The following is a 57671-nucleotide window of genomic DNA, read 5'->3' on the forward strand; positions in this document are numbered from 1 at the left end:
TCCTCGCCCTGACGCGACCGCGCGGACGGCTGCTGGGCCGACGGGGACGACTGGGCCGACTGGGCCGACTGGGACGACTGGGGCGACTGGGGCTGCGCGGGCTGCTGTGGCTGCGCCTGCGCGGGCTGGGCGGGGGCCTGGTGGGACTGCTGGCCGCCGCGCGTGGGGCGTTCCCAGTGGAGGCGGGCCAGTACGGAGTCGGGGGTGGCCGAGGTGCCCTCGGGGAGCCCGGCGAGCAGGGCGAGGACCCGATGGCGCACCTCGGGCGCGGCCGACCGGTCCAGCCCCGGGCCCAGCGCCGACAACGTACGGTCCTTGGCGTCCCGTTCCCCGATCACGCCCGGCGTACGGGTCGCCGTCAGCCAGGCCGTGGCGAGCCGCGCCCAGCGCTCGGCGGCGGGCAGCTCCAGCCACTCGTCGTAGGCGGGTGTGGCGGCGTACCGTTCGTCGGCCTCGCCGTCGGAGGCCAACAGCCCTGCGGAGTAGGCGAGTTCGACCCAGAAGGCGGCCACCGGCTCGGGCAGGTCGAGGGCCACGGCGGTCCGTTTCAGGTCCCGCACGCTCAACCCGCCCGCGCGCAGGACGCCGGGGCCGCCCTCGTCCCAGTCCTTCAGCAACTCCTCCACGGTCGCCAGCGCGGTGTACGCCTGCCCGGCCGCCGTCGCGTCCACAACCTGTGGACGGTGCGCGCCCGATGCCTCGACGGGCGGCGGCACGGGCTGCACCTCCCGGTGCGCGCGACCCCCGCGCAGGTGGAGGGCGACCTCGCGGGGCAGGACGACCGTGCCGGGGGCCGTGGGCAGCAGCAGCCCCCGGTCCAGCAGCCAGCGCAGATGGGCCGCCGGGTGGGCGGTGACCTGGCCGTACGGCGGCCCCCACACCAGCCGGGTCAGGACGTCGAGGGACTCCGGGGGCGCGGCGGCGAGGAGCGCGGCCATGCGGCGGCGGTCGGTGAAGAGCTTGGCGAGGGCCGTGACCGCCGAGACCGAGTCGTGGGTGCTCGGCAGGCCGGCCGCCGCGACGATCTCCTGGACCCGCCCCGGCGACATGCCCGCCGTGGCCTCCGCGACGGTCGGGCCGAGGCCGGTGGGGGAGGGGTGCTGCGGCGAGGGGGCGAGCAGCTCACGGGCCGTGCGGACGAGGCGGAGCCGGTCGTCGGGGCCCCATACGAGGGCCTGGTCGCGCAGGGTGGCGAGGGCGTGGGGCAGCGCGGCGGTGACGGCGGGGTCCGCGTCGTCACCGGCCAGCAGGGCGGCGAGTTCGGCGTACGGCGCCGGGTCCGCCGCCACGGCCAGGGCCTGGGCGGTCTGCAGGGCGAACCGGTCCAGGCGCTCCAGGGCCCGGACCACCGAGGCGCGGGTGCCGGCGCGGGTGGCCAGCTGGGTCAGGTCCGTGGGCACGGGCGTGATGAGGTCCGGCCGCGCCCGGAGCAGCACGGCGAGCGAACGGTCGTCGCGTCCGCGCAGCGCCTCCGCCAGCGAACGGGGGGCTCCGCCGGTGGGGGCCGCCTCCGTGGGGGTGTGCTCCTCGGTGCTCATCCGGCCAACGGTAGCGGCTGCGCCGGGCTGGGGCGTCTGGTGGCTCGGGGGTGGGTTCGTGGGGGGCCGGTGGGGTGGGGGTGCGTTCGGGTGGGGTGTCTGGTGGGTCGGGGTGCGTGTGGGGGTGCCTGGTGGGTTGGGGGTGCGTGTGGGGGTGCCTGGTGGGTTGGGGGTGCGCGTTTCGTCGGCGGGTGCGGGTGGGTGGGGGCTGGTCGCGCAGTTCCCCGCGCCCCTGAGAAGCCGGGGCTGCGCCCCTTGCTTCTCGGGCCATGGCTCCCGCTCAAGGGGATTGGTCATGGCTCTCGTCCACCGGGATCGGCCATGACTTCATGCCTCCCGGATCGGGGCATGACTCCCGTCCAGCCGGAAGCGATACGGTCGGAGGAGTATGCGCGGCCGACCCCGGAGGGGCTTCGTGGGGATTGAGAGCGACCAGGTCGTCTACGAGTACCTGAGCCGGGTCGGTGACCTGGCCCAGCAGCGGCAGTTGCCGTCCTCGACGCGGATGCGTCTCGTGTCGGGACTGCGGGACGAGATCGACCGGCGGCGGGCGAAGGCGCCGGTGGACAGTCCCGCCGCCGTACGCCGCATCATCGCCCGCCTGGGGACGCCGGACGAGGTCGTCGAGGCCGCGGGCGGGCCCGGTGACGTACCGGAGCCCCCGGCGGCCGCCGTACCCGTGCAGCGGGTGACCGGTGGGGACGTGACCGCCGAGGACACCGGGGAGCGGGCCAAGGGGCTGCGGCGGGTCGTGCCGCGCCCCCGTTCCGCCGACGCCGTGCCGCCGCCGGTGGCGGGTGGTGCCGCTCCGCCCCATCTCGCCCCGCTGCACGAGCTGGGGGAGGGCGACGCGCAGCCCGACTGGTGGCGGGTCGGCGGGGGCGGCGGGCCCGGCGGCGACATCGGGTTCGGGATCGGGGACTCCGTGCCGGGGTTCGTCGGGGGTGTGGAGATTCCCGAGTTGCTGAAGCCGCCGCCTCCGGCGAAGGCGGACGGGGACGGAAAGCGGGACGCAAACGCCGAGGGGGAGCCCGGGCCCGGGGCTGTCGTCGAGAAGGGGGCGGCGGCTTCGGCGGGGGGCGTGGAGGAAGGGGCTCCTCGGCGGCGGCGGTTGCCGTTGCCCCGGTTGCGGCCCGTGGGTGGGGGGTGGAGCAATCCGCTGCTGTTGCTGGCGGCCGTGCTGTTGGTCGCGGGAGCGGTCATGGGGAGCCTGGTGCCGTTGGGGCTGGGGTGGTTGATCGCCTATCTCTCGCGGAGGTTGACGCCCGCGGAGTCGAAGTGGGCGGTGATGGGGGTACCCGGGGTGGTGGCGGCCGGGGGTGTGGTGTGGCTGTGGGGGCGTGGTGACGGGCGGTGGGGGGATCCCATCGCTCAGGGGCAGATGAGTGATGCGCTGGCGGAGACCTGGCCGTGGGTGCTGCGGGTCGCGGCCGTGTCGTCCGCGCTCTATCTGTTGTGGCGGTCGCAGCGGGCGCGTTGAGCGGTTTTTGTTTCGCCCCCGCCGCCCCTACCCGTCCCTCCCCCACTCTCGGCTTCGCTCGAGCGGGAGGTGCCCCCACCAAGGGGCTGCGCCCCTTCGACCCCCAGACGTCCGTTCGGTGGGGCTTCTCGCGCAGTTCCCCGCGCCCCTGAAGGGCCTGCGCCCCTGAAGGGCCTGCGGCCCTTTCGGGGCGAAAAGCACGGGCGCAGCCCCTGCTTTTCAGGGGCGCGGGGAACTGCGCGACCAGCCCCCACCGAACCCGCAGCCGACGACGCATCCCAGCCACCCCACAATGGACGCCATGAGCTCTCCCATGCTGACCGTCGGGTTCGATCTCGATATGACGTTGATCGATTCTCGGCCGGGGATCCACGCCTGCTACGAGGCGTTGGCGGCGCGCACGGGGGTGTACATAGACGCCGACCTGGCGATCACCCGGCTGGGTCCGCCCCTGGCGGACGAGCTCGCGCACTGGTTCCCGGCGGCCGAGATCCCGGCCATGGCCGACCTCTACCGGGAGATGTACCCGGCGATCGCGATCGCCGCGACCCCCGCGATGCCGGGCGCGCCGGAGGCGATCGCCGCGGTCCGGGCGGTCGGCGGCCGGGCCATCGTGGTCACCGCCAAGTACGAGCCGAACGCCAAGCTGCACCTGGAGCACCTCGGCATCGAGCCCGACGTGGTCGTGGGCGACCTGTGGGCGGAGGCGAAGGCGGACGCCCTGCGCGAGCACGGCGCGAGCGTGTACGTCGGCGACCACACCGGCGACGTACGGGGCGCGCGCACGGCAGGGGCGTACTCGGTCGCCGTCGCCACCGGTCCCTGCGACGAGCGGGAGCTGCGCGAGGCGGGCGCCGACGTCGTCCTCGCGGACCTGACGGACTTCCCACAGTGGCTCACCGGATACACCGAATAGGCCGGTAGGCCGGTCGCCGGCGGACGCGCTCCCGCTGACGCCCTAGAAGCGCGCTTCGCGGGCCCTTCTGCGGCCCGCCGCGACCGACTGGAGGACTCCGGCGCCGGCGATGAGGAATCCGACGCCCATGAGCATGCTCAGCACGAACATGTAGACGGGGAACGGAGTCGTTCCGAGGAACAGCGGGGCCACGGTGACCAGTGTGGCCACGGCGCCGATGACGAAGACGATCCCGCCGACACGGATCAGTCGGTCACCGGGTTCGGCGGAATTCGGTTGGGTTTTGTCACGCACCCGACCAGGGTAGTTCCCAGCGCGAGGGAACAGTCGGCCGACGTCTTGTCACCCGCCCCCGGACCAATAGGCTGGGGACCGGCGGGTCCGGCGACCCGCTGTAGTGCTGTCCAGAGCAGTTTCCGCACACCGAGAACACGTTCAGAACACACTTAGAGCACCTTCGAACACCTTTCAGACGCAGTTTTCCGACGAGTACGAGGACGAGGACAGACGTGCCTACCGGCAAGGTCAAATGGTTCAACAGCGAGAAGGGCTTCGGCTTTCTCTCCCGCGACGACGGCGGTGACGTCTTCGTCCACTCCTCCGTACTGCCCGCCGGTGTCGACACCTTGAAGCCGGGCCAGAAGGTCGAGTTCGGAGTCGTCGCCGGTCAGCGCGGCGACCAGGCCCTTTCCGTGACGATCCTGGAGCCCGCACCCTCGGTCGCCGCGGCCCAGCGCAAGAAGCCCGACGAACTGGCCTCGATCGTGCAGGACCTGACGACACTGCTGGAGAACATCACGCCGATGCTGGAGCGGGGTCGCTATCCCGACCGTGCCGCCGGCAAGAAGATCGCGGGTCTGTTGCGCGCCGTGGCCGACCAGTTGGACGTGTAGACCCGCTGGATCTTGTCGGGTCCCGGCGGGTCCCACCGGGACCCGGCGGGACCCACCGACTCCCCTGGTTCTCAGGGGAATTCGAGCGCGTCCGGGCCGAGGGGCGGTACCAGTCCCTCGGCCGCCGCGCGGGTCAGCAGACCCCTGACCGCCGCGTAGCCGTCCTCGCCGAGATCGGCCGTGAACTCGTTGACGTACAGGCCGATGTGCTGGTCGGCGACGGCCGGGTCCATCTCCTGGGCGTGTTCCAGGACGTAGGGGCGGGAGGCCTCGGGGTCGTCCCAGGCCGCGTGGACGGAGGCGCGGATCGTCTCGGCGAGCGTGGTCAGGGTCGCCGCGCCCAGCGAGCGCTTCGCGATGATCGCGCCGAGCGGGATCGGCAGTCCCGTCGTCTCCTCCCAGTGCTCGCCCATGTCGGCGAGCTTGTGGAGGCCGTAGTTCCGGTAGGTGAAGCGGGCCTCGTGGATCACGAGTCCGGCGTCGACCTTCCCGTCCCGTACGGCCGGCATGATCTCGTGGAACGGCATCACGACGATCTCGCCGACCCCGCCGGGCAGCGTGTCCGCCGCCCAGAGACGGAAGAGCAGATACGCGGTCGAGCGCTCGCTCGGCACGGCCACCGTACGGCCGGTGAGGTCCGAGCCCGGCTCCCGCGTCAGCACCAGCGGACCGCAGCCCCGCCCCAGCGCACCGCCGCACGGCAGCAGCGCGTACTCGTCGAGGACGTACGGCAGGACGGCGTACGACACCTTCAGTACGTCGAGGTCGCCGCGTTCGGCCATGCCGTTGGTGATGTCGATGTCCGCGAACGTCACGTCGGGCGCGGGCGCGCCCGGGATCCGGCCGTGGGCCCAGGCGTCGAAGACGAAGGTGTCGTTCGGGCAGGAGGAGTACGCCATCCGCAGCGCGCCGGTCCCGGGAAGGCCGGCTTCGGCGGGGGCGGTCGCGAGGCTCGTGTCCGGGCTCGAATCCCGGCTTGTCTCGGGGCTTGTCTCGGGGCTCGTCTCAGGGCTCATGGGGGTTCCAACTCTCCAGTACGGGTGTCAGCTTCCCGAAGGCCGTGGTGAGTGCGGTCAGGGCGTCGCCGATCCGCCAGGCGGCCCGGTCGCGCGGGCCCACGGGGTTGGAGACGGCCCGCAGTTCGAGGACGGGTGTCGCGTGCGCGGCGGCGGCCTCGGCGACCCCGAAGCCCTCCATCGCCTCGGCCAGCGCGCGGGGGTGGCGGGCGCGCAGTTCGGCCGCGCGCCCGGCGCTGCCGGTGACCGTGGAGACGGTGAGCACGGTGCCGGTACGGGCGCCGGTGGCGGTCGCGGCGGCGCGTACGAGGTCCCGGGGCGGGTGGTGGGTGACGGTGCCGAAGCCCAGGTCGGTGACCGGGAGGAAGCCGTCCGGTGTCTCGGCGCCGAGATCGGCGGCCGTGATCTCCTCGGCGAGGACGAGCGAGCCGAGGGGTGCGTCGGGCGCGAACCCGCCCGCGATCCCGGCGGACACGACCAGCCCGTACGGCCTGCCCTCCAGGACCGCCGCCGTCAGCGCACCGGCGACGGACGCGGCGGCGAGCGCGGGGCCCACACCGGCGGCGAGGAGGTCGTACTCCGGGCCGGTGGGGAGTGGGGGCGGGGTGTCGCCGTGGCCAGGTGCGGTGGTCGTCGCCGAGTCGCGCGGCGTCGCGTCCGGTTCGTGGGCCGAGGCGCGGAACCGGTGGAGGGTGCCGGCCGGGAGGCGGGACTCGGTCGCCGGGCCCGGAAGCGCTCGTGCCACCGCGTCCCGTTCGGCCGGGACGGCGGTGGCTACGAGGATGCGCATGGGGGTCGGCCGTGGATCAGGCGTCGGGGTTCTTCAGCTCGAAGTTCCACACGCCCTCGATCTTCGAGCCCTCGGCGTTCTGCTCGACGACGCTGATGGTCAGCGACTTCTGGGCGGCCTGACCCGGCTGGGTGGCGAACAGGTCGGCGTTCTCGAAGGACCAGTACGTCTTGTCGAACGTGTTGTTGGTGGCCTGCTCCCCGTTGATCCACAGGGCCCAGCCCGTCTCCGACACCTCGGGGTCGACACCGATGCGCAGCGTCTCGCCCTGGGGCAGGTCGATCGACTTGGAGGGCTTCTTCTGCGCGCACTCCCTGGCCTCTTCGGCGGTGAGGGTGCGGTAGCAGGCGGCCTCGGAGCTGATCGAGTCGGTACCGATCGTGACGGTGGCCATCGGCGTGGGCTCATCGCAGGCCGACAGGACGAGGAGTCCGGCGGAAACGGCGCCGAGAGTGGCTGCGGCGCGACGGGAACGCGGGGAGGTCATGGGCGAAGGCTATCTGGCGTGTCCAGGGGTGCCCTTATGTGGGGTACGGCGTGCCGGGGTCGGCCGGGCGGCGAACCGGGGTCGGCCGGGCGGGGTGCCGGGGTCGGCCGGGTCGTGGTCAGGCCACCCGGGCCCGGGGCGCGCCCCCGTGCCGGGCGGAGGAGAGCAGGCCGCGGACCGTGGTGAGCCAGCCGGCGGCGACGATCCCGGCGGCCACGGCCATCCCCAGGGTGCCGTTGAGGGGCAGGGCGATCCCGAGGGCGCCGCCGACCACCCAGGACATCTGCAGCAGGGTCTCGGAGCGGGCGAACGCGGAGGTGCGCACGAGTTCGGGGACGTCACGCTGGATCAGGGCGTCCAGCGACAGCTTGGACAGCGCCTGCGAGAAACCGGCGACCGCGGCGAGAGCGGCGACGAAGAATGTGCTGAAGAACAGCGCCGCCAGGATCGCCACCACCAGCTCCACGGCGACCACGGTCACGATGATCAGCTCCGGCGAGCGCTGCTTCACCCACGCGCCGACGGCCGTGCCCAGCGCGTTCCCCGTACCGGCGGCCACGGCCACCATGCCCAGCGACAGGGCCGCGCTCTGCCCGTGCAGCGGGTGGATGCGCAGCAGGAACGCCAGATAGAAGATCAGGAAGCCGGAGAGGCCGCGCAGGGCGGCGTTCGCGCCGAGCGCGTGGGTGACCGCCGGGCCGACCGTCCGCAGCCCCGGCCGCTTGAGCGTGCTGCTGCGGTGCGGGCCGTGCAGGTGCTCGGCGTCGGCCGCGAGCAGCGCCCGGTCCTCGCCCTTCGCCGAGTCGACCTTCGCGGGCAGTGTGAAGGAGAGGAACGTGCCCGCGATGAAGATCAGGCAGGCGCCGTAGAGCGGCCAGCGGGGGCCGAGCGCCTGGAGTCCGGCGCCGATGGGGGCGGCGACGCCAGTGGCGAGCAGGCCGCAGAGGGTGACCCGGGAGTTGGCCTTCACCAGGGAGAACCCGGGCGGGAGGAGCCGGGGGACGACCGCGCTTCTGACGACGCCGTACGCCTTCGACGCGACCAGGACGCCGAGTGCGGCGGGGTAGAGCTCGATGCGGCCCGTCTCGACGGCGCCGACGAGGATCAGGGCGAGGAACGCCCTGGCCAGCATGGCTCCGGCCATCGCGGCGCGGCGGCCGTGCGGGAGACGGTCCAGGAGGGGGCCGACGACCGGGGCGAGCAGGGCGAAGGGGGCGAGGGTGATGGCGAGGTAGAGGGCGACGCGGCCGCGGGCCTCGTCGGTGGGGACGGAGAAGAAGACCGTGGAGGCGAGGGAGACGGTGATCATCACGTCGCCGGCGCCGTTCACTCCGTGCAGTTCGATCAGTTTGCCGAGGCCGGACTCGCCGGCGCCGTGGGCGTGGGTGGCCTTGCGGATGCCCCGGGCCGGGCCGGTGAACGGGAGGTGCAGGGCGCGGCCCACCGAGCGGACCGCGCCGGTCACCCGACCCGATCCGCGCGCTCCGCTCCGCTCGGCGCCGGTCACCTCGTCATAGTGCCCCGAGATGGCGGGGCGTAGTGCGGTTACCGCTCGTATGGCCGTGGGGTGGGGGCGTCGAGGGCCGGGCGCCTGATGGGGTGGGGGCGCGTGTTTCGGCGGCGGGTGCGGGCCCGGAGGGGCTTCTCGCGCGGTTCCCCGCGCCCCTCAAAAGCCAGGCCCCGCGGGCCTGAAAGCCGATGGCGCGGCAGGGGACGCCGCTCGGTGGCCGATGAAGAAGCCGGGGCGCAGCCCCGCTTTTTCAGGGGCGCGGGGAACTGCGCGAGAAGCTCCCTCCGGGCCCGCACACGCCCGACAACCCGGTCTCCCCCAACCCCCTCGCGTGGAGCGGGCCGCAGGCCACGGCGGTTTTTCGCCAACCGTCGGCCGCAGCCGAAGCCGCCCCCCGCCCCCCGTCGTAGGCCGAAGCCGAGCGCAGCGGAATCGCGGAACCCTTACGTCGGTGTGGGCGACGAGCCTCGGAGAAGGTAGCGTGCATAGCGCGCCTGCGGCGGTTGTTCTCGGCCGCGCGCCTCTCGTTCATCCCGCAGAATGGATGACATAGGTGCGCCCGAGTGCGATCGGGCGCGGACGTCGACGCGGCCCCCTGGTCCGCTCCGTCCGCACCCCCCGCCGAGGGAGGCGCACTCGTGAGACGGCGTAGGAGAGAAGCGATACCTGTGAGCGCAGCGACAACGCGAAGCCGCACCCCCGACCGTCTGTGCGCCGAGGCCGTCGACCTCGCCCGCTCCGCCGCCGAGGAGGCCGCCGCACCCGGCGTGGTGGGCGAACACGCGGGCCTCATCTCCGAGGGCGACCGCGTCGTGACGCACTTCTTCGAGTGCAAGGAGATGGGGTACCGCGGCTGGCGCTGGGCCGTCACCGTCGCCCGCGCCTCCCGCGCGAAGTTGGTGACCCTGGACGAGGTCGTGCTGCTGCCCGGCCCGGACGCGCTGCTCGCGCCGGAGTGGGTGCCGTGGAGCGAACGGCTCCGGCCCGGCGACATGGGCCCCGGCGATCTGCTGCCCACCGACGCCGAGGATCTGCGGCTGGAGCCCGGGTACTCCGGCGAGGACGAACCACTGCCCAACTCGCCCGTCTCGCACGACATGGCCGAGCTGGTGGAGGCGGAGGACGCCGAGGTCACCGGTGGGGTGCCGGCGAACCTGCCGCTCGTGCCGAGCCGCGGGTCGATCGCCGCGGTCGCCGAGGAGCTGGGGATGCGCCGGGCGCGCGTCCTGTCCCGGTACGGGCTGCACACGGCCGCCGACCGGTGGGAGGAGGGCTTCGGGGCCAAGACCGCGATGGCCCAGGCCGCGCCCGCCGCGTGTGTGAGCTGTGGGTTCCTCGTGCCGATCGGGGGGTCGCTCGGGCAGGCCTTCGGGGTGTGCGCGAACGAGTTCGCCCCGGCGGACGGGCGGATGGTGTCGCTGACGTACGGCTGCGGGGGGCACTCGGAGGCGGCGGTCATGCCGAAGCCGCCGCGGCCGGCTCCGCCGCGGCTCGACGAGACCCGCGTGGACCCCTTCCCGCTGCGGCCCGCCCCGGACTCCGGGTCGGTGCCGGTGGGGTCGGAGGAGACCGAGTCCGAGGCGGACCTGGGGCATTCGTAAGGGCGCCTGGTAGCTCGGGGGTGCGGGAGCGATGGCGGGTGCGCCCAGGCGGGGCTTCTCGCGCAGTTCCCCGCGCCCCTAAAAGACCAGGCCCCTGCGGGCCTGGAAGACGGCGCGGCTGCGGGCCCGAAAGGACGGCGGGGCTGCGGGCCTGAAGAGCACGGGCGCAGCCCCTGCTTTTCAGGGGCGCGGGGCTGTGTCCATATGCGGCTCCGCCGCGTGGGCGCGACCAGCCCCCACCCACCCGTACCCGCCGACGTACCAGCTACCGCCACCCCCTGGGCGCCCGGCCCAAGCCGGCGCAGCGACCCGGTACCTTCGTGGACACCAGGCGACAGGGAGAAGTGAACCGTGAGCAAGTTCGTGCGGCCGGCGGCCGAGGGTGCGGACCCGTTCGGGACGGCGCGACTGCGGCGGGGCGTGCTGGACGCCTGGGCGACCAGCCCCGCCCGGTTCCGCGAGGACGCCAACGCCGAGGAGGACCTCGTCCTCGGCGGCTACCGGGACCGCCTCGTCGTGGAGCTGGCGCAGAACGCCGCCGACGCGGCGGCCAGGGCGAAGGTCCCCGGGCGGCTGCGGCTGACCCTCCGGGACGGTGTCCTCGTCGCCGCCAACACCGGCGCCCCGCTGGACGCGGGCGGCGTCGAGTCGCTGTCCACGCTCCGCGCGTCCGCGAAGCGGGACAGTCCGGGCGGTGGCCACGAGGGCGCGGTGGGCCGGTTCGGCGTCGGCTTCGCCGCCGTGCTCGCCGTCACCGACGAGCCCGCCGTCGTCGGGCGGCACGGCGGTGTCCGCTGGTCGCTCGCCGAGGCCCGGCTGCTCGCCGCCGACACCGCCCGGCACAGCCCCGGCCTGGGCGACGAGATCCGCCGCCGGGACGGTCATGTGCCGCTGCTGCGGCTGCCGTTCGCGGCCGAGGGGTCCGCTCCGGAGTCGTACGACACCGTCGTGATCCTGCCGCTGCGCGACACCGCCGCCGCCGATCTCGCCGAGCGGCTGCTGCACGCCGTCGACGACGCGCTGCTGCTCGCCCTGCCCGGCCTCGACGAGGTCGTCATCGAGGTCGGCGCCGGTGAGGCGCGGACGCTGCGACGGCGCGTGGAGGGGGCGTACGTCGTCGTGGAGGACTCGCGGGACGGGGTGACGCGCTGGCGCACCGTGGCCGAGCACGGGGCGGTCGAGGCCGCGCTGCTCGCCGACCGGCCCGTCGAGGAGCGGCTGCGGCCGCACTGGTCCGTCACCTGGGCCGTGCCGACCGGGCCCGACGGCGCGCCGGTCCGGCCGCGCACCAGCGCCGTGGTGCACGCGCCGACGCCCAGCGACGAGGCCCTCGGGGTGCCCGCGCTGCTCATCGCCTCCTTCCCGCTGGACACGACCCGGCGGCACGCGGCGCCCGGGCCGCTCACCGACTTCCTCGTGCAGCGCGCGGCCGACGCGTACGCCACGCTCCTCGCCGCCTGGGAGCCGGTGGGCGAGGGCATCATCGACCTCGTGCCCGGCCCGCTGGGCAAGGGCGAGCTGGACGGGGCGCTGCGCCAGGCGATCCTGGAGCGGCTGCCCAGGACCGCGTTCCTGCCGCGTGCCGTGATGCCCGAACCGGACGACGAGCTGGAGGAGTTGTCCGCCGCGCTGCGGCCGCGTGACGCCGAGGTCGTCGAGGGGGCCGGCGCCGAGACCGTACGGGTGCTCGCGGACGTCCTGCCCAGCCTGCTGCCCGCCGGGCTCGAACGGCGCGCGGAGTTGCGGACGTTGGGCGTCGCGCGCCTGCCGCTGGGTGACGCGATCGACCGGCTCGCCGGGCTGGAGAAGGCCCCCGACTGGTGGCGGCGGCTGTACGACAGCCTCGCCGGCGTCGATCCGGATCGTCTGTCCGGGCTCCCGGTCCCGCTCGCCGACGGCCGGACCACCATCGGGCCCCGGCAGGTCCTGCTCCCGGCCCCCGACGGCCCGGGGACGGCGGCCCGCCCCGACACCCTCGCCCGCCTCGGGCTGAAGGTCGCCCACCCGGACGCCGCGCATCCCCTCCTGGAGAAGCTGGGCGCGCTGCCCGCGACCCCGCGTGCCGTGCTCACCACCCCGCAGGTACGGGCCGCCGTGGCCGCCTCCCTGGACGACGACGGCGGAGTGTGGGACGAGGAGGACGGACGGCCCGACGCCGACGAGCTGGCCGACCTCGTCCTCGCCCTGGTCCGCGACGCGGGCCTCGAACCCGGCGACGAGCCGTGGCTCGGCGCCCTCGCCCTCACCGACGAGGACGGTGAGCTGGCCCCCGCCGGTGAACTCGTCCTCCCCGGCAGCCCGTTCGCCCGGGTCATGCGTGAGGACGAACTCGCCTTCGTCGACGCCGAACTGGCCGACCGCTGGGGCGAACAGCCCCTGGCCGCCTGCGGAGTCCTCGCCACCTTCGCCCTCGTACGGGCCACCGACGTCGTCCTCGACCCCGACGAACTGGAGCCGCGCGACGGGGACTTCGCCGAGCCCGACGACGCCGGGCTGCTGGACGCGGTGGACGTGTGGGCCGAGGACATCCTCGACCGGTTCCCGGACAGCCCGGTGCCGCCGGTCGCGACGGAGATCGTGGCCGTGCGCGACCTGGACCTCGTCGACGAGGACCGCTGGCCGGAGGCGCTCGCGCTGCTGGCGAAGCCGCCGCTGCGCGACGCGCTGGTCCAGCCGGTGCGCATCCTGCTCGCGGACGGCACGCACGAGGTCGTCCGCCCCTACACGGCCTGGTGGCTGCGTGGTCACCCCGTCCTCGACGGCCGCCGCCCGGCGGGCCTGCTCGCGGCCGGCGGCGACCCGCTGCTGCGCGGCCTGTACGACGAGGCCGACGCCACCGGCTTCGACGACGAGCAGGTGCTGCGGGCGCTGGGCGTGCGGACCTCGGTGGCCGCGCTGCTGGACGAGCCGGGTGGTGCCGCCGAACTGCTGGACCGGCTGGCCGACCCCGACCTGCCGGTGGGGGCCGTGCAACTGCACGGTCTGTACGGCGCGTTGGCCGACTTGGACCCCGAACAGGTGACTCTCCCGGACGAGTTGCGCGCGGTGCTGGACGGTGAGGTGACCGTCGTGGACGCGGCCGACGCCGTGGTCGTCGACTCGCCCGACCTGCTGCCCTTCACCTCCGGTGTGCCCCTGCTGCCCGTACGGCCGTCGCGGGCCGCCGAGTTGGCCGAGCTGTTCCAGGTGCGGCGGCTCAGCGAGTCGGTGACGGGGGAGGTCGACTCCGAGGGCACGGAGCACGACGTGCCGGAGTCGGTGCGGGTCCTGCTGGGCCCGGCCACGCCCGCGTCGTACGTCGAGCACGAGGAACTGGTCGTCGACGGCGTGGAGTTGGACTGGCGCCGCACCCGCGACGGTGTGCTGCACGCGGCCACGCTGGAGGGTGTCGCGGCCGGACTGGCCTGGGCGGCCGGGCAGTGGCCGCGCCGCTTCGAGGTGGCCGCGCTGCTCGAAGACCCGTCCCGGACGGAGGAGTTGGCGCGGGACCGCTGGTTCGACTGAGCTAAACCTCCGCGATGTGATCTGCGCAACATTCGCAAAGGTTGTTCACAACTCGTACAACCATTCCCAGGAGTCCCGAGTCTGGTCTGGTGAGCCACCCGGCTCTCCAGACACTCGGGCCCCGCGTGCCGACACTTCGTGCGTCATCCGCGCCGCGGGTCCCCCATTACGTGGGGAATACATTGCACAAGCGTGCGACCTTGGGCCTCGTCGTCACCGGCGCTCTGGCCCTGACCGCTCTCGCCGCTCCGGCCGCGCAGGCCGACGACAAGTACGGCAACATCAAGATCAGCAACGTCTCCGTCAACGGGGGCAAGGCCGTCGTCGTCGGCGCGAAGGCCAAGAAGACCATCACGCTCAAGTTCACGGTCACGGACAACTCCGGCCACCGGATGGCCACGGCCTACCTGTACCGCGGTGCGAACATCGACACCGCCGACAGCGCCGCCTCGCCGAGCAAGGACCCGATCACCTGCAAGAAGGTGACGTCCACCAAGTCCAACTGCTCGGCGAGCTTCACCTTCACGCCGAACTACAACGCCATCAACTCCGTGGCCGGTACGTGGAAGACCTGGGCGATCGCCCAGGCCAAGGACTACGACTACGTCCAGAAGGACAACCTCAAGTCCTTCAAGGTCCTGCGCGCCGCCCAGCTCGCGGGCGCGAACGCCTCTCCGGAGCCGGTCGCGAAGGGTGAGACGATCACCGTCACCAGCAAGCTGACCCGCGCCAACTGGAACACCGGGGTGAACGGCGCGCTCGGCGGCCAGCCGGTGCAGCTGCAGTTCAAGAAGGCCGGCACGACCGCCTACAAGACGGTCAAGACCGTCAACTCCGCTTCCACGGGCGACGTGTCCACCACCGTCAAGGCGAGCGCCGACGGCACGTACCGCTACGTCTTCGCGGGCACGTCGACCACGGCGGGCGCGACCGCCACGGGCGACACCATCGACGTGAAGTAAGCAGCAGGAGTCAGGGGGACGCGCCGGACGTACCAGGGCGTCCCCCACCCGTAGAGCCAGCGGGTCAGCCGACTCGCGACCACCCGGGCCGATGCGACGACGACCGTCGGCCCCACGTCACCACCGGGGGAATACATGCGTACGCGTGCCACTGTGATCGCCGTCTCGGGCGCCCTCGCCCTGTCCGTCTTCGCCGCTCCGGCCGCGCAGGCCGACGACGCGCCCGGCGCCCTCGGGGCGTCGGTCACGCCGTTCGGGGCCCTGGCGGACGAGATCGTCGGCGACACCGTCATCAAGAAGGTCACCGTCAACGGTGGCAAGGACATCGTGGTCGGCACCTCCAAGAAGAAGAGCGTCACCCTCTCGGTCACCGCGACCGACCCGTCGGGCATCGAGGACGGCTACGCGTTCCTGTGGAAAGGGAACGACATCGACTCCGGCGATGTCGTGGGCGCGATGGTCCCGGACGCGGAGAACGGCACCTGCACCGCCGTCGACGCGACCACGTCCACCTGCAAGGTGACCGTCGTCGCCGACCCGAACGACAACATCTACAGCAACATCCTGGCCGGCAAGTGGCACGTCTTCGCCGGTGCCCTGGCCAAGGACGGCGACTACAACATCCAGGAGAAGCACTCCACGGCGAGCGTCAAGCGCGCGTCCGCGCTGACCACCAACGCCTCTCCCGAGCCGGTCAAGAAGGGCAAGACCATCACGGTCTCCGGCAAGCTGACCCGCGCCAACTGGGACACGCTCAAGTACGCGGGCTACACCGGCCAGTCGGTGAAGCTGCAGTTCAAGAAGAAGGGCACGTCCGCCTACAAGGACGTCAAGACCGTCAAGTCCGGCTCCGGCGGTGCGCTGAAGACCACCGTCAAGGCGAGCGCCGACGGTTCGTTCCGCTTCGTGTTCGCGGGCACCTCCACCACTCCGGCCGTGACCTCCGCGGCCGACGCCGTCGACGTGAAGTAGGCCGCGGGCGGCCGTTGAGCGCATGGGCGTCGGTTCCGGGGGTTCCCGGGGCCGGCGCCTTCTTCGCCCGCGCCGACTGCACGGCACCCCCCCGCGTCGGGCGGTCAGAGCTCGGGGAAGAGCAGGGCGAAGAACAGCCACAGCAGGACGGCCCAGAAGAGCGCGGCCGCCAGCGACACCAGCAGGGAACTGCGCCACTTCAGCACCAGGAACGGGAAGAGCACCAGAGCCGCCCAGTAACCGGCCACGTCGATGGAGAGCCGGGCCGCCTCGCCGAGGGTTCCCGCGCGGCCGGTGGCGATGTGGCGCAGCAGCCGCTGTGAGGCGAAGCCGTACAGGCCGAAGACGACGGGGAAGAACCACAGCGGAGTGATCGAGACCAGCTCGGTCTCCGAGAGCTCGTCGAACATGACCAGGTAGACGAGACCGGCGGCGACGAGACCACCGATCAGAGTGGTCACGTAGAGGGCGGTCAGCGCGGGCGGCTCGACGGCGCCGGCCGGGACGGGCACCGCCGAGGCGTACGGGACGTCCGGGGACGGGACCCGCACCACCCGGTGGCAGTGGGGGCAACGGACCTCCTGCCCCACGCGATCGGCCGGTGCCGAGATCAGATGCCCGCACGAGGCGTGGAACTCCACCGGCTGATCCGGGTTCATGTGGTGCCTCTTCCCTCCCTGTACCGCACACCCCGCCACGGGCCCGCTCCACCGGCCGGTCAGGGTGGGGGAGCGGTGGTCGCGACGAGGTCGGTCAGAGGCGAGGACGTCGGCCGCGTGGGTCCGGTTTCGCGCGCGGGCGTACGCCCCATGCGCGCGCCCCTCGCGCGCGCCGGCGCGGCGGCCATGCGGGAAAGCGACGGCTACGCGGAGGCACGCCGACTACGCGGGGAAGCGGCGGCTACGCGGGGAAGTGCCGACTACGCGGGGAAGCGGCGGTCCACCCACCTCCACAGGAACTCCAGGACCGCCGCGGCCGCGGCCGCGACGCCGACCGCGGTCCACGGCATCGTCGTGCCGACCAGGCGCAGCGCGAAGAAGTCCTGGAGCCAGGGCACGACGAGGACCAGCAGGAAGCCCGCCGCCATCGCGGCGACCAGACCGAGGCGCCACCAGGTGTACGGGCGGGCGATGATGGCCAGCACCCACATCGAGATCAGGAAGAGCGTGAGGGTGGCGGCGCTGGTCTCCGCCTCCAACGCGTCGGCCCCGGTGTAGTAGTGACGGGCGATCAGGTACGTGGCGAAGGTCGCCAGGGCCGCCAGGACGCCGCCGGGGATGGCGTAGCGCATGACCCTGCGGACGAAGTGGGGTTTCGCCCGCTCCTTGTTGGGGGCGAGGGCGAGGAAGAAGGCCGGGACGCCGATCGTCAGGGTGGAGAGCAGGGTCAGATGGCGGGGCAGGAAGGGGTACTCCACCTGCCAGCAGACGACCAGGATGGCGAGCAGCACCGAGTAGACCGTCTTGACCAGGAACAGCGTCGCCACGCGGGTGATGTTGCCGATCACCCGGCGGCCCTCGGCGACCACCGACGGCAGCGTCGCGAAGCTGTTGTTGAGGAGGACGATCTGGGCGACCGCCCGGGTCGCCTCCGACCCGGAGCCCATCGCCACACCGATGTCGGCGTCCTTGAGGGCCAGGACGTCGTTCACCCCGTCGCCGGTCATCGCGACCGTGTGGCCGTGGGACTGGAGCGCGCCGACCATGTCCCGCTTCTGCTGGGGGGTCACGCGGCCGAACACGGTGCCCGAGTCGAGGGCCGTCGCCATGTGGTCGCGCTCGGTGGGCAGCCGGCGGGCGTCGACCACCTCGCCGGCCAGGCCGAGCTTGCCGGCCACCGCGCCGACCGAGACCGCGTTGTCGCCGGAGATGACCTTCGCCCGGACGTTCTGCTCCTCGAAGTAGCGCAGGGTGTCGGCGGCGTCCGGGCGCAGCCGCTGTTCGAGGACGACGAGGGCGGTGGGACGCGCGTCCGTCGCCACTTCGGGATCGTCCAGCTCCCGGGTGACCTGGGCCAGCAGCAGCACCCGTAGCCCGTCCTCGTTGAGCCGTTCGGTCTCGGCGAGGGCCGGGTCGTCGTCGGGGAGCAGGACGTCGGGGGCTCCCAGCAGCCAGGTGCTGGACTCGCCGTCGCTCTCGCCGAAGGCCGCGCCGCTGTACTTGCGGGCCGAGGAGAAGGGCAGCGACCGGGTGCAGCGCCAGTCCTCGCCGTCCGGGTAGGCGTCGATGATCGCCTGGAGCGAGGCGTTGGGCCGGGGGTCCGACGCGCCGAGGGCGCCCAGCACCCGGCGTACGTACGACTCGTCCGTCCCGCCCAGGGGGCGCAGCTCGGTGACGTCCATGCCGCCCTCGGTGAGGGTGCCCGTCTTGTCGAGGCAGACGGTGTCGACGCGGGCCAGGCCCTCGATGGCCGGCAGCTCCTGCACCAGGCACTGCTTGCGGCCGAGACGGATCACGCCGATGGCGAAGGCGACGGAGGTGAGCAGGACCAGGCCCTCGGGGACCATCGGGACGATGCCGCCGACCGTGCGGGCGACGGAGTCCTTGAAGTCGTTCTCCTTCACGATCAGCTGGCTGATGATCAGACCGATCGCGGTCGGCACCATCATCCAGGTGACGTACTTGAGGATGGTGGAGATGCCGGAGCGCAGCTCGGAGTGGACGAGGGTGAAGCGGCTCGCCTCCTCGGCCAGCTGGGCCGCGTACGCCTCCCGGCCGACCTTGGTCGCGGTGAACGCGCCGCCGCCCGCGACCACGAAACTGCCGGACATCACCTGGTCGCCGGGTTGTTTGACGACCGGGTCCGCCTCACCGGTGAGCAGTGACTCGTCGATCTCCAGGCCGTCGGTCTCGACGCACTCCCCGTCGACGACGATCTTGTCGCCGGGCCCGATCTCGATCAGGTCCCCGAGGACGATCTCGGACGTGCCGACCGACGTGGCCACGCCGTCCCGCCGGACCGTCGGCCTCGCCTCGCCGATCACCGCGAGGGAGTCGAGGGTCTTCTTCGCCCGCCACTCCTGGACGATGCCGATGCCCGTGTTGGCCAGGATCACGAAGCCGAAGAGGCTGTCCTGGATCGGCGCGACGAACAGCATGATCACCCAGAGGACGCCGATGATCGCGTTGAACCGGGTGAAGACGTTGGCGCGGACGATGTCCACCGTGGAGCGGCTGCTCCGTACGGGTACGTCGTTCACCTCGCCACGGGCCACCCGCTCGGTCACTTCGGCGGCCGTCAGCCCACGCGCCCGCCTCGAGTCCCGGAGGGCCGAGGCGGTGGTGGGGTGCACAGGATCGAGGTCGGTGCCCGCGTCGATGTGCGTCATGCATCCGACGGTACGTGCGGATTTGGTGGTTCACCCATCGAGTGGGCGAAGATCCGACCAGGGGAGGAGGGTTCGGCTTCGGCGTGGTGCCGGAGTCGTACGTGCGGGGGTGTGCGGCAGTGTGCGGTGGGTGCCGCCGGTTGATGCGGGCTGTCGGGGGCCGCGCCCCCGGGCCCCCGCTTGTCGCCCTTCGGGCTCGTCCTCAATCGCCGGACGGGCTCAGTTGGTGGCGGGCCGCGCCTCCACGTCGCCGGCCTCCACGTCACCGGCCTCGGCTTGGCCGGCTCCGGCTGCGCCGGTCTCGGTTCCGCCCGCTCCCGCGTCGGCTTCGCCGACGTTGCCCGCTCCGGCTTCGCCCGCCTCGGCCGCCGCCTGCCGTGCCGCGTCTCGCTTGATCGCCGCGTCCCGTCTGCGGACGTAGTAGATGCCGATGAAGCCGAGTCCGCCGCCCGCCAGGCAGGTCCACACCCACCAGGCGTGCCCGTGGTCCTCGTACCAGCCGTAGAAGGGGAGCTGGACGACGAAGAGGACGAGCCACAGGATCGTGCCGCCGATGATGGTCGGCACGATGGGCCCTTCCAGGGGCTCCGGTGCCTCGTGCTTGGGGGTCCACTTCGCCATGGGGCACAGCTTACGAGGCGCGCGGGTCTACGCGCGGAGATGGCATTCGTCGCAATGTATGTTCATACTGAAACGGTTTCTGATTGGCCACTTCTGTTCGTAGAAAACTCCAACAATGCTCCGATGGCGCTCCCGTGGCGCTGAGGCCTGTTGGGGATGAGGTCTCATATGTCCCCGCAGGGCACCACCCTTGACCGCTACTTCAGGATCACGGAGCGCGGCAGCACGCTGTCGCGTGAGATCCGGGGCGGTTTCGCCACCTTCTTCGCGATGGCGTACATCATCGTGCTCAACCCGATCATCCTGAGCAGCGCGAAGGACATGTACGGGCATCAGCTGGACTACGGCCAGCTGGTCACCGCCACCGCGGTCACCGCCGCCTTCACCACCCTCCTCATGGGTGTCATCGGCAATGTGCCGATCGCGCTGGCGGCGGGGCTCGGTGTGAACACGGTCGTCGCTCTCCAGCTCGCGCCGCGCATGTCGTGGCCGGACGCGATGGGCATGGTCGTGCTGGCCGGTTTCGTCGTGATGCTGCTGGTGGCGACGGGGTTGCGGGAGCGCGTGATGAACGCTGTCCCGGTGGGCCTGCGCAAGGGCATCTCCATCGGTATCGGTCTGTTCATCATGCTGATCGGCCTGGTCGACGCCGGCTTCGTCACCCGGATCCCGGACGCCGCCAGGACGACCGTGCCGCTCCAGCTCGGTGCGGACGGTCATCTCAACGGCTGGCCCGTGCTGGTCTTCGTCCTCGGGGCGCTGCTGACGCTCGCGCTGATCGTGCGCAAGGTGCCGGGCGCGATCCTCATCTCGATCGTCGCGATGACGCTGCTCGCGGTGGTCGTCGAGGCCGTCGCCAAGCTTCCGGCCGGTTCGTGGGGTCTGACCACCCCGAAGTGGCCCGGCAACCCGGTCGCGACCCCCGACTTCGGGCTGCTCGGCGAGGTCAGTCTCTTCGGTGGCTTCGGCAAGGTCGGCCTGCTGACGGGCGTCCTGTTCGTCTTCACCGTGCTGCTGTCGTGCTTCTTCGACGCGATGGGCACGATCATGGGCGTCGGCGACGAGGCCAAGCTGACCGACGCCGACGGTCAGATGCCGGGCATCAACAAGGTGCTGTTCGTCGACGGCATCGCCGTCGCTGCCGGTGGTGCCAGTTCCTCGTCCGCCACGACCTGCTTCGTGGAGTCGACGGCGGGTGTGGGCGAGGGGGCGCGCACCGGTTTCGCCAACGTGGTGACCGGTGCCCTGTTCGCGGTCGCGCTGTTCCTCACGCCCATCGCCACGATGGTCCCCTCCCAGGCAGCCACTCCGGCGCTGCTCGCGGTCGGGTTCCTGATCCTCGCGAACTCCGTCCGCGAGATCGACTGGGCCGACTACACGATCGCGGTCCCGGCCTTCGTGACGATGGTGATGATGCCGTTCACCTACTCGATCACCAACGGCATCGGCATGGGCTTCATCACCTTCGTCGTGCTGCGCCTGGCCGCGGGGCGCGGCCGTGAGGTCCCGGTCGCGATGTACGTGGTCTCGGCGGTCTTCCTCTTCTACTACCTGATGCCGGCGCTGGGTCTGACGTGAGCGGTACGCGGCTCCTGCGGGTGACCGCGGCCGCCCCTCATGTCACTCCGTAGAACTTCTCCGTCTCGTCGACCGCGGTCTGGAACCGCTCGTCGAAGTCGTCCCGAATGAGCGTCCCGATCACGTAGTCCTGGACGCTCATTCCCCTTTTCGCCGCGTGGGTCCGGAGCCGTTCGAGCAGCTCCTCGTCTATCCGCAGGCTCAGCACAGTGGTCGCCATGTGTACGAGGGTCAGGTGTGCTCTGCTCTGTCGTGTCATGTTCTGCGCACTAGTCACTCATATGAGTGATCCGGGGGATTGGCTCGGCATGAGTGGTGGGGCTCACGGGCACGGCTGTGGAGTTTCGGTGGTCTTTAGCGAGGGTAATGAGTTAAGCTAAAGAACATGCCTGACCTGAACCATGGCGACGACGAGGCCGCTGTGAACGCCCTCCGTTCCGCCGTGATGCGCCTGTCCCGTCGGCTCAAGCACCAGCGGGTCGACGAGTCGCTGAGCCCGACCGAGATGTCGGTGCTCGGCACGCTCGCCCGTTGCGGTACGGCCACCCCCGGTGAGCTGGCCCGCAAGGAGCATGTGCAGCCGCCGTCGATGACCCGGATCGTCGCCCTGCTGGAGAGCAAGGGGCTGGTGAAGCTGGAGCCGCACCCCGAGGACCGGCGGCAGAAGGTGGTCACCCAGACCGAGCGGGCCGAGGCGATGTTGGAGGAGAGCCGGCGCAAGCGCAACGCGTTCCTCGCGTCCCTGGTCGAGGGGCTCGACGAGGAGGAGTGGGCCGTGCTCCGGACCGCCGCGCCGGTACTGGAGAAACTCGCGCACCTCTAGCGCGCGCCTCTCCGCCCCCGGGTCGGCCGCCTGATGCGCCCCGCCCGGTGCGCTGTCGCCGTGGGGGCACGCCGGGGCGCCCGCCGGTGCGCCCCGGCATACAGCCTGTGCGCCGTCAGGGGGCGGGCATGGGCCGACCCGAAAACCAGCAGACAGAACAGGAGCGCTGAGGCTCACGCAACCGCAGGACGAACACGCGTTTCGCGCAAGGAGGCGAACCCCTTTGAGTACGGGCCCCGGAACACCTTCCGCCCCCGCACCCCCGCCCACCCACGAACCACCACCCACCCCTGCCGTACTGGAGGCCCCGCCGGATACCGACGGCCGGCCGAACGAGGGCAGCAGCACCATCGCCGTGTCGCGCGCCGCCGACCTTTCGGCCTCCGCGCAACCCGCTTCCGCCGCCGCGCACCCCGCTTCCGCCTCGGCCCACTCGGCTTCCGCCTCCGCTCCCGGCGGTTCGGTGCTGATCCCCGGACCCGCGAGCCAGGCCGACGCCCACGCCCGTTCCACTGCGGCTCCCGTGGCCGCCACATCTTCTGCGGACGCCCCGCCTGCCGTGGCCGCCCCGCCTTCCGCGACTGTCACGCCTTCCGCGGACGCCCCCCGACCCGGTGGTTCCTCGGCGGTTTCGGCCGAGGGGGCGCGGGTTTCCATGTTCCGGTCGTTGCGGGTGCGGAACTACCGGCTGTTCTTCGTCGGGCAGGTCGTGTCGAACATCGGCACGTGGATGCAGCGGATCGCGCAGGACTGGCTGGTGCTGAGCCTGGCTGGGTCCTCCACGGCCGTCGGTGTGACGATGGCGCTCCAGTTCCTGCCGATGCTGCTGTTCGGACTGTACGGCGGAGTCCTGGTCGACCGGTTCCCCAAGCGGCGGCTGCTGTTCGTGACGCAGACGTCGATGGCGGTGACGGGGCTGGCGCTGGCCGCGCTGACGATCTCGGACCAGGTGCAGGTGTGGCACGTGTACGTGGCCGCGTTCGCCGTCGGCATGGCCACGGTCGTCGACAACCCGGCCCGGCAGTCGTTCGTGTCCGAGATGGTCGGGCCGGACCAGCTGCAGAACGCGGTCAGCCTCAACTCGGCGAACTTCCAGTCGGCCCGTCTCGTCGGCCCCGCCGTCGCCGGTGTGCTGATCACCACCGTCGGCACGGGCTGGGCCTTCCTCTACAACGGCCTCTCCTTCGTCGCCCCCATCATCGGCCTGCTGCTGATGCGGAGCGGTGAGCTGCACCCCGCCCGCCGCGCCCCCCGCGCCAAGGGCCAGCTCCGCGAGGGCCTGCGCTATGTGGCCGGGCGCCCCGAGCTGCTGTGGCCCATCGTGCTGGTCGGCTTCATCGGCACCTTCGGCTTCAACTTCCCCGTCTGGCTCTCGGCCTACGCGGACGACGTGTTCCACGCGGACGCCGGCTCGTACAGCCTCTTCAACACGCTCATGGCGGTCGGCTCGGTCGCCGGCGCCCTGCTCGCGGCCCGCCGGGGCACCGCGCGGCTGCATGTGCTGATCGGCGGCGCGCTCGCCTTCGGCCTGCTGGAGATCGTGGCGGCGCTGGCCCCCGCGTACTGGATCTTCGCCCTGCTGATGGTGCCGATAGGGATGTTCGGCCTGACGGTGAACGTCACCGCCAACACGGCCATCCAGATGAACACCGACCCCGTGATGCGCGGCCGCGTCATGGCCCTCTACATGATGGTCTTCCTGGGCGGTACGCCGCTGGGCGCGCCGATCGCCGGCTGGGTCACCGACGCGTACGGCGCCCGGATGGGCTTCGTCGCCGGCGGCGTCGTCGCCACGGTCGCCGCCGTCACCGTGGGCCTCGTCCTCGTGCGGGCCGGCGGGGTCCGACTGTCGCTGCGGTGGCGCTCCGCTGGGGTGGGCGGTGCCGGAGGGGGTGCCGCGCCGCGTCGTCGGCGGCTGCCGCGCCGTCGTGGCTCGTCTCGCAGTGCCCCGCGCCCCTGAGGGGCGCGGTGGTCGCCGAGTGACACGCGGCCTGGGAAGGTGGCGGGCATGAGACTGTTCGCCGCTGTGCTTCCGCCCGCTGATGTCGTCGAGGAACTCGGTCTGGTGGTCGGGGAGTTGAAGAGCCTCGCGGGTGCGGACCGGCTGCGCTGGACCCAGCCGCCCGGCTGGCACTTCACACTCGCGTTCTACGGGGAGGTCGAGGAGGACGTCGTACCGGAGCTGTCGCGGCGGCTGGAGCGGGCCGCGGTGCGGAGCGAGCCGTTCCGGCTGGCCGTGCGCGGCGGCGGGAAGTTCGGGCGTGGCCGAGCCCTGTGGGCGGGGGCCGAGGGGGACCTCGGCGCGCTGCGGTTGCTGGCCGACCGGGCGGAGGCGGCGGCGCGCAAGGCCGGGGTGCCGATGGGGGAGCACCGCCGGTACACGCCCCACCTGACGGTGGCCCGCAGCCGGGAGGATCTCGACGTCCGGCCGTACGTCGCCGTGCTCGACGCCTTCGCCGGGCGCTCGTGGACGGTGTCCGACCTGGCGCTGGTGCGCAGCCGTCTGCCGGCGTCCGGGGTGGCGGGTGAGCAGCCGCGGTACGAGGCGGTGGCGCGGTGGGGGCTCGGGGGGCTCGGGGCGGGCGGATGACCGTTCGGGCCGCCGGTTAGGCTCGGGGGTGTGGACCCGAAGACCCGTAACCGGATCATGGCCGGTGTGCTCGTACTGATGTTCGCTGTGGTGGCTCTCGCGGCGGCGCTCGGCAAGTAGCCGTCTCGCGGGACGGGCGGGGGTGGGCGGGGAACTGCGCGCCGTTCGCCGGCCGCCGCAGGTGACGGCCGCCGGATGGACGCGTCGGCCGTGGCCCGCGCGAGGAAGGCGAAGGGAGAGAGCGTCAGTGCCATCGCCAAGGCTCTGGGCGTCTCCCGGGCCACGCTGCACCGGCACCTCGGAGACGACCCCTGACGGCGGAACCTGGTGCCCTTGCCTGGAGCGGACTCGAAGCAGTTGGCTTGTGGCCCATGAAGTACACCCAGCTCGGACGCACCGGACTCAAGGTCAGCCGACTCGTTCTCGGCACGATGAACTTCGGTCCGCAGACTGACGAATCAACCAGCCACGGCATCATGGACGCCGCCCTCGACGCGGGTCTGAACTTCCTGGACACGGCCAACGTCTATGGGTGGGGTGAGAACAAGGGCCGCACCGAGGAGATCATCGGTACTTGGTTCGCCCAGGGTGGCGGGCGGCGCGACAAGGTCGTCCTCGCCACCAAGGTGTACGGGAACATGGCGGGCGACGGGAACGTCTGGCCCAACCACGACAAGCTCTCCGCGGTGAACATCCGCCGGGCCGTCGACGCCTCCCTCAAGCGGCTTCAGACGGACTACATCGACATCTACCAGTTCCATCACATCGACCGGGCGACGCCGTTCGAGGAGATCTGGCAGGCGATCGACGTCCTGGTCCAGCAGGGCAAGATCCTCTACGCGGGGTCGTCCAACTTCCCCGGCTACAAGATCGCCCAGGCCAACGAGACCGCCGCCCGGCACGGCCGCATGGGCCTGGTCAGCGAGCAGTGCCTCTACAACCTCGCTGAGCGCCGCGCCGAGATGGAGGTCATCCCGGCCGCGCAGGACTACGGTCTCGGTGTCATCCCCTGGTCTCCGCTGCACGGAGGACTGCTCGGCGGCGTCCTCAAGAAGGAGGCCACGCAGGGGCGCCGGGCGAGCGGCCGCGCTGCGGACGCGCTCAAGGACACCAAGACACGCGAGCAGATCCAGGCGTACGAGAACCTCCTCGACAAGCACGGCCTGGAGCCCGGTGAAGCGGCGCTCGCCTGGCTGCTGACCCGCCCCGGCGTCACCGGCCCGATCGTCGGCCCTCGCACGCAGGAGCAGCTGGACTCGGCGCTGCGTGCCCTGCAGCTGGAGCTGAGCGAGGAACTGCTGACGTCTCTGGACGAAATCTTCCCCGGTCCCGGACCGTCTCCCGAAGCCTTCGCATGGTGAGGTAGCGGGTCCGTGTCGGAGCCGTCGCCTTCTGCTTGCGTTCGAGGCGAGTGGGAGACGGCGGCTTCGTCGTTTCCGGTCAGCCGGTCAGCCGGTCAGCCGGTCAGCCGGTCAGCCGGTCAGTCGGTCAGTCGGTCAGTCGGTCAGTCGGTCAGTCGGTCAGTCGGTCAGTCGGTCAGGACCGTCGTGTTCTGGCAGGCGGTCAGGAGCCAGCGGTCGTCGGGCTGCTTGGTCATCACGTAGAGCGGGGCCCCCTCGCTCTCGTCGTCCCCGCCCAGGTAGCGCTGGCGGACCTTGACCGCCGCGACGTCGGGGCGGATGAAGAGCACGTGGACCACCTCGTAGCTGACCTCGCCGTCCCAGTGGGCCGCGGGGAGCACCTTGCGGGTGAACGCCGCTATCTCGTCCAGGCCGATGAGGACCTTGCCGTGGGCCGTCGTCCAGATCGCGTCGGGGTGGAAGAGGGCGAGGAACTCGTCGGGGTCCTTGTTCTGCTGCGAGTGCTGGACGGTGGCGACGACCTGCTTGACGGCATCGATGTCGGCGGCTCGCGCCGTGGTTTCCGTGGTCATGTGGACCATGGTGCAACCTCAAGCACACTTGAGATCAAGGGAGTTGTTCATTTCTCGGGACCGGGTGCGGGTTTTGGTGGCCAGTCGGGGCGGGGCTGCGGGGCGGGTCGGGTCGGTGGCTCTTGGGGAGGAGGAGCAGCAGAGGGGTCGCCAGGAGGAGCAGGCCGGCCGTGGCGATCGCCGTGCGGGGGGTGGTGACGGAGGCGAGCAGGCCCCAGAGGGCCGTCGTTGCGGCGATGGTGAGTTTGCCGGTGACGGACCAGGCGGTGAGCGTGCGGGCGACGCGGTCCGACGGGGTCCGGGTGAGGCGCTGCGTGGCCAGTACGGGGTTGAAGACGCCGATGCAGGTGATCAGGCCCAGCTCGACGACCATCACGAGGACGAGGCCCGCCGGACCCGCGCCGACGAACGCCAGGCCCAGCGGCCAGCACGCCCGCAGGGTTCCGGCGACCCGCATGACCCTGTCCTGCCCGTACCGGACGACCAGACGACGGGAGAGGCGCGAGCCGATCAGACCGCCGACGCACGGGACGGCGAAGGCGAGACCGTACTGCCAGGGCGCGAAGCCGAGTTGGCCCACCATGAGGATGAGCAGCAGTGGTGCCGGGGCCATGATCAGGGCGTTGACGAGGACGGAGTTGAGGAAGAGGGGGCGCAGGGCGGGGTCGCGGAGGATGTGACGCCAGCCGTCCAGGAGGTCGCCGAGGCGGAGCCGGGGGGTGGCACCCGTGGCACCCGTCACCGGTTTGGTGGCCGGGGCCGGTCGGGGTTCCTTGGTGCCGGCCGGTCGGGGTCCCCTGGTGCCGGTCGGGCGCGGTTCCTTGGTTTGGGCTGGGCGGGGTTCGCTGGTGCCGGCCGGTCGGGGCTCCTCGGTGCCGATCGCTCGGATGCCCGCCGCCGAGAGGAGGTAGCTGCCGGCGTCGATCAGCACGGTGACGACCGGGCCGAAGAGACCCATCGCGGCGCCGCCGAGGGGCGGGCCGAGCATCGTCGTGGTCCAGGTCGTCGCCTCGAAGCGGCCGTTGGCGGCCACCAGGTGCTCCGGGGGGACCAGGAACTTCAGAAAGGCGCCGCTCGCCGCGGTGAAGGTGATGTCGGCCACGGCGACGACCACGGAGACCAGGAGCAGTTGGGGGAAGGTGAGCAGGTCCAGGGCGTAGGCCGGCGGGACGGACAGCAGGGCCGCGCAGCGGACGAGGTCCATCGAGATCATCACCGGGCGCTTGCGGCGGAACTCCACCCAGGGACCGAGCGGTACGGCCACCGCCGCGCCCACCGCCAGACCGGTGGCCGCCAGCGCGGAGACCTCCGTGGGGCCGACGTGCAGGACCAGCACCGCGAGCAGGGGGAGCGCGTCGAACGACAGCCGCGTCCCGAACGCGCTGACCGCGTACGCCGCCCACAGCCACCGGAACTCCCGCCCCAGCCCACCGCCCCGCCCCAGCCCACGGCCCCGCGTCATCCGCCCGCCCCGCATCCGTCGCCGCCGCGTCCGACCGGGACATCCAAGCGAGTGGAGGGTGGCCGATCAAGTAGGGCGCGGAGGCTAGGCCTGCTCGTACGGGCCTCCGAGCCCCCACGCCTCGTGCATCGCGTTGGCGAAGGTCGCCGCCAGCTTGTGTTCGCCGGAGGCGTTGGGGTGGGTGCCGTCGTAGGTGTCCCAGTGGATGTCGTACGACGGGGGCGGGGAGGCCAGCAGGAGGGGGGAACGGGGTTCGTCGAGGTCGGCGGCCGTCTTGGCGAGGAGTTCGTTGAAGCGGGCGACCTGGGCGGCGAAGGAGGCGTCGGACTCGGCGCGGATGTTCGGGGTGACCGGCAGGAGGACCATGCGGATGTGCGGGGCGGCCTCGCGGGCGGCCTCGACGAAGCGGCGGGTGTTCTCGGCGGTCTGCTCGGCGTTGGTGTAGAAGCCCAGGTCGATGAGGCCGAGGGAGACGAGGAGGACGTCGGCGCGGTGGGTGCGGACCGCGTCGGCGATCAACGGGGTCATGTGGAGCCAGCCCTCGCCCCAGCCCGCGAGGTGGGCGCGGGGGAAACGCGGGTCGGTGTCGGCGTACTCGTACGACGTCGGGGCGTCCGTCGCCTTGTCGTAGAGCGTCTCGCGTGGCCCGACGATCTTGAAGGGGCCGTCGTACGTCGCGCGCAGGTGCTGCCAGAGCCGGAAGCGCCATGTGTGTTCGCCCGCGCTGCCGATCGTCATGGAGTCGCCTACGGGCATGAACCTGAGCATCCGCTCATCATGAACGATCGCTACCGGGTGGTAGGGGGTGGGCGGCCGACGGGTGCTGTGAATCTGACCACGTGGTGGGGTGTGGCTCGCGCGGTACCCCACGCCCCTTGGGGGCCTACGGCCCTCCCGGGTGAAAAAGCAGGGGCGCAGCCCCGCTTCTTCAGGGGCGCGGGGAACTGCGCGACCAGCCCCCACCGAACCCGCACCCGAGCGACTCGCCAGCCCCCCACCGCGCTCCCCCACCCCACCCAGCGGAGCGAGATGGCAGGCTTGGCTTCATGCGCCGTCGCCCCCTCAACCGCCCCCATCCCCTCCGCCGGTTCCGCGCGGCCCGCACCGGCTTCGCCGGTCTCGTCGGTCTCGCAGCGATCCTGCTCGCCGCCCTGCCGGCCACGCCCGCCCTCGCCGACGACGACGGGTTCACGATGCAGGACTCGCGGATCACCGAGTCGAGCGGTCTCGCTGCGTCCCGGCAGCACCCGGGCGTCTACTGGACCCACAACGACAGCGACGACGGCGCGTTCCTGTACGCGGTCGACAGCAAGACGGGCGAGACGGTCGCCACGGTCACCCTGACGGGGGTCGGCACCCCGAGGGACGTCGAGGCGATCTCGATGGGCCCCGGCGACAAGCTCTACGTCGGCGACATCGGGGACAACCTCGGCGGCACCTGGGCGTACGTGTGGATCTACGAGCTGCCGGAGCCGAAGGAGCTGAAGGACCAGACGCTCAAGGCGACGCAGTACGTCGTGAAGTACGAGGACGGGGCGCGGGACGCGGAGGCGCTGATGGTGCATCCGAAGACCGGGCGGGTGTACATCGCCGACAAGAACGAGGCGGGCGGATCGCTGTACGAGGGGCCCGCGGAGCTGTCCGCGTCCGCCACCAACGTGTTCAAGAAGGTCGCGTCCGTCCCGGACCTGGAGGTCACCGACGGCGCGTTCTCGCCGGACGGCAAGCAGCTCGCCCTGCGCGCGTACTTCGGCGGCATCCTCTACGACTGGAACGGCGGCAAGATCAAGAAGGCCGAGCGGCTGAGCGTGCCCCTGCAGCGGCAGGGGGAGTCGGTGACCTTCCGCACCGACGGCTCGAAGATCATGTACGGCAGTGAGGGGTCCGGCAGCTCCGTCGTCGCGCGGGAGGTGCCCGGCGGCGGCTCCGGGAGCGGCGGCTCCGGGTCGTCCTCTTCCGACGGGGCCGGTTCCGGTGCGACGCAGGCCGACGGCGAGGGCACGAGCTCGACCGTCAAGGTCGGCGCACTCGCCGTGGCCGGCGCCGTCGTCGTCCTATGGGGCTTCCGCCGCCTCCTGCGCCGCCCGTCCGCCTGACTTACCCGGCTCCCGCAAGGGGCCTCCAGATACGCGCCCTTCGCGCCCCCGACCTCCGCGCGATTACGCCCCTCCAGCTCCAGCTCCAGCTCCAGCTCCCTCAGCTCCCGCGCCCCCGGCCCCGGGACCCGTGCCCTCCGCCCCCGCGGTCTCCGCGTTCTCGCGACGCCTGTTCACGAATACCTCCAGTCCGTCCAACATGCGCTGCAGGCCGAACTCGAAGTGGTCGAAGTCCGAGCCGAACGAGTCCTCGGAGAGGCCGGCCAGGAGGGGGTAGCGGCCGGAGCGCATGAGCTCTTCGAGGATGGGCGCCTGGGCCTGCCAGAACTCGGTGTCGGTGAGGCCCGTGCGGTGTTCCGCCTCCTGCGCGTAGAGCTGCGTACGGGCCGCGCCCACGACATAGCCGTCCACGGCGACGACCGCGGAGATCAGCTCGGGGTCGCTCAGCCCCATGGACTTGATGCGGGAGAGGATCTTCTCCATGCCGTCCAGCGCGCTCGGCCCGAGGACGGGGCGGGACTGGTTCACCTGGAGCAGCCACGGGTGGCGCCGGTAGAGGGCCAGGGTGGCCCGCCCCATGGCCTCCAGGGCGGAGCGCCAGCCGCCGTCGCCGAGGTCGGCGGGGTTCTCGGAGGGCCGCTGGACGCGGTCGAGCATCAGGTCCAGCAGTTCGCCCTTGCCGGGGAGGTAGCGGTACAGGGACATGGTCCCGGTGCCGAGTTCGGTCGCGACCCGGCGCATCGAGAGGGCGTGCAGCCCCTCCGTGTCGGCGACCCGGACCGCCGCCTCCACGATCCGCTCCAGGGTGAGCCCCGGCTTGGGGCCGCGACTGGGGCGAGGGCCGGTGTCCCAGAGCAGTTGCTGGGTGCGGACGATGTCGCCGCTGCCGCTGGTCTCCGTACCGACGGTGGTGCTGCCCGCCGTGCCGCCTGCCGTAGCGCCTGCCGCCCCGTCCGCCGTAGCGCTCTTGCCCCTTGTCATGAGCCCGAGTTTAGGTGCTCGCGAAAAAACTGGGTACGTCGTACGCGTAATCGGGTACGGTGTACCCAGTTCTTGGCTGAAGTCTGTTGAGGGGGACTCATGAGTGACGGGTACGCGGTCCGGGCCGAGGGGCTGGAGAAGCGGTACGGGGAGAAACGCGCGCTGGACGGCTTCGATCTCACCGTCCGCGAGGGCACGGTGCACGGCCTCCTCGGCCCGAACGGCGCGGGCAAGACCACCGCCGTACGCATCCTCTCCACGCTGCTGCGCCTGGACGGCGGCCGGGCGACGGTGGCCGGCCTCGACGTGGCCCGGCACCCGCGCGAGGTGCGGGCCCGTATCGGGCTGACGGGGCAGTACGCCGCCGTGGACGAGGTGTTGACTGGCCGTCAGAACCTCGAGATGTTCGGTCGGCTGTTCCACCTCGGCGGGAAGCGGGCGAAGCTGCGCGCGGTCGAGCTGCTCGACCGGTTCGACCTCACCGACGCGGCCGACAAGGGCGTCGGCAAGTACAGCGGCGGCATGCGGCGCCGGCTCGACCTGGCCGCTTCGATGATCCTCGCCCCGTCCGTCCTCTTCCTCGACGAGCCGACGACCGGCCTCGACCCGCGTAGCCGGGGCGAAGTCTGGGATTCCGTGCGGGCGTTGGTGGCCAGCGGTACGACCGTGCTGCTCACCACGCAGTATCTGGAGGAAGCCGACCGGCTCGCCTCGCACATCACCGTCATCGACCAGGGGCGGGCCATCGCGGACGACACCCCGGACGGGCTGAAGAGCACGGTCGGCGGCGACCGCATCGAGGTCGTCGTCGCCGAGCGCGCCGACATCCCGCGCGCGGTGAAGGTCGTCGCCCGCGTCTCGGACGGCGAACCGGAGTCGGACGACACGGAGTTGCGGATCCACGCGCCCGTGACCGACCGCGTCTCGGCCCTCACCGAGGTGGCCCGCACCCTCCAGGACGAGGGCGTGAGGGTCGAGGACATCGGCCTGCGCAGGCCCAGCCTGGACGACGTGTTCCTGCGTCTGACGGGCCACCGTACGGAGAAGACCGACGAGAACGACAAGGGGGCCGCCGCATGACCACCGTCGATCCGAACGCCGTCGGCGCCGGGAGCGTCGCCACGAGCGCCGTCGACCTGGACGTGTCGAGCGGGCACGGCCGTACGTACTGGGTGCTGGCCGACGTCTGGAACATCGTCCGTCGCGGCCTGACCCACTACCGGCGCCAACCGGTCAACATCGCCTGGCAGTTGGGCTTCCCGATCCTCTCCGTCCTGCTCTACGGCTATGTCTTCGGCAGCGCCATGCAGGTTCCCGGCGGCGGGGACTACCGGGACTTCCTGATGCCGGGCATGTTCGCGATGACCATGGCCTTCGGGTTCATCAACACGGCGACCCTCGTGGTCTACGACTCCACCAAGGGTGTCATCGACCGGTTCCGCTCCATGCCGATGGCGCCGTCGGCGGTGGTCGCGGGGCGGGGGGTCACCGATCTCCTCGTCGCCTGCGCCGAGTTGGCCATCATGATGCTGACGGCCCTCGCGATGGGCTGGCGCCCGGAGGCGGGCCTCGGCTTCCTGGCCGCGTTCGGTCTGCTGCTCTGGCTGCGCTTCGCGCTCATCTGGATCGGCGTCTGGCTGGGTCTGCTGGTCCCCAACCCGGAGGCGGCGGGCGGTCTCTTCGCGGTCGCGTTCCCGCTGACCATGATCTCCAGCATCTTCGTCGCCCCGCAGCTCATGCCCGACTGGCTGGGCTGGATCGCCGCCTGGAACCCCATCTCCTCCACGGCCGCCGCGACCCGCGACCTGTTCGGCACGCCGGTCGGCGGCGGGGACTCCTGGATCGAACAGAACGCGCTGCTGATGGCCGGGGTGTGGCCGGCGGTGCTCACGCTGATCTTCCTGCCGCTGGCGGTACGGAGGTTCCAGAAGCTGAGCCGGTGACGCACGGCTCCCGGGGCGTGGGGGCTCGGGGTAGTTCACGGCCGTGAGGGGGCATGGGGCCGCGCGCGGAGACCCCTTCAGGGGCGTCCGGTGTATCAGGTGACGCCGGACGCCTCGTGACCATGCGGCTCATGGACCTCGCTCACCTCATCGTCCTTGCTCACCTGTGTCCCAGATGGCTTCAAGTGTCCCATTCTGTGAGGTTCTTGAGTGGATCCAATGGATCAATTCGGTCAAGTCTTCGTCTAATGAGTGCGTGTGTGGGGTGCTCTTCAGGAAACATGCGGCACGGGCCGCGTACCTCGCGGACCTGAACCCCCCTCATCGTTCTGAGAGATGTCTATGAGAAGAAGCGCAGCCGTGTTGAGCGGTGCCATCGTGGTTCTGGCGGGGACGGTCAGTGCCGTCCCCGCCAACGCCAGTGGGGCGGCCGCCGCGAGCAACACCGTCCAGGCCGCAGCCGCGAAGGTCGCCTGGAAGAAGTGCGCCACTGACAACTACCCGACGCTGCAGTGCGCGTCGGTGAAGGTGCCGCTCGACTACGCGAAGCCGAGCGGGAAGAAGATCACCCTGGCGCTGTCCCGGGTGCCGCACACCTCCAAGACGTACCAGGGCCCGCTGCTGGTCAACCCGGGCGGCCCCGGCGGCAGCGGTCTGACCCTGGCCGGATTCGTCGCCTCCGCGCTGCCGAAGAAGGTCGCGGCGCAGTACGACGTCATCGGCTTCGACCCGCGCGGCGTGGGCGCCAGCAAGCCCGCCCTGAACTGCAAGCCCGGGTACTTCGACCCGGTGCGTCCGGACTCCGTGCCCAGCACCGCCGCGATAGAGAAGGCGAACGTCGATCGCGCGAAGTCCTTCGCCAAGGCCTGCGGCACGAAGCACAAGGACGTCCTGCCGTACATCAACACGATCAGCGCCGTGAAGGACCTGGAGTCGATCCGCAAGGCCCTCGGCGCCAAGAAGATCAACTACTTCGGCTACTCGTACGGCACCTACCTCGGCGCGGTCTACGCCAAGCTGTACCCGACGCGGGTGCGGCGCCTGGTGCTCGACTCGATCGTCGACCCGACGGGTGTCTGGTACCGCGACAACCTCGACCAGGACTACGCCTTCGACAAGCGCCACAAGGCGTTCATGAAGTGGGTCGCCAAGAACAACGCCACCTACAAGCTCGGCACCGACGCGAAGAAGATCGAGGCGAAGTGGTACGCCATGCGCGCCGCACTCGCCAAGAAGCCGGTCGGCGGCTCGGTGAAGGTGGGCGCCTCCGAGCTGGAGGACACCTTCATCCCCGGCGGGTACTACAACGGCTACTGGCCGTTCCTCGCCGAGGCGTTCGCCGCCTACGTGGGCGACAAGAACTCCGACCCGCTGGTCGAGGCGTACCAGAACTTCGCCGCCATCGACTCCTCCGGTGACAACGGCTACAGCGTGTACGCCGCCGTGCAGTGCCGTGACGCGTCCTGGCCGCGTGACTGGAAGAAGTGGACCGAGGACAACTGGGCGGTCTACAAGAAGGCCCCGTTCATGGCCTGGAACAACGCCTGGTACAACGCGCCGTGCGCGTTCTGGCCGACCAAGTCGCTGAAGCCGGTGAACGTCGCCAACTCCAAGATCCCGCCGGCGCTGCTGTTCCAGGCGACGGACGACGCGGCCACCCCGTACCAGGGCGGTGTCACCGTCCACAAGCTGCTCAAGAACTCCAGCCTGGTCGTCGAGCAGGGCGGCGGCAACCACGGCATCACGCTGAGCGGCAACAGCTGCCTCGACAAGTATCTGGCGACCTACCTCACCAACGGCAAGGTGCCGCGGGGCAAGGGCACGGCCGACGCCACCTGCAAGAAGCTGCCCGACCCGAAGCCGGCGGCCGCGCAGGAGGCTTCCGCCCAGTCGACGCTGAGCACGCAGGGGCCGGCCGCGACCAGCGGTGAGACCCTGCACGGCATCCTCGGCTTCCGCGGCTGATCCCGTCCGGCTGAGCGTCACCGACTACGGCAACGAGAAGGGCGCCCGGTGTTTCCACCGGGCGCCCTTCACCGTCGTACGGCAGTGATCAGAGCTTCTCGATCACATAGTCGACGCACTTGGTGAGGGCCTCGACGTCCGCCGGGTCGATCGCCGGGAACATGGCGACGCGGAGCTGGTTGCGGCCGAGCTTGCGGTACGGCTCGGTGTCCACGATGCCGTTGGCGCGCAGGACCTTGGCGACGGCGGCGGCGTCGATCTCGTCGGAGAAGTCGATCGTGCCGATGACCTGGGACCGCTTGGCCGGGTCGGTGACGAAGGGGCTCGCGTACTTGCTCTCCTCCGCCCAGGCGTACAGCCGGGTCGAGGAGTCCTTCGTACGGGCCGTGGACCAGCTCAGACCGCCCTGGCCGTTGATCCACTCCAGCTGCTGGTTGAGCAGGAAGAGGGTGGCGAGGGCCGGGGTGTTGTACGTCTGGTTCTTGCGGGAGTTGTCGATCGCCGTCGGGAGGCTGAAGAACTCCGGGACGTGGCGGCCGGAGGCGTGGATCCGCTCGGCGCGCTCGATGGCGGCCGGGGAGAAGACACCGATCCAGAGGCCGCCGTCGGAGGCGAAGGACTTCTGCGGGGCGAAGTAGTAGACGTCGGTCTCGGTGATGTCGACGGGCAGGCCGCCGGCGCCGGAGGTCGCGTCGACCAGGACGAGGGCGCCCTCGTCGGCGCCGGCCACGCGGTTGAGCGGGGCGGCGACACCGGTGGAGGTCTCGTTGTGGGTGAAGGCGTAGACATCGACGCCGGCCTCGGCGGTCGGCTCCGGGTGCGTGCCGGGGTCGGAGGAGACGACCGTGGGCTCGGCGAGCCAAGGGGCGAGCTTCGCGGCCTTGGCGAACTTCGAGCTGAACTCGCCGAAGGTCAGGTGCTGGCTCTTGTTCTCGATCAGGCCGTGGGTCGCGACGTCCCAGAACGCCGTGGAGCCGCCGTTGCCGAGGATGACCTCGTAGCCCTCGGGGAGGGAGAACAGCTCGCTGATGCCCGCGCGGACCTGGCCGACCAGGTTCTTCACCGGGGCCTGGCGGTGGGAGGTGCCGAGCAGGGAGGTACCGGTCGCGGCCAGGGCGTCCAGCGCCTCCGTCCGCACCTTGGAGGGGCCCGCGCCGAAACGTCCGTCGGCGGGCTTGATGTCAGCGGGGATCTGGATATCAGCCACGCCGCGAGCCTATCGGCTCGGGGAAACCCGGGCGAAACATCGTCCGTCGGGTGAGACGGGGTGGGGCTCGCGCAGTTCCCCGCGCCCCTGAAGGGCCTCCGGCCAGCTTCGGGCCGGAAAGCCGGAAGGCAGGGGCGCAGCCCCGCCTTTCCAGGGGCGCGGGGAACTGCGCGAGAAGCCCCACCGGACGGACCTGGGGGACGCCTGGGGGACGCCTGGGGGACGCCTGGGGGTCAAAGGGGCGCAGCCCCTTGAGGATGGGACGGGTAGGGGCGGCGGGGGCGAAGAACCCCCGACTCAAACCCCACGCGCCGGCCCCGGCGAGAACCGCACCGGCAGTTCCACCAGCCCCCGCAGCCACGGCGAAGGACGCCGGGTCAGGGATTCGGGTGGGGCCGCCAGGTCCAGATCCGGGAGGCGATCCAGGAGGACCTCGATACCCGTTCGGGCGATGACCTCGGCGGTCTCCTGGGCCGGGAACGGACAGCGGTGCTCGCCGTGCCCGAACGAGAAGTGCGCGTTGTTCCCCCCGGTCAGCGCGGAGCCGTGCGTACGGACACGCGGGTCGGCGTTGGCCCCCTGCAGCCCCAGCAGCACCAGATCACCCGCACGGAGGACCCGACCGCCGAGCCGGGTGTCCCGGGTGGTCCAGCGCCCCGCCGCGTTCTGGATGGGCGCGTCCTCCCACAGCACCTCGTTCATGGCCTCGGCCACACTGCTGCGCCCCCCGAAGAGCGACGCCGCGAACCGGTCGTCCGTCAGCATCAGACGCAGCGAGTTCCCGATCCAGTCGGCCGTCGGCTGGTGCCCCACCGCCAGCATCACCATCACATCGTGCGTGACCTCCTCCACCGTCACCTCGTACGCACGCGCGTTCGCCAGGAGCCGCGACACCACGTCGTCCCCGGGCCGCTGCCGGCGCTCCGCCACCAGCCGGGCCATCGCCGTCCGCAGATACCTCTCGGCCGCCACCGCCCGGTCCTGCCCGTCGAGGATGTCGTTCAGCGCCACCACCAGCCCGGGCGCGTGCTCCTCCCGGAAACCGAACAGGAACGCCAGCACCCGCGCGGGCAGCGGCGCCGCGAACTGTCCCACCAGATCCGCCGCGCCCACCCCGCACACCACGTCGATCAACTCGTCGGCGAACCGCTCGACATGACCGCGCAGCTCCAGCGGCTCGACCGCCTCCAGCGCCTCCTCGATCAGCGCGGCGCGCTGCCGGTGCCGCTCACCGACCGTGCCCAGGACCGACGGCTGCTCCGGGCTGATCACGGGCAGCAGCGGCCAGTCCGCCGGGATGCCCGGCCACTGGTTCCACAGCTCGGAGTTACGGCTGAACAGCTCCGGATCGCTCGTCACCTGGTGCAGCTCGCGGTAGCCCAGCACCAGCCACGCCGGTACGCCCCCGTCCAGCAGCACGGGCACCACCTCCCCGTGCTCCCGCCGCAACTCCCGGTACAGGGCGGCCGGTTCGCCCCGGAAACGCGCACCGAAGAGGGGCACGGGCGGCGACGGCGGTACGGAGTGGCCGTCGCCGTTCTCAGAGGTTGCGAAGTCCAACTAGCACCTGCTCCAGAATGTCCGGATCGACCAGCGTGGCCTGGTTCGGATGCCGGGCGCTGACCCGGCCCGCCGTGAGGAGGTCGGAGAGCAGCACCTTGGTGATGCTCACCGGCAGCCGCAGTTCGGCGGCGATCTCCACCACCGCCGTCGGACGCTCCGTCAACCGCAGGATCGTCACGTGTTCCGACTGCATGCCCGGGATCGGCTGGCTCTCCGCGACCACCAGCGTCACCAGGTCCAGCGGCGCTCCGGACGCGGAGCGGCTGCGGCCCCCGGTGAGCGTGTACAGCCGGTCGGGCAGGTCGTCCCTGCCGGGCCGGCTCATGACGTACGGGGCGCCAGAGCCGTGGCCGTGACCACGGTCGTCGTCGTACCCGCTTCACCAGTGGTGCTCGCCGTACCGGTGGTGCTCGCCGTAACGGTCGTGCTCGCCGTAACGGTCGTGCCCGCCGTACCGGTCGGGTCATCGGCAGCCGTGCTCGTCGGGTGGCGGGGCCGTGCGCTCAGGTGCTCGCCCAGCTGTTCGACCAGCTCGCTCATGTTGTGCCCGACGAGCCCGGCGTCCGCCTCCTCGTCCGTCACCACGGCCAGATGCGCGCCCTCGCCAGCCTCCACGATGAACAGGACCCCGCCGTAGAACTCCGCCATCGCCGACCGTACGCCCCCGCTGCCGTCGCCGAACTGGATGGACGCCCCGTGGGACAGCGACTGGATGCCGGCGGCGATCGCGGCCAGTTGGTCGGCCTGGTCGACGGAGAGCTCGGGCGTACGGCACAGTCTCAGGCCGTCCCGGGAGAGGACGAGCGCGTGCCGGGCGCCCGGAGTGCGTTCCAGCAAACCCTCCATGAGCCAGGTGAGCCTGTCGTCGGCGGTGGAGCCGGTGCCGGTCATGGGGTGTGGTCGCCTTCCAGGTGGGGGTGCGTGCGGGGGGCGGGGGTGTGGGGTGGCGGCTCTTCGGCCGGGGCGAGGTCCGGGTCCGGCGCCGGGGCCGAGTCTTGGTCCGGAGCCGGTGCAGGGTGTGGGTCCGGTGTGGGGTCCGGATCCGCGTACAGGTCGGACTTCGCGTACGGAGTCGACGTCGTGTACGGAGCCGGGGACGCGTAAGGGGGAGGTTCCGCGTACGAGGGCGAGTCCGGGTACGGCTCCGGGTGCGCGTACGGCTCCTGGGCCGCGTACGGGGCCTGATGCGCGTACGGGGCCTGATACGCGTACGGCTCCTGATGGGCGTACGAGGACGGGGCCGAGCCCGAGTCCAGGCCCGTATCCGGGTCTGGGTTCAGGTCCGTATCCGGGTCCGTATCCGGGGCTGGGTTCAGGTCCGGGGTCGGCGCGGTGGAATTCTCCGGGGCGGGGCGGGCGTCCTGGACGGGCTCCCAGGCCGGCTCGCGTACCGGATCGAGTTCCCACTTCGCCTCCTGCGCGGGATCCGGCGCCCATGGAAGCTCGGCGGCGGCCTCCGCCTCCCAGGCGGCCTGCTTCGCCGCCTCCGACTGCCACGCGAGCCCTTTCGCGGGCTCGGGCCCCCAACCGGGCTCCGGCACGGGGCCGGGTGCCCAGGCGGTCTCCCCCACGGATTCGGGCTCGGCCTCGGGCGGGAGTTCCCACGCGGTCCCCTCCACGGCACCCCACTGGGGCTCCCGTACGGGCTCCAACTCCGGCTGCTGCGCCACGGCCTCGGCCTCGGCGGGCGGAGCGGCATCCCGTACGGGTTCCAGGGTGGCCTCCGGCACGACCGGCCCGGCAGGGGCCGCGGGGGGCACGTACCGGTCGACGGCGGCGGACGGGCCGGTGTACCGGTCCACGGCGGTGGACGGGCCGGCGTACTGGTCCGGTGGCGTCGACGGGACCGGCGTCCCCGTGGAGCTCTCGTCCCCCGAGGCCGTTCCCTGGACGAACGCCTGGTCCAGCCCGCCCGTCCCGCGCACCGCGCGGCGGAAGCTGCTGAAGCGGACCGCGCCGGTGCCCGCGTCCTCGGCGGGCCGGGAAGCGCGCTCCGAACGGGCCTGCACGTCGGCGGCCTGCGCCCTGGTGCGCGCCTCCGCCTCCGCGAGGGACTGTCCGCGCCGCCGCCGGGGGAGGGCGTCGGAAGGGGTGGGGGAGGCGGTGTCGTCGGCGGCCTCGCCGGAGGTGGGCGGAGAGCCGGGCTCGGCGTCGTGCCGCGTGTCGGGCTCGGCGGCGTGCGCACCGGCGTACGCACCCCCGTACGTACCGGCGTACCCGGAGTCGAACGCCGGGTCGCCCGAGCCGAATTCGGAGCTGAACGACGAGGTGAAGGGGGAGGTGAACGAGGACGTGTGGGGCGTGCCGTACCCCGAGGAGCCGAACGGCGCGTCAGCCGGAGCGCCTGCCGGCGGGCCCGCCGAAGCGCCCGGCGGGGTCGAAGGCGTTCGGCGGTAGCCGGACAGGGAGTCGATCAGGGCGTCGGCCACGGGGTCGGAGGTCGGCGGGGCGGGAGCCTCCGGCGGGAACTCGTGCGTGGGCGTGGGCTCGGCGTCCAGGTCGTGCGGGGCGCGTACGCCCGCGTACGGCGGCGGAACGGGCGCCGCCCCCGCGAGGGGCGCCGACGCGGGGGACCCCGCCGAATGGACCCCGGTCGTGGGCGCTGCCGTCGTGGGTGACGCCGTAGTGGGTGATGCCGTCGTCGGGACCGTGCTGGCCAGGACGTCCTGCGGGATGAGCATCAGCACACCCGTGCCGCCGCGCGCGGACGGCCGGAAGGAGATCTTCAGCCCGTGCTTGCGGGCGAGCCGGCCGACGACGGCGAGGCCGAGACGGGTGCCGGAGAGGGTCGTGAGGTCGGCCGTCTCGCCCGACACGGCGCGTTCGGCGCGCCGGAGCTGGACATCGCTCATGACCAGCCCGGAGTCCTCGACGGAGATGATCGCGCCGGCCGGGACCTCCTCGACGTACACATGGACCTCGGCGGTCGGCGGCGAGAAGTTGGCCGCGTTGTCGAGGAGTTCGGCGAGCGCGTGCATGACGCCCTCGGCGGCGTGACCGACGACGGCGGCCTCGCTGGAGGAGTGCAGCCGCACCCGACGGTAGGCGCCGATCCGCCCCATCGCGCCCCGCAGGATCGACTCCATGGGGATCGGCCGTGCCCAGCGGCGGCCCGAGCGGGCGCCCGCGAGGACGGCGACCGAGTCGGCGAGCCGGCCCGCCTGGGCGGTGCGGTGGTCGAGGTGGAGGAGGTCGGCGAGGACGTCCTCGTCGGCGTGACGTTCCTCCATGGCCCGTAGGTCGGCGAGGGTGCCGGTGGCGAGGGCCTGCATCCGGCCCGCGACGTTGGCGGTCACGGCGAGCAGGGCGGTGCGCTCGGACTCGGCCCGCTCGGCGCGTTCGGCGAGCAGGGACCGCTCCTGGGTGGTCTCCTCCGCCGTACGGTCCCGTTCGTCGGACAGCCGTTCGCGTTCGCGCTCGGCCTCCGTGGTCAGCCGTACCCGCTCCCGGGCGAACTCGGCCGCGATCCGTGCCCGCTCCTGCACGAACTCCTCGGTCAGCCGGCCGCGCTCCTGGGAGTGCTCCTCGGCCATTCTGGCCCGTTCCTGGAGCAGCAGACCCGTGTCCCGGGAGACCGCGTCCAGCCGCAGGCGCAGCAGCCGTATCGACACGCGCGCGTGCACGGCGACCGCGACGGTCAGTGTCAGCAGCAGCGCGGCCGCGCCCCCGCCGGCCGCGAGGGCTATGCGTACGTCCGGCGGCGCCGGTGCGACGACCGCGCCCACGGCGGTCGCGGAGAGCAGGGCGGTCACCAGGGGTAACGGAAGGACTGAGCGCAGGGCGGGGCGTTCGCCCGGCGGGCGTGGGGGGCTGGGCGCGGTCATCGGCGGGTGTCCTCGGTCGGTTCTGAACTCGGTAACGCAGTCGGCTCCTGGAGGCGGTAACTCGGTCGGTCCCTGAACGAGAAGCGACGTCTGGTGCTCAGTGTGTGCTCAGTCGGTGCTTGATCGGGCTTGGTCGGTGCCCGGTCAGTGCTCGGTCAGTGCTCGGTCCGTACTTGGTCATTGCGTGATCGGCGCTTGATCGGCGCCTGATCGAGCTTGGCCAATGCTCGATTCGATGCTCAATTGGGCGTCACTATATGGGAGTTCGTGACGGCAGTTGGCCGGTTTCAGGTTGGCTCTCCGGAATCAAGCCAACGTTCCCGGTGAGCGGCGCGCCGCCTGTCCACAGGCCGGACACAGGCCGGACCGTCACTCCACGGCCATGTCGTCGTCACTGTCAGTGGTCGGGTGCATCCTGGGACGCATGACGGAAATCGGGGGTGCGACGGGCCGCGGGGCCGCCTGGGCACGCAACGCGGCAGGTGACGCGGACGCGGCGGAGCTGAGGGGCGCGTTGCCGGCCGCGCTGCGGGCGGCGGGCGTGCGCGGCGAGACCGCGTTCGACGCGACCGCACGCGCGTTGACGACGATGGACGCGTCCAACTACCGCCGGGTGCCGCTGGGCGTGGTCGCGCCTCGGGACGCGGACGACGTGGCGGCCGTCCTGTCCGTCTGCCGCGCACACGGCGTGCCGGTCGTCGCGCGCGGCGGCGGCACCTCGATCGCCGGGCAGGCCACGGGCACCGGCGTCGTCCTGGACTTCACCCGCCATCTGAACCGGCTGGTCTCCCTCGACCCCGAGGCGCGCACGGCAGTCGTCCAGCCCGGCCTTGTCCTGGACCGCCTCCAGGAGGCCGCCGCCCCGCACGGCCTGCGCTTCGGCCCCGACCCCTCCACCCACAGCCGCTGCACCCTCGGCGGCATGATCGGCAACAACTCCTGCGGCTCGCACTCGGTCGCCTGGGGCACGACGGCGGACAGCGTGCGCGAGCTGTCGGTCATCACGGGGAGCGGCGACGCGCGCACGCTGGCCCAGGGCTGGTCCGGCGCACCGGACGGCCTCCGACCGCTGGTGGAGCGGGAGTTGGCCCGCCTGCGCACCGGCTTCCCCGACCTCCCCCGCCGGATCTCCGGGTACGCCCTCGACGCCCTCCTCCCGGAGAACGGCGCGGACGTGGCCCGCTCCTTCTGCGGCTCCGAGGGCACACTCGGAGTACTCACGGAAGCGGTCGTACGGCTCGTCGAGGCGCCCCGCGCGCGTGCCCTCGCGGTCCTGGCGTACGCCGACGAGAGCGCCGCCGCCGAGGCGGCCGCCGGGCTGCTGCCGCTCGGCCCGCTGACGGTGGAGGGCATGGCGGCCGACCTGGTCCCCCCGGGGGCGAGCGGCCTCCCGGCGGGCGGGGCCTGGCTGTTCGTGGAGACGGGCGGCGACACACCCGCCGAGGCGCGGGCCCGCGCCGACGCCCTGGTCCGTGCGGCCGACGCCGCCGACGCGCGTGTGGTCACGGACCCCGCCGCGCAGCGCGCGCTCTGGCGCGTCCGCGAGGACGCGAGCGGCACGGCCACCCGGATGCCCGACGGCACCGAGGCCTGGCCGGGCTGGGAGGACTGCGCGGTGCCACCGGCCCGACTCGGCGCGTACCTACGGGACTTCCGGGGCCTGCTGCGCGCCCACGACCTGCGCGGCACGCCCTACGGCCACTTCGGCGACGGCTGCATCCACGTCCGCGTCGACTTCGACCTCCTGACCCCGGCGGGCGTCGGCCGCTTCCGCCGCTTCTCCGAGGAACTGGCCGAACTGGTCACCTCGCACGGCGGCTCCCTCTCCGGCGAACACGGCGACGGCCAGGCCCGCGCGGAACTCCTGCCGACGATGTACGGCGCCGAGATGGTCCGGCTGTTCGAGCAGGTGAAGGGCGTCTGGGACCCCGACGACCTCCTGAACCCCGGCACGCTCGTCCGCCCCGCACCCCTCGACACCAACCTCCGCTTCGCGGTCCTCCCGCGCACACCCGTGCCGGTGGAGTTCGCGTACCCGGACGACGGCGGTGACTTCTCGGCGGCGGTACGACGCTGTGTGGGCGTCGCGAAGTGCCGGACGACCGAGGTGGGTCCGGCGTCCGGAGCCGTCATGTGCCCCTCCTTCCGGGCCACCGGGGAGGAGGAGCACTCCACCCGGGGCCGGGCCCGCCTCCTGCACGAGATGCTGGCCGGCGAGGTGGTCACCGACGGCTGGCGCTCGACCGAGGTGCGGGACGCCCTCGACCTCTGCCTCTCCTGCAAGGGCTGCCGCTCCGACTGCCCGGTCGGCGTCGACATGGCCACGTACAAGGCGGAGTTCCTCCACCACCACTACGCGGGCCGCCGCCGCCCGGCGTCCCACTACGCGATGGGTTGGCTGCCGGTGTGGCTCCGCCTGGTGGCCCGTACGCGCACGGCCGGACTCGTCGGCTTCCTCGCCGGCGTACGCCCTCTCGCCCCGCTCGCCAAGCGGTTGGCCGGGATCGCGGGGGAGCGGGAGCTGCCGCGGCCGGCGAGGGTGCCGTTCACGCGGTGGTACGAGGGGATGCCGAGGGGGCGGGCGCGGCGGGAGGAGGAGGCGGAGACCGCGGCGCAGGCGCCCACGACCGTGCTCCTGTGGACCGACACCTTCACGGAGTACCTCTCGCCGTCCGTCGGGCAGGCGGCGCTGAAGGTGCTGGAGGCGGCCGGGCTCCATGTGATCGTGCCGCCGACACTGTGGATGAAGCGGAAACCCGCCTGGGCGCGGAGGGCGGAGGCGGGTGAGGAGGTCGCCCTCACCCAACCGCGCCTCACCCGGACTCCGTTCGCGATGCGGACGGGCCGGGTCTGCTGCGGGCTGACGTACATCTCGACGGGCCAGCTCGACCGGGCCCGCACGGTGCTGCGCCGCACGCTCGACATCCTCGACGTGTTCCTGAGCCCGATCCCGCAACGGCTGCTGGACGAGAACCCGGATCTCACCCCACCGCATCTCCCCGTCGTCGTCCTCGAACCGAGCTGCGCGGCGACGCTCCGCTCCGACCTGCCCGAACTCCTCCCCGACGACCCCCGGGCCCACAAGCTCGCCGCCTCGGTCGTCACCTTCGCGGAGGCGCTCGAACGCCACGCCCCGCACTGGACCCCACCCGCCGTCGACCGCCCGGTCGTCGGCCAGACCCACTGTCACCAGCACGCGGTACTGGGCGACGCCCCCGACCGCCGCCTCCGCGCGGCCGCCGGACTCACCGGCGCCCTCAGCGGCGGCTGCTGCGGCCTCGCCGGCAACTTCGGCTTCGAGAAGGGCCACTACGACGTCTCGGTGGCCTGCGCCGAGGAGCAACTCCTCCCGGCGGTACGGGACGCGCCCGACGACGCGCTCGTCCTGGCGGACGGCTTCTCCTGCCGGACCCAGCTGGAGCAGCTGGCGGGGAGACGAGGACTGCACTTGGCGGAAGTGCTGGCGGAGGGCCTGGGGTTGGGCCTGGCGGAGGGGCGGACGGAAGGCGGCGACCGGAACCGCTGAACCGGCGCCCGGTGGGCGAGGGCTCCCTGCCTGTGCCCCCGCACGCCCACCGCCTTGACTGTTCGCGTTCGTGTGAACACGGGGAGTATCGATGGGTGGAGAAGGAGCACGAGGAGCGAGCACAGGGCGGCGACGGTCCGGCCGCGGCACCGGGGGAGTCGGCGGCGCGGAAGTACGAGAAGGACCGTATCGCCGAGCATGTGATCGGGCATGTCGTCGGCGGTTCCATCGTCGGCGTGATGGCCTGGTTCTGGACCCAGACCCCGATCGGGTTCGTGATGACCGTGGTCTGGGGCGCCGGTGTCTACTGGTGGAACAAGAGCCCCCAGGTACGGAGTTGGTCCCGGCGGCGACGTATCCGTCTGGGCGTCGCGATCACCGCCGTGTACTGGACGTTCGCCTTCCTGGTGATGTGACGCGCGGAACGGGGCGGCGGACCTCAGGCGCCCTGACGCTCCCCCAGCCCCACCGCGCGGCCGTCCTCGTCCCACCGGATCTCCAGGATCCCTGCGACGGCGTCACGGTCGAGCGGCCCGAACACATGGGGGAACAGGACGTTCTCGCCGACACCCGGCGGCGGGGTGGGAGCGGCGGCCTCGAACTCCACCCGGGCGGTCAGCCGTTCCTCGTCGAGGACGAGCACGTGCAGCGGCCCGGGTGCGTCCCGGTAGAAGGCGTTGACGACGGCCAGCGTGGTCGCCTCGTCCGGCGAACAGTGCACGAAGCCGTCCTCGGGGAGCGAGGAGGGGGCGTACGGCTGGTCGGGGTGGGCGGTCCAGGCGTCCAGGGACACGACGTGGTAGATCACAGGCCGGTTATACAGCAGCAGTGTGCGGTGAGCCCGCCGTGGGCCCGACCTTGATCGGTTCGGTGGCCCCACCTAAGCTCCCGTGCCCATGGAGCTCCGGGGGCAAGATCGTCGACCATGGCGGGAACGGCTGGTCGGGAGGGGACGGACGCTGGTCGTCGCCGTCACCGGGGTGGTGGTCGTCGTCGCCGTGGGGGCGGTCCTCGTCCTCGTGCCGGGCGCGGTCGTCGATCACGATCTCGCCGGCGCGAGCGTGGACGCGCGGGACAGGCTCAAGGCCGTGAGCGACGTCCGTACGACACTGCTCCAGGCCATCGGCGGCCTGGCCGTCCTCTTCGGCGCGTACGCCACCTGGCGCCAACTGAGGGTGAGCCAGGACGGTCTGCGCGCGACGCAGGAGGGCTACGTCACCGACCGGTTCAGCCGGGCGGTCGACCAACTCGGCAGCGACAAGGTGGACGTACGCATCGGTGGACTGCACGCGCTGTGGCGGATCGCGGAGCATTCGGCGCGGGACCGCGAGGCGATCCTCTCCATCCTGGCGGCCTATCTGAGGACACATCTGCCGTGGCCGCCGCCCACCGGACCCACCGGACCGGATGATCCGGCGACCCTGGCAGCGCCGGCTCCGCCGGCCCCGTCGGCGGAGACACCGATCAACGACGTCGCGCCGCTGGAGGTGCGGGCGGCGGACTCCCAGGTGGCGCTGACCGGACTCGGCGTGCTGCTGCTGCACCCCCGGGAGCACTCCTGGCTCAACCTGGGCGTCACCGATCTGCGCCGCGCCGACTGCGACGGGCTGTGGCTGACCGAGGTCAACCTCGACCGGTCCTGCATGGAGGCGGCGGGCCTGTACCACGCCAACCTCACCCAGGCGTCCCTCGTCTCCACCAACCTCCGGCACGCCGACCTCACGACCGCGATCCTGCGCCGCGCCCGCCTCGCCCTCGCCGATCTGCGGGGTGCTCGGATGGTCGCGACGGATCTGCGGGACGCCGACTTCACCGAGGCCGACCTGCGCGAGGCGAACCTCCGCAAGGCCGACGCCTCCGGCGCCGTCCTGCACCGCGCCGACCTCCGCCTGGCCGACCTGCGCGGCAGCGACCTGAGCACCGCCGACCTCACCGGGGCCCACCTCACCGGAGCCCTCACCAGCGCCCGTACCCGCTGGCCCGCCGACTTCGACCCCACCACCGCCGGCGCGGTCCTCACCGAGGACCCGGGCCCGGAGCCCCCGCCCCTCCTCCAGCCCCCGGGCATCACGACGGAACATCCGCCGCTGCGCTCGATGCCGTAACCGTCGTGCTGACGGCTGACGGCTGACGGCTGACGGCTGACGGCTGACGGCTGACGGCTGACGGCCGGAACGGCTGAGGCTGAAGGCCGCCCCGTCGTGCTGCCTGCGGCCCCCGCGCCAGGCCGTACAGGGCCCGAGCCCGAGCCCGGCCCAAGCCCGCCCCCGCGCTCAGTCCAGGTGCCGGAGCGGCTCAGCCCCCGTCTCCCCGAGGAACTCCCTCAGGACCTCGGCGAGTCGTTCCGGCTGGTCCTCGGGGACGAGGGTGGAGGAGTCGGCGATCTCGACGAGCCGGCCCTTCGGATACAGCTCTGCCAGCCGGGGGCCGTGCTCGCGCGGCATCAGGCGGTCCTCGGTCGCCCACACGACCAGCACGGGGCGGTCGTACTCCCGCAGGCGCTCGCTCCATGCCAGCAGCGTCGCCCGGCCGGGAGCCGACGTGGCGAACTTCGCGAAGTCCCGGCGGACGGCCCTGCTCCGGGTCGCCGGGCCGAACCAGTCAGCCATGATCTCGGGCGGGATCCCGCGCAGGCTCATGCCGCCGTACCCGCCGCGGTGGTCGCGGAACGCCGGGACCCGCATCAGCCGGGTGAGCAGCCAGACGCCACCGGGGACCCCGCACACCTTGGCCACGGCCTTGGCCGCTCCCGGCGGGAAGTTGTCGAAGGCCTCGCAGGCCACCAGCACCAGCCGCCCGACGCGGTGGCCCCGCTCCTCGGTCACCAGGAACTGGCCGCCACCCCAGTCGTTGAGGACGAGCGTCACGTCCTCCAGGCCGAGCCGTTCCATGAACTCGCCCAGCAGTCGTGCGACACCCCGGTGCGACAGGTCGGCGTCCGGGCGCATGGGCCGTCGGTGGCCACCGAGCGGCAGGGTGGGCAGGACGCAGCGGTACCCGTCCAACAGCGGTACGACCTTGCGCCATTGCGTCTCGTTCATCGGCAGACCGTGGCTGAACACGATCACCGGCCCCTCGCCGCCGGTGTCCTGGTAGTCGATCGTCCCGGCGGACAACTCGATGTGCGGCACCCGTACCCCCGTCGGTCAGGTTTCCCCGCCCTCGGACGAACGGGGGTCGCCCTCACGATAGGGAGACCGGTGGGTCAGGCCAAGACACCGGCACCGCCCGGCCGGGGAGAGCGGCTCACCCCGGCACCCCCGCCTTCCGCCGCCCGGCCTTTCCCTGCTCCGCCTTCCCCCGCCCCACCTGCGTCCGCACCGCCCCCATGCTCGCCCCGATGACCAGGGCGATCGCGAGGGCCTCGACGGTGGTGAGGGCCTGGTCGAGGATGAGGAAACCGGCGGTGGCGGCGATCGCGGGCTCCAGGCTCATGAGGATCGCGAAGGTGGGGGCGGGCAGGCGGCGCAGGGCGAGGAGTTCGAGGGTGTAGGGCAGGACGGAGGAGAGCACGGCGACGGCGGCGCCCAGGGCGAGTGTCGTCGGATCGAGGAGTCTGGCCCCTGATTCGACGATCCCCAGCGGCAGGAACAGCACCGCCGCGACGCCCATGGCCAACGCCAGCCCGTCGGCCTGCGGGAACCGCCGACCCGTACGCGCGCTGAAGACGATGTACAGGGCCCACGCCAACCCGGCGGCGAGGGCGAAGGCGATGCCCAGCGGGTCGAGGCCGCCGACGCCTCCGCCTCCCCCGAGCAGGAAGACGCCGCAGAGGGCCAGCCCGGCCCACACCACGTTCACCGCCCGCCGGGACGCGAGGACCGAGAGCGCCAGCGGGCCGAGCACCTCCAGGGTGACGGCGAGGCCGAGGGGGATACGGGCGAGGGCCTGGTAGAAGAGGCCGTTCATCGCGGCCATGGTGACGCCGAAGACGATCACGGTCCCCCAGTCGGTCCGCGAGTGCCCGCGCAGCCGGGGGCGGCAGATCACCAGCATCACCAGCGCGGCCACCGCGAGCCGCAGCGTCACCACCCCGAGCGCCCCGGCGCGCGGCATCAGCGTCACCGCGAGCGCCCCACCGAACTGCACCGAGATCCCTCCGGCCAGCACCAGCCCGACGGGCCCGAGCGAACCCAGCCCGCGCGCGCGGCGAGAGCCGCCGGAGACGGGGTCAGCCGAGGGTGCGGTCGTCGCCGCGGTCGTGGTCGTGGCGACGGGCGCGGGCTGTTCAGGGCGGGGGAGTGTCACGTCGTTCAGTATGAAGGACTTGGTAGTGCAAAGCAATGGACTAAGTCAGGTCCATAGATGTTTTTGCCGCTTACTTCGACGGTCTCACCCGCCGCTGCTCCAGGGCCCTCGAACCCCCGACCCTCCGCCCAAAAATGCAAGCACGCTTGATTGTTTATCCGTCCGCTGCCATGCTCCCCCCATGGCCGACCCCACGCCCGTGATCGACGATCTCCGTGCCGAGAGCTACGAACTCGACCTGCTCGTGGCCGAGTTGAGCCCGGAGCGGTGGGCGCTCGCGACGCCCGCCCCCGGCTGGACCGTCGCCCACCAGATCGCCCACCTCGCCTGGACGGACCACTCCTCCGTGCTGGCGGTGACCGACCAGGCCGCCTTCGCCCGCGAGGTCGAGAGCGCGCTGACCGCGCCCGGCGACTTCGTGGACCGGGGTGCCGAGGAAGGCGCGGAGAAGCCGCCCGCCGAGCTGCTCGCGGACTGGCGGGCCGGCCGCGAGGCCCTGGAGGCCGCCCTGCGCGCGGCACCCGAGGGCGCGCGGTTCCCCTGGTACGGCCCGCCCATGTCCACCGCCTCCATGGCGACCGCCCGCCTCATGGAGACCTGGGCCCACGGCCTCGACGTCGCCGACGCGCTGGGCGTCCCCCGGATCAGCCCCGGCGACCGCCTCCGGCACATCGTCCGACTCGGCATCCGCACCCGCGACTTCGCCTTCGGCGTGCACGGGCTGACCCCGCCCTTCGAGGAGTTCCGCGTCGAACTCATGAGCCCTGACGGCGAGTTGTGGACGTACGGCCCCGAGGACGCCACCGACCGCGTCGGCGGCCCCGCCCTCGACTTCTGCCTCCTGGTCACCCAGCGCGCCCACCGCTCCGACCTCGCCCTCCACGCCGAGGGCTCCGACGCCGACCGCTGGCTGGACATCGCCCAGGCCTTCGCGGGCCCGCCGGGCACCGGGCGCGCCGCGAAGGAAGCCACCCCGTGACGGCGGCGGCCCTCCGCATAGGCAACGCCTCCGGCTTCTACGGCGACCGCTTCGACGCCATGCGCGAGATGCTCACCGGCGGCGAACTCGACGTCCTCACCGGCGACTACCTGGCCGAGCTGACCATGCTCATCCTCGGCCGTGACCGCCTGAAGGACCCCACGGCCGGGTACGCCCGCACATTCCTGCGCCAACTGGAGGAGTGCCTGGGGCTCGCGCACGAGCGCGGCGTGCGGATCGTCGCCAACGCCGGTGGCCTCAATCCCGCCGGACTCGCCGACGCCGTACGGGAGTTGGCGGGCCGGCTCGGCATCCCCGTCCGGGTCGCGCACGTCGAGGGCGACGACCTGACCACCGACCACTCAGGCACCCTCGCCGCCCACGCCTACCTCGGCGGCTTCGGCATCGCCGCCTGTCTGCGGGAGGGCGCCGACGTCGTGGTCACCGGCCGGGTCACGGACGCGGCCCTGGTGACCGGACCCGCCGCCGCGCACTTCGGCTGGGGGCCGGGAGAGTACGACCGCCTCGCGGGCGCCGTCGTCGCCGGACACATCCTGGAGTGCGGGGCGCAGGCGACCGGCGGCAACTACGCGTTCTTCCACGAGTCCACCCCGGCCGCCCTGCGCCACCCCGGCTTCCCCCTCGCCGAACTCCACGCCGACGGCACGGCCGTGATCACCAAACACCCCGGCACCGGCGGTCTCGTCGACGTCGGCACGGTCACCGCGCAGCTCCTCTACGAGACGGGCGGTGCCCGGTACGCGGGCCCCGACGTCACCGCCCGCCTCGACACGATCACCCTCACCCAGGACGGCCCCGACCGGGTCCGCGTCCACGGCGTACGCGGCGAGGCCCCGCCCCCGACCCTGAAGGTCGGCCTCAACCGGCTCGGCGGCTTCCGCAACGAGGTCACCTTCGTCCTGACCGGCCTGGAGATCGAACGCAAGGCCGCCCTCGTCCGCGATCAGCTGGAGACCGCGATCGCCGCCGCCAAGTCCCGTCCCGCGCACGTGGACTGGGAGCTGTCCCGCACCGACCGGCCCGACGCCCGTACCGAGGAGACCGCCAGCGCCCTCCTCCGGCTCGTCGTCCGCGACCCCGACCAGAACACCGTCGGCCGGGCCCTCAGCGGGGCCGCCGTGGAGCTGGCCCTCGCGAGCTACCCCGGCTTCCACGTCCTGGCACCGCCCGGAAAGGGCGCACCCTACGGCGTGTTCGAGGCGGCCCACGTCGGCCAGGACACGGTCGAGCACCTCGCCGTCCTCCACGACGGCCGCCGGGTCCCCGTGCCCCCGGCCGGCGACCACCTCGTCCTGCGGCCCGTCGACGAGCCGCCGCTCCCGGAGCCGCTGCCACAAGGGCTCCCCACCCGCCGCGCACCCCTCGGCCTCGTCGCCGGGGCCCGCAGCGGGGACAAGGGCGGCAACGCCAACATCGGCCTCTGGGCCCGCACGGACGACGCGTGGCGGTGGCTGGCCCACACCCTCACCACCGACCGGCTCCGCGCGCTCCTCCCGGAGACGGCCGACCTGCCGGTCACCCGGCACACGCTGCCCAACCTGCGCGCCCTCAACTTCGAGATCACCGGCATCCTCGGCGAGGGCGTCGCCTCGCAGGCCCGCTTCGACCCCCAGGCCAAGGCCCTCGGCGAATGGCTCCGCTCCCGCCACCTGGACATCCCGGAGGCCCTGCTGTGACCGCCCGCCACCTGGAGATCCCGGAGGGCTCTCCCGCGACAGTCCGCCCGGGCCTCCCGGACGGCTCTCCTGTGACCGCCCGTCACTTGGGCCTCCCGGACGGCTCTCCCGCGACAGTCCGCCCAGGCCTCCCGGACGGCTCTCCTGTGACCACCCGACACCCGGACACCCCGGAGGTCCACCCGTGACAGCCCGCCGCCCCCAGCCCGAGGAGGCCCTCCGGTGACCGTCCTCGCCTCCGCCCTCGACCCGGGCGCCCCCGACCACGTCGCGAACCGCGAGGCCATGCTCGCCCGGCTCGCCGAACTCGACGCCGAGCACGCGAAGGCCCTCGCGGGAGGCGGCGAGAAGTACACCGCCCGCCACCGGGGACGCGGCAAGCTCCTCGCCCGCGAGCGCGTCGAACTGCTCCTCGACCCCGACACCCCCTTCCTGGAGCTGTCCCCGCTCGCCGCCTGGGGCAGCGAGTACACGGTCGGCGCCTCGCTCGTCACCGGCATCGGGATCGTCGAGGGCGTCGAGTGCCTGATCACCGCCAACGACCCGACCGTACGCGGCGGCGCGAGCAACCCGTGGAGCCTGAAGAAGGCCCTCCGGGCCAACGACATCGCGCTGGCCAACCGCCTGCCCTGCATCAGCCTCGTCGAGTCCGGCGGAGCCGATCTCCCCTCCCAGAAGGAGATCTTCATCCCCGGCGGCGCGATCTTCCGCGACCTCACCCGGCTCTCCGCCGCCGGCATCCCCACCATCGCCGTCGTCTTCGGCAACTCCACCGCAGGCGGCGCGTACGTCCCGGGCATGTCCGACCACGTGATCATGGTCAAGGAGCGGGCGAAGGTGTTCCTCGGCGGCCCGCCCCTGGTCAAGATGGCCACCGGCGAGGAGAGCGACGACGAGTCGCTGGGCGGCGCCGAGATGCACGCACGCGTGTCGGGCCTCGCGGACCACTTCGCCGTCGACGAACCGGACGCCCTGCGCCAGGCCCGCCGGGTCGTCGCCCGCCTTAACCACCGCAAGGCGTACGCCGATCCGGCCCCGGCCGCGCCCCCGAAGTACGACCCGGAGGAACTGCTCGGCATCGTCCCCGGCGACCTGAAGGTGCCCTTCGACCCCCGCGAGGTCATCGCCCGGATCGTCGACGCCTCCGACTTCGACGAGTTCAAGCCCCTCTACGGCACCAGCCTCACCACCGGCTGGGCCACCCTGCACGGCTATCCCGTCGGCATCCTTGCCAACGCCCAAGGGGTCCTCTTCAGCGAGGAGTCCCAGAAGGCGGCCCAGTTCATCCAGCTCGCCAACCAGCGCGACATCCCTCTCCTCTTCCTGCACAACACCACCGGCTACATGGTCGGCAGGGAGTACGAGCAGGGCGGCATCATCAAGCACGGCGCGATGATGATCAACGCGGTGAGCAACAGCCGGGTGCCCCACCTGTCCGTCCTCATGGGCGCGTCGTACGGCGCAGGCCACTACGGCATGTGCGGCCGCGCCTACGACCCCCGCTTCCTCTTCGCCTGGCCCAGCGCCAAGTCGGCCGTGATGGGCCCGCAGCAACTGGCGGGTGTCCTGTCGATCGTGGCCCGGCAGTCGGCGACGGCCAAGGGACAGCCGTACGACGAGGACGCCGACGCCGCGCTGCGCGCGATGGTGGAGCAGCAGATCGAGTCCGAGTCGCTCCCGATGTTCCTGTCCGGACGGCTGTACGACGACGGGGTCATCGACCCCCGCGACACCCGCACCGTCCTCGGCCTGTGCCTGTCCGCGATCCACACCGCCCCCTACGAGGGCGCCCGCGGCGGCTTCGGCGTCTTCCGGATGTGAGGTTGTCTCCCTTGATGTCTTTCTCCTCGATCTCTCCCTTGACCGCACCATTGATCCGGACGGTCAACTCCGTCCTCGTCGCCAACCGCGGCGAGATCGCCTGCCGCATCTTCCGCACCTGCGCCGACCTGGGCATCCACACGGTCGCCGTGCACTCCGACGCCGACGCGAACGCCCTGCACACGCGCATGGCCGACACGGCCGTACGGCTGCCGGGCGCGGCCCCCGCCGACACCTATCTGCGCGGCGACCTGGTCGTGAAGGCGGCCCTCGCCGCGGGCGCCGACGCCGTCCACCCCGGCTACGGCTTCCTCTCCGAGAACGCGGACTTCGCCCGTGCCGTCCAGGACGCGGGGCTCGTCTGGATCGGCCCGCCCCCCGAGGCGATCGAGGCGATGGCGTCGAAGACCCGCGCCAAGGAACTCATGGGCCTGGCACCCCTGGACGCGGCCGAGGTCACCGAGGACGACCTGCCGGTCCTGGTGAAGGCGGCGGCGGGCGGCGGCGGACGCGGCATGCGCGTCGTACGCCACCTGGCAGACCTGCCCACCGCCCTGGAGAGCGCCCGCGCCGAGGCCGCGAGCGCCTTCGGCGACGGCGAGGTCTTCGTCGAGCCGTACCTGGAGAACGGCCGTCACGTCGAGGTCCAGATCCTCGCCGACACCCACGGCACCGTCTGGCCGCTGGGCACCCGCGACTGCTCCCTCCAGCGCCGCCACCAGAAGGTGATCGAGGAGGCCCCGGCCCCCGACCTGCCCGAGGCGCTCACCGAGAAACTCCACACGCTGGCCGTACGCGCCGCGCGCGCCGTCGACTACGTCGGCGCGGGCACCGTCGAGTTCCTCGTCTCCGCCGGCCGGGCCCACTTCCTGGAGATGAACACCCGCCTCCAGGTCGAACACCCGGTGACCGAAGCCGTCTTCGGCCTCGACCTGGTCGCCGAACAGATCCGCGTCGCCGAGGGCCACGCCCTGCCCGCCGACCCTCCACCCGCACACGGCCACGCGATCGAGGCCCGCCTGTACGCCGAGGACCCGGCCCGCGACTGGACCCCGCAGACCGGCACCCTGCACCGACTGGTCGTCCCCGGGGGCGTCCGCCTGGACACCGGTTACGCGGACGGCGACACGATCGGCGTCCACTACGACCCCATGCTCGCCAAGCTGATCGCCCACGCCCCCACCCGGGCCGAGGCGATCCGCAGGCTGGCGGGAGCCCTGGAACGGGCCACGATCCACGGGCCCACAACGAACCGGGCCCTGCTACTGAACTCCCTGCGCCACGAGGAGTTCACGACCGCCCGCATGGACACGGGCTTCTACGACCGCCACCTCGCCGCCCTCACCACCGGAACCCCCGACCCGCACGCCCCGCTGGCCGCCGCCCTGGCCGACGCCGCCGCCGGGGGCCACCCCCGCTTCGGCGGCTGGCGCAACGTGCCCTCCCAGCCCCAGACCAAGCGGTACCTGATGGCGGGGGAGGAGCACGAGGTCCACTACCGCCACACCAGGACCGGCCCGGAGGCAGACGGCGTCCGGGTCGTGCACGCCGATGCCGGGAGCGTGGTCCTCGAAGTGGACGGCGTCCACCGGAAGTTCGAGGTGACCCGCTACGGCGACCACGTCCACGTCAACACCACCACCCTCACCGCCCTGCCCCGTTTCCCCGACCCCACCACCCAACAGGCCCCCGGCTCCCTCCTGGCCCCGATGCCGGGCACGGTCGTCCGCGTCGCGGACCACCTGAAGCCGGGCTCAGCGGTGGAAGCGGGCCAGCCTCTCCTCTGGCTGGAGGCGATGAAGATGGAACACAGGATCACGGCCCCGGCAACGGGAACGCTGACGGCCCTGCACGCGACGCCAGGACAACAGGTAGAGATGGGCGCCCTCTTGGCCGTGGTCGAGGAACAGCCCACCTGAAGGGGCGCGGGGCTGTGTCGATATGCGGCTCCGCCGCGCGGGCGCGACAAGCCCCCACAGACCCGCACCCTCCTCCCGACGAACGGACCCTCTCCCTTAGGAGCCTGAAAATGTCCCCGGTCCTCGAATCCGAAGAACACAAGGCCCTACGAGCGGCAGTCTCCGCCCTCGGAAACCGTTACGGCCGCGACTACATAGCCACGATCAACAAAGAGGGCCGCCATCCCGACGAACTCTGGTCCGAGGCAGCAAAACTCGGCTACCTGGGAGTCAACCTCCCCGAGGCCTACGGAGGCGGAGGCGGCGGCATCACCGAACTCTCCATCGTCCTGGAGGAACTCGGCACCGCGGGCTGCCCCCTGCTCATGCTGATCGTCTCCCCGGCGATCTGCGGCACGGTGATCGCCCGCTTCGGTACGGAGGCCCAGAAACACGCCTGGCTCCCCGGACTCGCCGACGGCTCACGCCTCATGGCCTTCGGCATCACCGAACCCGACGCCGGCTCCAACAGCCACCGCATCACCACCACAGCCCGCCGATCCGCCGGAGGCGACTGGCTGCTCACGGGCCGCAAGGTCTTCATCTCCGGCGTGGACCGGGCGGACGCCGTCCTCATCGTCGGCCGCACCGAGGACGCCCGCACCGGCACCCTCAAGCCCTGCCTCTTCATCGTCCCCACGGACACCCCCGGCTTCGAGTACCGCCGCATCGACATGGAACTCCGCGCCGCCGAGAAGCAGTTCGAGCTGAGCTTCGACGACATCCGGCTCCCCGCCGACGCCCTGGTCGGCGACGAGAACGCCGGTCTCCTCCAACTGTTCGCCGGCCTCAACCCCGAGCGGATCATGACCGCGGCCTTCGCCATCGGCATGGCCCGCTACGCCCTCGCCAAGGCCGTCGAGTACGCCCGCGACCGCACGGTCTGGAGCCGGCCCATCGGCGCCCACCAGGCGATCGCCCACCCCCTCGCCCAGTCCCACATCGAACTCGAACTGGCCCGCCTGATGACGCAGAAGGCGGCCCACCTCTACGACGCGGGCGACGACGCGGCGGCCGGCGAGGCCGCCAACATGGCCAAGTACGCGGCGGGCGAGGCCTGTGTGAAGGCCGTCGACCAGGCCGTGCACACCCTCGGCGGCAACGGCCTCACCACCGAGTTCGGCCTCGCCTCGCTGATCACGGCCGCGCGCGTGTCTCGTATCGCGCCGGTGAGCCGGGAGATGATTCTCAACTACGTCTCCCACCAGACCCTGGGCCTGCCGAAGTCGTACTGACCGGCACCGTGTGGCGCGAGGAGGAACCATGTTCCGCAGCGAGTACGCAGACGTCCAGCCCCTCGAACTCCCCATCCACGAAGCCGTCCTGGGCCGCGCCCCGGAGTTCGGCGAGCTGCCCGCGCTGATCGACGGAGTCGACGGCACGACGCTCACGTACGAACAACTGGACCGCTTCCACCGCCGGCTCGCGGCCGCGTTCGCCGAGGCGGGCGTCCGCAAGGGCGACGTCCTCGCCCTGCACAGCCCCAACACGATCGCCTACCCGACGGCGTTCTACGCGGCCACCCGCGCGGGCGCCACCGTCACCACCGTGCACCCGCTGGCCACCCCCGGCGAGCTGGCCACACAGCTCCAGGACTCCGGGGCGAGCTGGATCGTCACGGTCTCACCGCTGCTGGAGACCGCCCGCGCCGCCGCCGAACGGGCGGGCGGCCGGTTGATCACCCGATCGGGTGAATGCCTCAAGAGGCATGCCATGCGCCGCGGGCGCCGCACTAGGGTTTGGGACTGTCGCACTGCGACGTCGCGGCAGGGTAGGGCGGGTATTACCTGCCTCTGGCGATCAGCCGGTGCCGGGGGGACGTCAGCGGTACCCAACCGCTCGAACGTCCGTGAACCTCA

Annotated in this window: 46 protein-coding genes and 2 pseudogenes (2 of these 48 running past the window's edge); 26 read left to right on the forward strand and 22 right to left on the reverse strand. The window is 72.2% G+C overall.

From position 1 onward, the window contains the following. A protein-coding gene (locus ACZ9QC_RS23345) for a helicase-associated domain-containing protein (protein ID WP_472914893.1) crosses the window boundary here: on the reverse strand, nucleotides 1–1538 show its 5' portion. The gene continues 1174 nt to the left of window position 1, outside the view; the window shows 1538 of its 2712 coding nt (coding positions 1–1538); the start codon lies at nucleotides 1536–1538; its stop codon lies off the left edge, out of view. 415 nt (nucleotides 1539–1953) lie between these two features. Here ACZ9QC_RS23345 and ACZ9QC_RS23350 point away from each other — a divergent pair, with 415 nt between their 5' ends. Together ACZ9QC_RS23350 and ACZ9QC_RS23355 are read left to right on the forward strand one after the other, a co-directional pair. Next, a complete protein-coding gene (locus ACZ9QC_RS23350; RefSeq protein ID WP_472914894.1) occupies nucleotides 1954–3018 on the forward strand; it encodes a hypothetical protein in 1065 nt (354 codons plus the stop codon). 292 nt (nucleotides 3019–3310) lie between these two features. Beyond that, complete coding sequence (locus ACZ9QC_RS23355; protein ID WP_472914895.1) at nucleotides 3311–3934, forward strand: HAD family hydrolase; 624 nt, start codon at nucleotides 3311–3313, stop codon at nucleotides 3932–3934. 42 nt (nucleotides 3935–3976) lie between these two features. Here the strand turns inward: ACZ9QC_RS23355 and ACZ9QC_RS23360 are convergent, their stop codons facing one another. Then, complete coding sequence (locus ACZ9QC_RS23360) at nucleotides 3977–4228, reverse strand: hypothetical protein (RefSeq protein WP_184892583.1); 252 nt, start codon at nucleotides 4226–4228, stop codon at nucleotides 3977–3979. Between the two features lie 215 nt (nucleotides 4229–4443). Between ACZ9QC_RS23360 and ACZ9QC_RS23365 the strand changes: the two genes are divergently transcribed. After that, nucleotides 4444–4827 carry a cold-shock protein gene (locus ACZ9QC_RS23365; protein ID WP_045556039.1) on the forward strand — a complete coding sequence of 128 codons (384 nt, stop codon included), beginning with the start codon at nucleotides 4444–4446 and terminating at the stop codon, nucleotides 4825–4827. Nucleotides 4828–4898: 71 nt separating this feature from the next. On the opposite strand, the gene ACZ9QC_RS23370 is transcribed toward ACZ9QC_RS23365, so the two are convergent. The 4 genes from ACZ9QC_RS23370 to ACZ9QC_RS23385 form a co-directional block, all read right to left on the reverse strand. Further along, complete coding sequence (locus ACZ9QC_RS23370; protein WP_472921774.1) at nucleotides 4899–5726, reverse strand: 1,4-dihydroxy-6-naphthoate synthase; 828 nt, start codon at nucleotides 5724–5726, stop codon at nucleotides 4899–4901. A gap of 106 nt (nucleotides 5727–5832) precedes the next feature. Next, complete coding sequence (locus ACZ9QC_RS23375; RefSeq protein WP_472914896.1) at nucleotides 5833–6633, reverse strand: futalosine hydrolase; 801 nt, start codon at nucleotides 6631–6633, stop codon at nucleotides 5833–5835. A gap of 16 nt (nucleotides 6634–6649) precedes the next feature. Beyond that, nucleotides 6650–7120 carry a hypothetical protein gene (locus ACZ9QC_RS23380; protein ID WP_472914897.1) on the reverse strand — a complete coding sequence of 157 codons (471 nt, stop codon included), beginning with the start codon at nucleotides 7118–7120 and terminating at the stop codon, nucleotides 6650–6652. Between the two features lie 118 nt (nucleotides 7121–7238). Beyond that, nucleotides 7239–8627: an MFS transporter gene (locus ACZ9QC_RS23385; protein WP_472914898.1), complete on the reverse strand. Its 1389-nt coding sequence runs from the start codon at nucleotides 8625–8627 to the stop codon at nucleotides 7239–7241. Nucleotides 8628–9298: 671 nt separating this feature from the next. Here ACZ9QC_RS23385 and ACZ9QC_RS23390 point away from each other — a divergent pair. From ACZ9QC_RS23390 to ACZ9QC_RS23405, 4 genes are all read left to right on the forward strand, one after another. Further along, complete coding sequence (locus ACZ9QC_RS23390; RefSeq protein ID WP_472914899.1) at nucleotides 9299–10231, forward strand: DUF3027 domain-containing protein; 933 nt, start codon at nucleotides 9299–9301, stop codon at nucleotides 10229–10231. A gap of 351 nt (nucleotides 10232–10582) precedes the next feature. Beyond that, entirely contained in the window at nucleotides 10583–13735 is a 3153-nt protein-coding gene (locus ACZ9QC_RS23395) for a sacsin N-terminal ATP-binding-like domain-containing protein (protein WP_472914900.1), read from the forward strand. A 182-nt stretch (nucleotides 13736–13917) separates the two neighbouring features. Next, nucleotides 13918–14697 (forward strand): calcium-binding protein, encoded by a 780-nt coding sequence (locus ACZ9QC_RS23400; RefSeq protein ID WP_472914901.1) that lies wholly within the window; start codon nucleotides 13918–13920, stop codon nucleotides 14695–14697. 135 nt (nucleotides 14698–14832) lie between these two features. Continuing rightward, a complete protein-coding gene (locus tag ACZ9QC_RS23405) occupies nucleotides 14833–15669 on the forward strand; it encodes a DUF5707 domain-containing protein (RefSeq protein ID WP_472914902.1) in 837 nt (278 codons plus the stop codon). A 104-nt stretch (nucleotides 15670–15773) separates the two neighbouring features. On the opposite strand, the gene ACZ9QC_RS23410 is transcribed toward ACZ9QC_RS23405, so the two are convergent. From ACZ9QC_RS23410 to ACZ9QC_RS23420, 3 genes are all read right to left on the reverse strand, one after another. Beyond that, nucleotides 15774–16328, reverse strand: coding sequence for a TFIIB-type zinc ribbon-containing protein (locus ACZ9QC_RS23410; protein ID WP_472914903.1), 555 nt, complete (start codon nucleotides 16326–16328; stop codon nucleotides 15774–15776). Between the two features lie 260 nt (nucleotides 16329–16588). After that, a complete protein-coding gene (locus ACZ9QC_RS23415; protein WP_472914904.1) occupies nucleotides 16589–18997 on the reverse strand; it encodes an HAD-IC family P-type ATPase in 2409 nt (802 codons plus the stop codon). A gap of 219 nt (nucleotides 18998–19216) precedes the next feature. Continuing rightward, entirely contained in the window at nucleotides 19217–19618 is a 402-nt protein-coding gene (locus ACZ9QC_RS23420) for a DUF2530 domain-containing protein (RefSeq protein WP_472914905.1), read from the reverse strand. Nucleotides 19619–19786: 168 nt separating this feature from the next. Here ACZ9QC_RS23420 and ACZ9QC_RS23425 point away from each other — a divergent pair, with 168 nt between their 5' ends. Next, entirely contained in the window at nucleotides 19787–21196 is a 1410-nt protein-coding gene (locus ACZ9QC_RS23425; protein WP_472914906.1) for an NCS2 family permease, read from the forward strand. A 37-nt stretch (nucleotides 21197–21233) separates the two neighbouring features. Here ACZ9QC_RS23425 and ACZ9QC_RS23430 read toward each other — a convergent pair whose 3' ends face one another. Further along, nucleotides 21234–21455 (reverse strand): CopG family antitoxin, encoded by a 222-nt coding sequence (locus tag ACZ9QC_RS23430; protein WP_472914907.1) that lies wholly within the window; start codon nucleotides 21453–21455, stop codon nucleotides 21234–21236. Between the two features lie 126 nt (nucleotides 21456–21581). Here ACZ9QC_RS23430 and ACZ9QC_RS23435 point away from each other — a divergent pair, with 126 nt between their 5' ends. The 5 genes from ACZ9QC_RS23435 (at nucleotide 21582) to ACZ9QC_RS23455 (ending at nucleotide 25970) form a co-directional block, all read left to right on the forward strand. Continuing rightward, on the forward strand, nucleotides 21582–22019 hold the full coding sequence (locus tag ACZ9QC_RS23435; RefSeq protein ID WP_472914908.1) for a MarR family winged helix-turn-helix transcriptional regulator: 438 nt from the start codon (nucleotides 21582–21584) through the stop codon (nucleotides 22017–22019). 655 nt (nucleotides 22020–22674) lie between these two features. Continuing rightward, nucleotides 22675–23979 carry an MFS transporter gene (locus ACZ9QC_RS23440; protein ID WP_472914909.1) on the forward strand — a complete coding sequence of 435 codons (1305 nt, stop codon included), beginning with the start codon at nucleotides 22675–22677 and terminating at the stop codon, nucleotides 23977–23979. Nucleotides 23980–24027: 48 nt separating this feature from the next. Beyond that, nucleotides 24028–24609 carry an RNA 2',3'-cyclic phosphodiesterase gene (gene thpR / locus ACZ9QC_RS23445; protein ID WP_472914910.1) on the forward strand — a complete coding sequence of 194 codons (582 nt, stop codon included), beginning with the start codon at nucleotides 24028–24030 and terminating at the stop codon, nucleotides 24607–24609. A 195-nt stretch (nucleotides 24610–24804) separates the two neighbouring features. Beyond that, nucleotides 24805–24924: a helix-turn-helix domain-containing protein gene (locus tag ACZ9QC_RS23450; protein ID WP_472914911.1), complete on the forward strand. Its 120-nt coding sequence runs from the start codon at nucleotides 24805–24807 to the stop codon at nucleotides 24922–24924. Between the two features lie 56 nt (nucleotides 24925–24980). Next, nucleotides 24981–25970, forward strand: a complete 990-nt coding sequence (locus ACZ9QC_RS23455) for an aldo/keto reductase (protein ID WP_472914912.1) — start codon at nucleotides 24981–24983, stop codon at nucleotides 25968–25970. 167 nt (nucleotides 25971–26137) lie between these two features. On the opposite strand, the gene ACZ9QC_RS23460 is transcribed toward ACZ9QC_RS23455, so the two are convergent. From ACZ9QC_RS23460 to ACZ9QC_RS23470, 3 genes are all read right to left on the reverse strand, one after another. Continuing rightward, nucleotides 26138–26542 (reverse strand): SgcJ/EcaC family oxidoreductase, encoded by a 405-nt coding sequence (locus tag ACZ9QC_RS23460; RefSeq protein WP_472914913.1) that lies wholly within the window; start codon nucleotides 26540–26542, stop codon nucleotides 26138–26140. Between the two features lie 34 nt (nucleotides 26543–26576). Continuing rightward, nucleotides 26577–28004 (reverse strand): MFS transporter, encoded by a 1428-nt coding sequence (locus ACZ9QC_RS23465; protein WP_472914914.1) that lies wholly within the window; start codon nucleotides 28002–28004, stop codon nucleotides 26577–26579. Between the two features lie 84 nt (nucleotides 28005–28088). Then, complete coding sequence (locus ACZ9QC_RS23470) at nucleotides 28089–28772, reverse strand: GDSL-type esterase/lipase family protein (protein ID WP_472914915.1); 684 nt, start codon at nucleotides 28770–28772, stop codon at nucleotides 28089–28091. Between the two features lie 278 nt (nucleotides 28773–29050). Here ACZ9QC_RS23470 and ACZ9QC_RS23475 point away from each other — a divergent pair, with 278 nt between their 5' ends. Next, nucleotides 29051–30100, forward strand: a complete 1050-nt coding sequence (locus tag ACZ9QC_RS23475; protein ID WP_472914916.1) for a WD40 repeat domain-containing protein — start codon at nucleotides 29051–29053, stop codon at nucleotides 30098–30100. Nucleotides 30101–30163: 63 nt separating this feature from the next. Here the strand turns inward: ACZ9QC_RS23475 and ACZ9QC_RS23480 are convergent, their stop codons facing one another. Continuing rightward, a complete protein-coding gene (locus tag ACZ9QC_RS23480; protein ID WP_472914917.1) occupies nucleotides 30164–31081 on the reverse strand; it encodes a TetR/AcrR family transcriptional regulator in 918 nt (305 codons plus the stop codon). 99 nt (nucleotides 31082–31180) lie between these two features. Between ACZ9QC_RS23480 and ACZ9QC_RS23485 the strand changes: the two genes are divergently transcribed. From ACZ9QC_RS23485 to ACZ9QC_RS23495, 3 genes are all read left to right on the forward strand, one after another. Further along, a complete protein-coding gene (locus tag ACZ9QC_RS23485; protein WP_472914918.1) occupies nucleotides 31181–32161 on the forward strand; it encodes an ATP-binding cassette domain-containing protein in 981 nt (326 codons plus the stop codon). Continuing rightward, nucleotides 32158–33024, forward strand: coding sequence for an ABC transporter permease (locus ACZ9QC_RS23490; protein ID WP_472914919.1), 867 nt, complete (start codon nucleotides 32158–32160; stop codon nucleotides 33022–33024). Before ACZ9QC_RS23485 ends, ACZ9QC_RS23490 begins: the two co-directional genes overlap by 4 nt. A 342-nt stretch (nucleotides 33025–33366) precedes the next feature. Then, complete coding sequence (locus ACZ9QC_RS23495; protein ID WP_472921775.1) at nucleotides 33367–34989, forward strand: alpha/beta hydrolase; 1623 nt, start codon at nucleotides 33367–33369, stop codon at nucleotides 34987–34989. Nucleotides 34990–35077: 88 nt separating this feature from the next. Here ACZ9QC_RS23495 and serC read toward each other — a convergent pair whose 3' ends face one another. From serC to ACZ9QC_RS23520, 5 genes and pseudogenes are all read right to left on the reverse strand, one after another. Then, nucleotides 35078–36196 carry a phosphoserine transaminase gene (gene serC / locus ACZ9QC_RS23500; RefSeq protein ID WP_472914920.1) on the reverse strand — a complete coding sequence of 373 codons (1119 nt, stop codon included), beginning with the start codon at nucleotides 36194–36196 and terminating at the stop codon, nucleotides 35078–35080. Between the two features lie 297 nt (nucleotides 36197–36493). Further along, entirely contained in the window at nucleotides 36494–37756 is a 1263-nt protein-coding gene (locus ACZ9QC_RS23505) for a cytochrome P450 (RefSeq protein WP_472914921.1), read from the reverse strand. Then, nucleotides 37737–38084 carry a DUF742 domain-containing protein gene (locus tag ACZ9QC_RS23510; protein WP_472914922.1) on the reverse strand — a complete coding sequence of 116 codons (348 nt, stop codon included), beginning with the start codon at nucleotides 38082–38084 and terminating at the stop codon, nucleotides 37737–37739. The genes ACZ9QC_RS23505 and ACZ9QC_RS23510 overlap by 20 nt, the downstream gene beginning before the upstream one ends. Before the next feature lie 164 nt (nucleotides 38085–38248). Further along, nucleotides 38249–38650, reverse strand: a pseudogene (locus ACZ9QC_RS23515) (roadblock/LC7 domain-containing protein); the annotation flags it as partial. Next, nucleotides 38647–41583, reverse strand: coding sequence for an ATP-binding protein (locus tag ACZ9QC_RS23520; protein ID WP_472914923.1), 2937 nt, complete (start codon nucleotides 41581–41583; stop codon nucleotides 38647–38649). The gene ACZ9QC_RS23520 and the pseudogene ACZ9QC_RS23515, both read right to left, overlap by 4 nt. Nucleotides 41584–42007: 424 nt before the next feature. On the opposite strand from ACZ9QC_RS23520, the gene ACZ9QC_RS23525 reads away from it, so the two are divergent. After that, entirely contained in the window at nucleotides 42008–45109 is a 3102-nt protein-coding gene (locus tag ACZ9QC_RS23525) for an FAD-binding and (Fe-S)-binding domain-containing protein (RefSeq protein WP_472914924.1), read from the forward strand. Between the two features lie 95 nt (nucleotides 45110–45204). After that, the gene (locus tag ACZ9QC_RS23530; protein WP_472914925.1) at nucleotides 45205–45525 is read left to right on the forward strand and encodes a hypothetical protein; all 321 of its coding nucleotides are present in this window, start codon (nucleotides 45205–45207) and stop codon (nucleotides 45523–45525) included. A 23-nt stretch (nucleotides 45526–45548) separates the two neighbouring features. On the opposite strand, the gene ACZ9QC_RS23535 is transcribed toward ACZ9QC_RS23530, so the two are convergent. Then, complete coding sequence (locus ACZ9QC_RS23535) at nucleotides 45549–45917, reverse strand: DUF952 domain-containing protein (RefSeq protein ID WP_472914926.1); 369 nt, start codon at nucleotides 45915–45917, stop codon at nucleotides 45549–45551. Between the two features lie 88 nt (nucleotides 45918–46005). Here ACZ9QC_RS23535 and ACZ9QC_RS23540 point away from each other — a divergent pair, with 88 nt between their 5' ends. Next, nucleotides 46006–47214 (forward strand): pentapeptide repeat-containing protein, encoded by a 1209-nt coding sequence (locus tag ACZ9QC_RS23540; RefSeq protein WP_472914927.1) that lies wholly within the window; start codon nucleotides 46006–46008, stop codon nucleotides 47212–47214. Nucleotides 47215–47382: 168 nt separating this feature from the next. Here the strand turns inward: ACZ9QC_RS23540 and ACZ9QC_RS23545 are convergent, their stop codons facing one another. Together ACZ9QC_RS23545 and ACZ9QC_RS23550 are read right to left on the reverse strand one after the other, a co-directional pair. Further along, nucleotides 47383–48240, reverse strand: a complete 858-nt coding sequence (locus tag ACZ9QC_RS23545) for an alpha/beta fold hydrolase (RefSeq protein ID WP_472914928.1) — start codon at nucleotides 48238–48240, stop codon at nucleotides 47383–47385. Nucleotides 48241–48355: 115 nt separating this feature from the next. Then, nucleotides 48356–49366, reverse strand: a complete 1011-nt coding sequence (locus ACZ9QC_RS23550; protein WP_472921776.1) for an EamA family transporter — start codon at nucleotides 49364–49366, stop codon at nucleotides 48356–48358. A 172-nt stretch (nucleotides 49367–49538) separates the two neighbouring features. On the opposite strand from ACZ9QC_RS23550, the gene ACZ9QC_RS23555 reads away from it, so the two are divergent. The 6 genes and pseudogenes from ACZ9QC_RS23555 to ACZ9QC_RS23580 form a co-directional block, all read left to right on the forward strand. Continuing rightward, entirely contained in the window at nucleotides 49539–50336 is a 798-nt protein-coding gene (locus ACZ9QC_RS23555; RefSeq protein ID WP_472914929.1) for a TIGR03084 family metal-binding protein, read from the forward strand. Between the two features lie 59 nt (nucleotides 50337–50395). Beyond that, nucleotides 50396–52033, forward strand: a complete 1638-nt coding sequence (locus tag ACZ9QC_RS23560; RefSeq protein WP_472921777.1) for an acyclic terpene utilization AtuA family protein — start codon at nucleotides 50396–50398, stop codon at nucleotides 52031–52033. 222 nt (nucleotides 52034–52255) lie between these two features. Further along, complete coding sequence (locus ACZ9QC_RS23565) at nucleotides 52256–53854, forward strand: acyl-CoA carboxylase subunit beta (protein ID WP_472914930.1); 1599 nt, start codon at nucleotides 52256–52258, stop codon at nucleotides 53852–53854. A 38-nt stretch (nucleotides 53855–53892) separates the two neighbouring features. Beyond that, entirely contained in the window at nucleotides 53893–55773 is a 1881-nt protein-coding gene (locus tag ACZ9QC_RS23570; protein ID WP_472914931.1) for an acetyl/propionyl/methylcrotonyl-CoA carboxylase subunit alpha, read from the forward strand. Nucleotides 55774–55883: 110 nt separating this feature from the next. After that, nucleotides 55884–57047 (forward strand): acyl-CoA dehydrogenase family protein, encoded by a 1164-nt coding sequence (locus tag ACZ9QC_RS23575; protein WP_472914932.1) that lies wholly within the window; start codon nucleotides 55884–55886, stop codon nucleotides 57045–57047. 28 nt (nucleotides 57048–57075) lie between these two features. Then, nucleotides 57076–57671: pseudogene (locus ACZ9QC_RS23580) on the forward strand (AMP-binding protein) (it continues 939 nt past the right edge of the window).

The sequence above is a fragment of the Streptomyces sp. HUAS MS02 genome, assembly GCF_055702265.1.

Bases quoted from the DNA above. Each gene is read 5' to 3' on its own strand.
- ACZ9QC_RS23510 (WP_472914922.1), bottom strand. From the start codon at position 38,084: ATGAGCCGGCCCGGCAGGGACGACCTGCCCGACCGGCTGTACACGCTC.
- ACZ9QC_RS23415 (WP_472914904.1), bottom strand. From the start codon at position 18,997: ATGACGCACATCGACGCGGGCACCGACCTCGATCCTGTGCACCCCACC.
- ACZ9QC_RS23405 (WP_472914902.1), top strand. From the start codon at position 14,833: ATGCGTACGCGTGCCACTGTGATCGCCGTCTCGGGCGCCCTCGCCCTG.
- ACZ9QC_RS23475 (WP_472914916.1), top strand. From the start codon at position 29,051: ATGCGCCGTCGCCCCCTCAACCGCCCCCATCCCCTCCGCCGGTTCCGC.
- ACZ9QC_RS23540 (WP_472914927.1), top strand. From the start codon at position 46,006: ATGGAGCTCCGGGGGCAAGATCGTCGACCATGGCGGGAACGGCTGGTC.
- ACZ9QC_RS23470 (WP_472914915.1), bottom strand. From the start codon at position 28,772: ATGCTCAGGTTCATGCCCGTAGGCGACTCCATGACGATCGGCAGCGCG.
- ACZ9QC_RS23465 (WP_472914914.1), bottom strand. From the start codon at position 28,004: ATGACGCGGGGCCGTGGGCTGGGGCGGGGCGGTGGGCTGGGGCGGGAG.
- ACZ9QC_RS23440 (WP_472914909.1), top strand. From the start codon at position 22,675: ATGTTCCGGTCGTTGCGGGTGCGGAACTACCGGCTGTTCTTCGTCGGG.
- ACZ9QC_RS23485 (WP_472914918.1), top strand. From the start codon at position 31,181: ATGAGTGACGGGTACGCGGTCCGGGCCGAGGGGCTGGAGAAGCGGTAC.
- ACZ9QC_RS23520 (WP_472914923.1), bottom strand. From the start codon at position 41,583: ATGACCGCGCCCAGCCCCCCACGCCCGCCGGGCGAACGCCCCGCCCTG.
- ACZ9QC_RS23435 (WP_472914908.1), top strand. From the start codon at position 21,582: ATGCCTGACCTGAACCATGGCGACGACGAGGCCGCTGTGAACGCCCTC.
- ACZ9QC_RS23575 (WP_472914932.1), top strand. From the start codon at position 55,884: ATGTCCCCGGTCCTCGAATCCGAAGAACACAAGGCCCTACGAGCGGCA.
- ACZ9QC_RS23420 (WP_472914905.1), bottom strand. From the start codon at position 19,618: ATGGCGAAGTGGACCCCCAAGCACGAGGCACCGGAGCCCCTGGAAGGG.
- ACZ9QC_RS23370 (WP_472921774.1), bottom strand. From the start codon at position 5,726: ATGGCGTACTCCTCCTGCCCGAACGACACCTTCGTCTTCGACGCCTGG.
- ACZ9QC_RS23450 (WP_472914911.1), top strand. From the start codon at position 24,805: ATGGACGCGTCGGCCGTGGCCCGCGCGAGGAAGGCGAAGGGAGAGAGC.
- ACZ9QC_RS23480 (WP_472914917.1), bottom strand. From the start codon at position 31,081: ATGACAAGGGGCAAGAGCGCTACGGCGGACGGGGCGGCAGGCGCTACG.
- ACZ9QC_RS23375 (WP_472914896.1), bottom strand. From the start codon at position 6,633: ATGCGCATCCTCGTAGCCACCGCCGTCCCGGCCGAACGGGACGCGGTG.
- ACZ9QC_RS23455 (WP_472914912.1), top strand. From the start codon at position 24,981: ATGAAGTACACCCAGCTCGGACGCACCGGACTCAAGGTCAGCCGACTC.
- ACZ9QC_RS23355 (WP_472914895.1), top strand. From the start codon at position 3,311: ATGGACGCCATGAGCTCTCCCATGCTGACCGTCGGGTTCGATCTCGAT.
- ACZ9QC_RS23460 (WP_472914913.1), bottom strand. From the start codon at position 26,542: ATGACCACGGAAACCACGGCGCGAGCCGCCGACATCGATGCCGTCAAG.
- ACZ9QC_RS23525 (WP_472914924.1), top strand. From the start codon at position 42,008: ATGACGGAAATCGGGGGTGCGACGGGCCGCGGGGCCGCCTGGGCACGC.
- thpR (WP_472914910.1), top strand. From the start codon at position 24,028: ATGAGACTGTTCGCCGCTGTGCTTCCGCCCGCTGATGTCGTCGAGGAA.
- ACZ9QC_RS23380 (WP_472914897.1), bottom strand. From the start codon at position 7,120: ATGACCTCCCCGCGTTCCCGTCGCGCCGCAGCCACTCTCGGCGCCGTT.
- ACZ9QC_RS23425 (WP_472914906.1), top strand. From the start codon at position 19,787: ATGTCCCCGCAGGGCACCACCCTTGACCGCTACTTCAGGATCACGGAG.
- ACZ9QC_RS23410 (WP_472914903.1), bottom strand. From the start codon at position 16,328: ATGAACCCGGATCAGCCGGTGGAGTTCCACGCCTCGTGCGGGCATCTG.
- ACZ9QC_RS23560 (WP_472921777.1), top strand. From the start codon at position 50,396: ATGCGCGAGATGCTCACCGGCGGCGAACTCGACGTCCTCACCGGCGAC.
- ACZ9QC_RS23555 (WP_472914929.1), top strand. From the start codon at position 49,539: ATGGCCGACCCCACGCCCGTGATCGACGATCTCCGTGCCGAGAGCTAC.
- ACZ9QC_RS23490 (WP_472914919.1), top strand. From the start codon at position 32,158: ATGACCACCGTCGATCCGAACGCCGTCGGCGCCGGGAGCGTCGCCACG.
- ACZ9QC_RS23430 (WP_472914907.1), bottom strand. From the start codon at position 21,455: ATGACACGACAGAGCAGAGCACACCTGACCCTCGTACACATGGCGACC.
- ACZ9QC_RS23495 (WP_472921775.1), top strand. From the start codon at position 33,367: ATGAGAAGAAGCGCAGCCGTGTTGAGCGGTGCCATCGTGGTTCTGGCG.